Source organism: Chloroflexota bacterium (assembly GCA_020850535.1).
Taxonomy (GTDB): domain Bacteria; phylum Chloroflexota; class UBA6077; order UBA6077; family JACCZL01; genus JADZEM01.
The window spans coordinates 1-57,671 of sequence record JADZEM010000023.1 but is presented as its reverse complement, the minus strand read 5'-3'; the positions used below and the strand labels follow the sequence as shown (position 1 = coordinate 57,671).

Genomic DNA, 57,671 nt, shown 5'->3' with positions numbered 1-57,671 from the left:
GCATGATCGCGATGTACTCGTCGGTCATCGGGCCGCGCTCGTCGAACGGCAGCCCCAGGATGCGCGACTCCTCGGCGTTCCAGCCTGCGCCGACGCCCAGGACGATCCGACCGTTGCTGAGGTCGTCCAGCGAGGCCACCATCTTGGCGGTCAGGACGCCGTGGCGGTACGGCAGCACCAGCACGCTGACGCCGATCTGGATGCGCTCCGTGATGGCAGCGGCGTACCCCATCACGACCAGTGGATCGTAGAGCAATCCAAACTGCGCCGCGTTGGCGACGGGCGAGATGACATGATCGATGGTCCAGAGCGAGTCGTAGCCGAGCCGCTCGGCCTGCAGGATGCTCTGGCGAATCGTGTCGCGGCTCGCCATGCGACGGACGCTCGGGATCCAGACACCGACCTTCATGCGACTCCCCCCTCTGGAGCGTGGGCAGACCGTTGCCCAGTACCCAGCACGATAGCCGATCGCCTGCGAGGAGTGCGGACGGCGTGCCAGCGCGCATGGCGGGAGATCAGTGCGTCAAACAGCGGCCATCGACAGGCGCGACGCTCCCTGGTGGGAACGTCGCGCCTCAGAGCCTCGCCAGGGTTGCCCTGCGCCACGATGGCGCTTCCGAGGATCTAGACCTGCAGCAGGCGGTCGAAGAACGAGCGGTAGCGCCGCAGGGCCTGCCGCAGATCCTCGGTCGAGATGTCGTCGCCGCGACTCCACTGCTCTTCGAGCTTCGCGCGCTCTTCGGCGAACACGTGCGCAAGCCGCTGCATCATCTCGGCGACCATCGAGTCCGCCTGCTCCACCGCGTGGCGCGGCTCGTCCACGAAGCCGGTCTGCACCTCGGTCCAACGGCTGCGGAATCCCTCCGCCTCGCCGGTCGGGAAGAGCGGCTCCGCCCCGTCGGTGTCGGCGCCATCCGTAGCGGCCGGGTTGGCGAGCGTTGACGACCGCGTCGGCATCGACTGGCTTCGGGTGCTCGCCGTCCCGGATGCGCCGTCCGTCGCCGCGTCGTGGCGAGGCTCGCGCATGCCCGGCTGCATTCCCAGATCGGAGCGGTCGTCGTCCAGGTCGGGGCGGTCTGCCGGCACGGTCTGCTGGGGGCGAGGCCGCATGCCGCCGGCGAGATCGGCAGTGGAAAGCTCGGTCACGATCGTACCTCCATGTGCGTGTCACGACGGCGGGCGTCAGCCCGGACATCGTGCTCGTCGGCTGAGATATCGAGCAGATCTTCGAACAGCGCACGGAAGTGCACGAAGGCCCGACGCAGGTCCTCAGTGTCGGCGTCGCCGCGAGCGCTCCGCAGCGCCAGGGCGTGACCCGCGCGGTAGTGCTCCACGACATGTGGATGATTCACCGAGACGTCGGCGGCCCGCTGCTCGAAGTCGCCCACGGGATAGCCGCGCGTCGCCATCACCTGCCCGACCAGCTCGTCGGCCTCGTTGGTCGCGCCGCTCGGGTCGTCCACGAACTGGGCCTGCACCGAGCGCCAGCGGTTCTCGAACTGCTCGCGCTCCCGCGGGGACAGTGCCCGAATCTGGAGATGCTCGACACGCTCGGCGCGCTGTGCAAGCTCCCGCTCGGCGGCACGCTGATCGTGCGACTCGGCGACCGTTCGCCGGTACTCGGGACCAAACTGCTCTTGCAAGTGTTCGGTCCGTCTCTTCTGCATGAAGAGCCATGCAGCAACCGCGACGGCGGCCACCAGTGCCACGAGCAGCACGATGACCAGAGGATTGTCCATGAGGTGCCTCCAGAGGCATGGCGCGACGTACGCGCACCGGAACACGCGGTCTGTGCGACGTGAATAAGGTGGGAGCGGCGCCTCTCCCACCGCATCTGCCGTACGTCGAACGCATTCCCCATGCCACCGTTGGGCCCAGGCGTCGATCAGGAGGGCGGCGCCGTCCAGGTGGTGGTCAGGCGTGGTGTCTCCTGCAGCGTCCGCATGACCACACAGTACTGCTCGGTCTTCTCCTCGAGCGCGGCCAGCTGTTCGGGCGTGGCGTCGGGCGCATCGACCTCGAAGCGGGTGCGGATCTCGGAGAAGCCAATCGGCACATCCCGCGCGATGCCCAGTGTGCCGCGCAGATCGAGATCGCCCTCGACGATCACCTCAATCCGGCGCGTCGGCACGCCCATCGCCGTCGCCACCATCTGGCAGGTGATCTGAGCGCAGGCCGCCAGGGCGCCCAGGAGCAAGTCACCCGAGCAGGCGCCCGTCCCTGCGCCGCCGACGCCAGCGTGGGCCTGGGCATCGTAGATCGCCCGGCCGATATCGACCGAGCACGAGATCGGCGCGTCCGTCTGGCTGCCGCGCGCGGTCAGCGTGATCTGCGACGTGGTCGGGTCTGCCCGATACTGCTCTTTGAGCGGTCGTTGAAGCGCTCGCACGTCCATGGTCACCGTCTCCCCACGAGGGGCCGCGCGGCGGCTGGCCGAGGCGCGGCGTTGCCGTCACCATACCCCGCCCGAACGGCGGCCGGCCCGGTTCGCGCGCACGCTGCCTGGGCTGGCCTGCCCCGTGCGACAATGCACTCGGAGGCAGGCGCGCCGCCTGGGGCGGACGGGCCGTGCCGGCGGAGCTTTGCCATGGAAAGCTCGTTCACCGTCGCGCGGATTCGTGGGATACCGATTGGCGTTCACTACACCTGGGGCATCGCCGTCGTCCTGATGACGTGGTCGCTGGCCGCCGGGTACTTCCCGATGACCTACCCTGGCTGGTCCCGAGAGGCCTACTGGCTGGTCGGCGCGGCGTCAGCAGTGCTGCTGTTCATCTCGGTGCTGCTCCACGAGCTGTGCCACTCCGTAGTGGCGCAGGCACGTGGGCTGGTGGTGAGCAGCATCACCCTGTTCATCTTCGGCGGCGTGTCCAACATCGCCAGCGAGTCTGACGATCCCCAGGACGAGTTCCTGGTGGCGGTGGTCGGACCGGTGTCGAGCCTGGCGATCTCTGGCGTTTGCTGGCTGGCGCTCCAGGCGCTCCCAAGCGCCACGTCGCCGCTCGGGGCGCTGGTCTCCTACCTTGCCACCGTCAACCTGATGCTGGCGATCTTCAACATCCTGCCCGGCTTCCCGCTCGACGGCGGCCGGGTGCTCCGCGCGATCCTCTGGGGCGCGACCCGGAGCGTGGTCCGTGGCACGACCATCGCCACGGTAGTCGGCCAGATCCTCGCGTTCGGGTTCATCGGATACGGGCTGCTGCTGATCTTCGAGGGCTCGGCCCTGAGCGGCCTCTGGATCGGGTTCATCGGCTGGTTCCTCAACAGCGCCGCCGAGGCGACCCGCCGCCACGTTCAGATGGAGGAGGGCTTCCGAGGCATCACGGTCGCTCGAGTGATGGCTCCTGATCCGCCGTTCATCGCGCCGGCGCTGTCGGTCCGCGAGCTGGTGGACGAGTACATCCTGCGACGCGGTCTGCGAGCGCTGCCGGTGGCCCAGGACGGACAGATCGTCGGCCTCGTCACGCTCACCGACATCAAGAAGCTTGACGAGGCCGAGTGGGGTCGCAACTCGGTTGGCGCAATCATGACGCGAGCGCCGATTGAGGCTGTTGGTCCTGGTGAGCCGGTCACCAAGGCGCTGGAGCGCATCGTACAGCGCGATATCAACCAGTTGCTGGTGGTGGATCGGGACGGCACGCTGCTCGGGATCTTGAGTCGAAGCGACGTGATGCGGTTCTTGCAGATCCGGAGCGAGCTGCGGATGAGGCAGGGGTAGCAGCCAGGAGTCAGGCGTCAGGAGTCGGGCAACGCTGGCCGTCAGGCCGGCGAGGCGTCGGTGCTGACCGTGTGACGACGCCCGGCCCCGCCCGCCTGTGTGCGCCCGATAGCCGCCCGGGCGGCGCCGACCACGGTCGCCGCGCCACCGGCCGCCAGCAGCCCGAGCAGCGGCTCAATCGGGTAGCGGTAGCGCGGCAGCGGCGCGACCATCGCGACGGCAGCCGCCAACAGCCCGACCACCACCAGCGCGAGGAACAGCGCCACGCCGACCCGCCGCTCGCGCGCCCCGACCCCGAGCGCCAAGCCCAATGCACCGACCGCCGCCAGCAGGGGAATCAGTGGACCGTATCGCGATGACTGGAAGACGGAGATCAGCACCTCGGCCTCGCCGTACTGGCGTTCCTGGAGCGGCGACGGCGGTCCGAGCAGGTGGCGGATATCCTTGAACGATTCCCACTCCTCGCGGCTGCCACTGTCCTTGCGGGTCTGCCAGTGGTCGCGGTAGCGCTCAGGAGATCCCTGGGCCAGTTGTGCGAACCAACGCACGGTCCCGAGCAGATAGTAGTCGGGCTGCCGCAGGATCGCCTCCAGCGCGAGATCGCGCATCAGCCTATTGGCCTCGGCGTCGTTCAGGCCGAGGTCGCGCTTGATGCGGTCGCGGACTGGCGAGACGAAGCCGCCGCGACCACCGCGCATGATCTCGCGCGCCCGCTGCCGGGCCGGGTCCGGATCGGACGGATTCTCGAAGGCGAACCCCTTGTCGTGGCGCATGGCCCGCCCGACCAGCGTCTGGCCGGCGTTGCCCTCGGCGCTGAAGCTGCCGTGAACGGCGGCGTTTCGGAGCATCCAGGGCACCCACACCAGCGCAACCCCGCCGATGAGCGCGGCGATCAGCCCCACGCATGGCGGCATGACGGCCCGCACCTGCCGCCCGAGCGACGAGGACGGCGCACTGGCCCGCTGACGCAGCCAGACGGCGACCGGAACGGTCAGGACGACGGCGACGGCCAGCACCAGCCCCACCGGCCGGGTCAGCGCCGCCGCGCCGATCAGCAGCCCGCCTGCGAACAGGCTCCACCAGCGTGGACGCTCAAGCGTGAGCGCCAGCCACCCGACGGCGACGCTCGCCAACGGGATGAACAGGGTCTCGGCCATCACGTACTGCTCGGCCACCAGCAGCGGCCCGCTCAAGCCAACCAGGAGCCCCGCGAGCAGACCAGTCCAGCGGCCCCAGTAGCGCACCGCCAGCGTCGCCACGATCAGGCAGAGCAGGACGCCCAGGAGGTGCTGCACCAACGCCAGCGCCGCCAGGTCTTCCCCGACGCTCCGCACCACCAGCGCGATGAACAGCGGGTAGCCCGGCGTTCGCCGCAGTTCGAGATCGAATCCGATCTCGCGGGCAAGCTGGTAACCGGGCCAGAAATAGTTCTCGCTGTCGCCGATGATGAACACCGGCGCGCGCAGGAGGAATGCCAGCCGCATGCCGAGCGCCGCCACCCCGACGACGGCCAGCACCAGCCAGACGGGAGGGGTCGGCAATCGGCGCGTGAGACGTTCGGCGGCAGCGTCGGCTGTCATCGTGCCAGCAGTCGGTACGGGCGTCGCATAAAACGGGAGTGTACCAGCGTCTCGGAGCGGTACAGTAGCGAGGTGCGATTCCAGCGCACCGCTCCGATGCCGGAGGTGTCGTGGCCCTGACCGAGAGAAGTCCCGTCCAGCACGCGTCGTTCGTTGTGAAGCGTGGCGAGGCCGGCCTTCGCCGGACGGGATATGAGCGCCAGTCGCAGGGAACTTTCAGATGGTAAGTCGCGCCGCGAGGCCCGTGGCGCGCCGCCCTCGGGCAGCATCGTGTCGCTAGCGGACCGCCGCGGCGAGCCGTCAGACACGCGGCCGGCGGCCGTCACCGCGTCAGCAGCCACGGCGTCGGCGTCCACCCGCCGGGTGATGGGCGGCGCGCTGGCCCTCTTCACGATTCAGCCGCTCACCTGGGCGTCGTCGCTCCTGATGATCGTCTACATGCCCCAGTACATGGGCAGCGTGACGATGGGCCAGTGGGCGATTCTCATGGCCCTGTCCGGCCTCTGCGCCACGATCTTCGGCTTCGGCGTTCCAACGGTCCTGACCCGCCAGATCGCCGCCGAGCCGGCCCGAATCACCCAGGCATCGGCGGCAGCGCTGATCCTGAGCCTGGGCCTGGCGGTCGGCGGCGGCGCGGCGGTCGCACTGGCGATTCACGGCTTCGGGATGATCGATCTACCGCCGTACACGCTCGAAGTGATGCTGGCGGGGGTCGTCGTCACGGTCGTGCAGAACCTGCTGCTCTCGATCCTCAACGGGCAGCACCGGCTCGGTCGGTTCGCCCAGCTGTCCGCCGTCAGCGCCATTGTCTCATCCGTCGGGCTGATCGCCGCGCTGATGGGGGGGTTTGGGCTGATCGGAATGCTGACGGTCATGCTGGTTGTTAACGCCGTGGTTACGACGATTGGCTGGCGCGGCCTCCACCTTCAGTTCGACTGGAGCAGCGTCTCGCTGCCTGAGCTGCACAAGCTGGCGGTCATGGGACTGCCGTTCGCCGGCATGGCGCTTGTCTTGAGGCTGCGTGGCGACGCCGAGGTCATGCTGCTCGGGCTGGGCCTGAGCGTCGAGGTGCTGGGCTGGTGGTCGGCCGCCGAGCGCATCGCCTACATCGCCCTCTTCGTTCCAACGCTGCTGATCACGCCGCTCCTGCCGGCCCTCAGCAGCGTCGCGCATGACGTGGCCGCCTTTCGCAGCACGTTGCGCCGTAGCCTCGACCTTACGGTCGTCGTGACGCTCGGCGCGAGCGCGGGCGTCACCGCCATCGCGCCGGCCGTGCCGTCGGCGTTCGGCTGGACTCCTGATTTCGTGGCCGCGATCCCGTTCATCGAGCTGATCTCGATGGTCACGCCCCTGGTGTCCGTTGGGATGATCCTGGGGACGGCGCTCATCGCGCTGGCGGACGAACGACGGTGGTTTGTGACGAGTGTCGTCGCCAGCAGCCTGCACCTGATCGTCACGCCGGCGCTGATCGTCGGGTTCAACCTGGCCTGGGGCGCGGGCGGGATCGGGGCCGCCGTCGCCAAACTGCTGATCGAAATGCTGATGATCGTCGGTGCGCTGCGGTTGTTGCCGCGTGGCACCGTCGAGCGGTCGTCGTGGATCGTGGTCGCGAAGTCGCTGGTGGCGGCCGGCGCGATGGTGGTGCTCGTCCGCGCCGTGCTGGCGCTCGGCGGGTGGTACGCGCTGCCCTTGAGCATCGCGGCGGGCGGCCTGACGTACCTGATCGTGCTGGCCGCCATTCGCATCATGTCGCCGTCTGAGCTGGCAGAGCTCAGGGCGTTCGCCGTCGGCATCGTGCGGCGGAGGGCCGGCTGAGCATGCTGCCACGGTGCCGCGCGCTTACGCGCCCACCTCGGCCTCGTGGGCGCGCTGCCGCGCGGCGATCTCGGCCGGCGTCACACGGGCGGTGAGCCAACCGACGACGACCGCGCCGAGGTAGGCCGCCGCACCCACGCCGATGGCCAGCGACACCCCGAATGGCGCGATGGCGGCGGCAGCAATCGGGAACAGGAACATCGCCGTGTTGCGGGGCATCGGCGTCAGCGAAAGCACCGCCGTCTGATCGACTGGCGGCACCACCCGCGTCAAGTGGGCATACAGGATCGTATTGGCGGCGGCGAACGGCAACGCCCGGATCCAGGTCAGCGCGGCCAGCACCCACAGGTTCGGTGCGACGGCGATGCCGCAGGTCACGACCGTGGCCAGGAGCATCGATGGCACGAACCAGCGGATGCCGCCGTGGTCGTCCACCAGCCGCGAGGTCGCGAGCGTGGAGACGGCCGTCACGATGCCGCTCACGCCGAGGATGAAGCCGATAGCCGGCGCGGGGTTCTCGGCGATCTCGGTGATGCGGACCGGCAGGTAGACTTCGACGACTGCTCGCGCCCCGACGCTCAACAGCCAGCACAGGAAGTTCCAGCGCAGGCCCCGCTGCCGCCAGACCAGCGACAGCGTCTGGCCGGTCCGCGCCAGGATCGAGGTCGTTCGACTGTGCCGCTCCGGCTCTGGCATCAGGAACGTCACCAGCAACGCGGCGATCAGCGCCAGCGACGTATCGACCAGAAACAGGCCGCGCAGCCCGATCGCCTCGATCAGCACCGCGCCGACCGGCGGCCCGATGCTGGCGGCCACCGGCATCGCGGCCTGGATGGTGGCGATGGACATCCCCAGGTGGTGCTTCGGCGTGAAGGCGGCCTGGGTCGCGATCACGACGGCGATGTTTCCAAAGGTCAATCCGAGCAGGATCCTGGCGACCAGCACCACCCAGACGTTGGGCGCAAACGACAGCAGCAGGTAGGCCAGCGCTGCGAGATACTGGCTCCGCACGATGACCAGCCGCCGCGAGTAGCGCTCCGCAACGGCCCCCCAAAACGGCGCGAGCGGGAACGCCACCGCCGTCATCGCGGCGTAGAGCAGGCCGGTCCAGGCGCTGATCTCGGCTGGCGTCAGGCCCAGCTCGGCCAGGAAGAGCGGCATGTAGGCGGTGGTGTGCCCGAATGCCAGCCCTTCGAGGAAGGTGGAGACGAGAAACAGACCGTTGACAGCACGCCAATCCCGCACAAGCGAAAGGGTAGCAGCCGATCAGCGAGCAGACGAGTCGCTTGAGGAGTCCTGGGGCAGCGCGGATGTTGGACCGGCTGGCTTCGCTTCCGCCGCCGGCAACGGCTTCCCTGTCAAACGCGCCCGGGTCTTCTTTGCGAGCTCGAGCGCCGTCTTGCGCTGCTTCAGCAGCCAGCGGACGGCCTTCGTGGGGCGCGGATGCGGTCGGAGGCCAGCGCCGACGTGGCTCGCCGCGCCCGGCCCGGCCACCAGGACCGGCTGGACCCAGTCGCGCAGGGTCGGCGGCGGCTTGCCAGGGCGGCCACGCGGCACGCGGAAACGCTGAATCGGTCGCCAGCGCCCGCCCTCCCAGGTCAGCGAGACGCCGCCGGCCTCCCGCACGATCAGCGCGCCGGCGGCCACATCCCAGAGTTTCGGCCCGCCGAAGACAGCGTACTGGAAGCCGCCGGTCGCCACCATCGCCAGCTCAGCGACGATGCTCCCGAGGTTTCTGGCCTCGCCGGGCCGCTTCGCCAGCTCGCCGGTCACCGAGAACATGGCGCGTAGGCCCGGCGGCACCGCGACCGGCCCACCCGGTCGGAAGCTGGCGGCGTCGAGCATGATGCGCTTGCCGGCGATCCGCGCGCCGTTCCCCAGCGATGCGCTCAGGACCGCCCCGCCGTCCACCGGCCAGAACGGCACGTAGACGGCCCCGACAATCGGCGCACCGTTGCGGAGCAGCCCGAGCGACAGCCCGTACATGGGCAGACCTGCCGCGAAGTTCGCGGTGCCATCAATCGGATCGAGTACCCAGAGCAACTCGCTGGTGATGGCGTCGCCGGTGCCCTCTTCGCCGAGGATCCCGTGCGCTGGGTAACGGCGTCGAAGCTCGCCCCGCACCAGCGCTTCCATCGCCCGATCGACAGCGGTAACGGGGTCGCGCTGCTGCTTGTCCTTGAACTCGACCTGCTCGGCCCGAATGCCCCCGGCGAAACGCTCGCGCAACGTCGCGGCGGCCAGCATCACAATGTCGCAGGCCGCCGCCTCCACCGCCGCGAGGTCGAGCACGTCCACCGGGGTTTCGTCCATCATGCCGGAGGGTACCATATGCCTTCACAACCCTCTCTGAACCCCTTGCCGTCCCCACGCGCGTTAAACTTCAATGAAGCGGGCGGCTCGCAGACGGGAATACGGCGCCCAATGCAGCCGTTTTGAGCATCAGGCGGACTCGACCAACGCCACCACGGCAGAACGGACATCGGAACCAGCGTGAACGACAGCGAGCACGAGATTCGAGCGGACATGCGTGACGGCGACGACGCCGTCTTCGGCGGCTATGTCGAAGGCACGTCATCGCATTTGCGGGGCCTGGACGATCTCAGCCCTGCCGCGAGCGACCGCATTCGACGGTTCATGGCTGAGTCTACCGTTCGTGGCGGCGTCCGGCCCGGCGACGTTGCCGACCTCTACACGTCGCAAGAGATCGTGGACGATGCCGAAGCGACAGCCTATCTCGACCGCCGCTTCGTCCACGGCGAGGTGCCGGCCGACTGGCGCGCATTCCAGGACGAGTTGTCCTCCGCCTACCTCGACGGCCGCCCGAACTCCTCCGCCGATGCCCTGCTGACGCGTGTTCGCGAGCACAACGTGCGCCTCACGGCAGGCCGCTCGATCTTCGATGACCCCGACGACGACGAGCTTGACGAGGCCTACGACACCACCCGCATGGAGGATCGCGACCCGAACCTGACGGATCTGGATCCGCTGTCTCGCCGTGAGATCGAACGGTACATCGTCTCCGACGTGCTGTGCTACGGCGTCGCGCCGTATCGAGTGATGCAGATGCGCGAGGGGTTCCGCACCTCCGGTGACGAGCGGGCGCTTCAGTACCTCGATCTGCCGTTCGAGCTTGGCGACCGGCCGGCCGATTGGGACGGCCTGCGGGACCGCGCCCTGATGCTGCGTTCGCGCCTGGAGAGCATCGGCGTCGATCCATCTGACGCCTATATCCAGGCGGACAACGCGCAGCCAGACCTCGATGCCGACGACCTGCTGCGCGAGATCGAAGAGCGAGACCGCCGGCGCTGACGTCAGGCGTCGCGTCCACAGCTATCGGGGCCAAACCCTGAGGCACGCTCCGTAGGACTCTCCGTACCTCGAATGGTTCGAGCCGCCGCCACACGGTGCTATGATGGGTCTACCATCATGCTGGAGTTGGCCCCCGGTACAACACTCGGCGCGTACGTCATCACCGCTCGCCTCGGGCGCGGTGGCATGGCGACCGTGTACCAGGCACATCACCCGGCGCTGGATCGCAATGTCGCGATCAAAGTCCTGTGGCCGACGCTCGCCGAGACGCCCGGCTTCCTGGAGCGCTTCCGCCGTGAGGCCCGTGCTGCATCGCGGCTGCGCCATCCGCACATCCTGACCGTCTACGACTTCGGCGAGCATGATGGCATCGCCTACATGGTCACGGAGCTGTTGCCGGGCGGGTCGCTGGCCGAGCGGCTCGGACATCCCCTGCCATACACCGAGATCCTGCGTGTTCTGCGCGGCATCGGGTCGGCTCTCGACGTGGCCCACCGGGCCGGGCTGATCCACCGCGACGTGAAGCCGTCCAACATCCTCTTCACGCGCGACGGCGAGCCAGTCCTGGCCGACTTCGGCATCGCCCGGCTGCTGGAGACGGAGGAGCAGAACCTCACCGTCAGCGGCACGATGATCGGCACGCCGCACTACATGGCCCCGGAGCTGGCGACCGGCGATGAGATCGGGCCGTTCAGCGACCTCTATTCGCTCGGCGTCGTGCTGTACGAGATGCTGACGGGCGAGTTGCCGTTTCAGCGTGACACGCCGCTCGCGACCATCCGCGCCCACATCCACGAGCCAGCCCCGCCGGTCTCGGGAAAGGTCCGACGGACCACGGCGGCTGTGGACAGGGTCGTGGCGCAGGCGCTCGCCAAGGAGCCACGCCAGCGCTGCCGGAGCGGCGTTGCGCTGGCAACAGCTTTCGAGGATGCGCTCCTGGGAGACGATCCGCCGACGCCGCGCCCCGGGACCATCGCCCCGATCCGCCCGACCACGCCTCGCCCGGCCCCCGGACCTGGGGACACCTGGAGCGGGACACCGCCGCCTGGCGCCGTCAATCCGGGCTACAGGCGCGAAACGTACGGAGGCGTGAGCGGACCGGGCGGCGGCTACCCGCCCGGGTCAAGCGCCCCGGGGCCGCCGCCGCACTATCCAACCGGATCCGGTCCGTATCAGCCAGGCCCAGGAAGCGATGCTGGCCGGTGGCACGGTCAAGCAACCCCGCATCCCGACTACGGCGAGGTCATCCCAGGTCCGCCCGCTGACGCCTGGTCGAATCAGGTCAGCGACACCGAGCGTTGGCGTCAGGTCACAGCGCGGCCAGAGCAGCCGCGCCGGGTCTGGCCGCTGGCGCTCATCATCGTACTGCTGATCGGGGTGGCCGCCACGGTGGGAGCGTACGTCGCCCGTTCGCGCGGCTACGAGCTTCCATTTTCGATGCCGGATCTCCCAAGCCTCCCCCCGGCGCGGACGCCGGCCACGCCGACGGTGGTGACGGCGACGCCTACCCCGGTCGGCTCAGTCGTGGGTCCGGGCGGGCCGGGCGCGCCCGCTGTGGGTGGGTCGCCCTCACCGGCGGCCTCTCCGACGGTGAACGCGCAGGCGCCGCCGCCATCGCCGAGTCCGCCGGCGACCGAGCCGACCAGCACGCCGACGGTGACCGCTGAGCCGTCCCCGACGCCATCCGCCACCCCGGAGCCGCCCACGGCCACGCCGACCCCGGACCCGATCCGAGGCCCTCTGGCCGTGCAGATCGTGTCGCCGGCCGATGGCGAGCAGGTGCCTGCCCGCCCGCCCATCATCGGGCGGAAGGCTGGCGCACAGTCACCTGACGAGCACCTGTGGTTGCTGATTCACCCCGAAGGCAGCGCCGACAACTGGTGGCCGTACAAGGGCGAGGTGCTGACCGAACGCGATGGCAGCTGGCAGCTTACGGATGTCGAGATCGGCGGCCCGCCGGGATCGCAGCACGTGCTGGCCATCGGGGTCGTCGACGAGCAGACGCACCAGGCGATCCTGACCCAGATCCGCACCGAGCAGGATGAGCCGTTCGTCGGCGGGCAGCCGCCCGGCTTCCGAGAGCTGTCCCGCGTCACCGTGGTCAAGCAGTAACCCCGGATCGGCCGCCCAAAACGATGCGCCCCTGGTCGGTCGAGCGTATACCCTTCACAGACGAAGAACATCCGAACGCATGGGCCGGGAAATATCGTCGGCGCAGCCCAAGCCGCGCGACGAAGGAGCACACATCGGTGATGGACGAGCGAACGGCAGACGAGACAGCGGTCGAGAAGACGCCGCGCGGCAGCGAGGCTGAGGCTATCGTGGCGGCGGCCCGGCCCGAGCGCATCGGCGTGGGCAGCGGCGATGAGAACGTGGCGAAGCTTCAGTTGGCTGCCCGCTGGGCCGAGCAGTTCGCGCCGTCCGGCGACGATACGCTGGAAGCCGCGCTCGCACGGTTCAAGCGCGCCTACCATTACGTCGACTCGGTCACGAAACTGGTGGAGCCAGACCCCGCCTGAGCCGCCGGCGAGCGCCCGCCAGCACGCGCACGTCCAGTGTCTCACGCAGATCCGGCACACAGCGGGTGGCATCAGGTGGAGAGGCCACCTGATGCCCGCCGGGCGGGTTACCGGGTGCGGCGGCGCTCGGCGGCTCGGACGACCAGGGCATCCACCAGCCCTGGGATCGTGTGAACCGCCGCTTCGACATCGACGGTCAGCCCCAGTTCGCGGGCCGTCTTGCTGGTGACCGGCCCGATGCTGGCAATGGTCAGGCCGGCCAGCAGCTCCAGGCGCCCGCCAATGCCAGCCACCAGATTGCGCGCGGTGGACGAGCTGGTCAGTGTGACCACGTCGATGCCCCGACGCTCGAGGACGCTGAGCAGACGCTCGCGGCTCTCGTCCGAGGGGATGGTGCGGTAGGCCGTCACCTCCGTCACCGTTGCGCCCCGCTCGCGCAGCCCGTCGGCCAGGAGTGGCGGCGCGATGTCGGCGCGGGCGAGCAGCACCTCGACGCCTCGCAGGTCATACGCATTGAAGCCGTCCAGAACGCTGTCCGTCACGAACTCCTGGGGCATCCAGTCGGCCAGGATCGAGCGCTCGCGCAGGGCCGCCGCCGTGCTCGGCCCGATAGCGCAGACCCGCACGCCGGCCAGCGACCGGCCGTCCTTGTCAGCCGCCAGCAGCCGCTGCCAGAACGCCTCGACGCCGTTCGTGCTGGTAAAGACGATCCAGCCGAACCGGCCCAGGTCGGCGAGCGCCGCGTCGAACGGGGCCGGATCCTCGACCGGACGGATCTCGATGGTCGGGTATTCGAGCGGGGCGGCCCCCAGCTCCACCAGCCGCGCCGAGAGAGCGCTCGCCTGCTGGCGGGCGCGGGTCACCAGGACGCGGAGGCCCGCCAGCGGCAGCTGCGAGCGCCAGTCCAGTTGCTCGCGCAGGCTCACCACGGAGCCGACGACCAGCACGGCCGGCGGCTTCAGGCCGGCCGCCTTCACACGGGCCACGATATCGCCCAGCGTGCCCGTCAGGACCTCCTGCTCGGGGGTCGTCGCCCAGCGCACCAGGCCGGCGGGCTCCGAAGACGGCCGTCCGTGGCGCAGCAGGTTCTCGACAATCGACTCCAGGTGCTCGACCCCCATCAGGAAGATCAGCGTGTCTGGCCCGTTTGCCAGCCCTTCCCAGCGGATCGAGCTGCCGCCCTTGGTCGGATCTTCGTGGCCGGTGATCACCGCGAACGACGAGGCCACCTGCCGATGCGTCACCGGGATGCCGGCAAAGCTCGGACCGGCGATGCTCGACGTGATGCCCGGGACCACCTCGAACGGGATGCCGGCCTCGCGCAGAGCGATGACCTCCTCGCCGCCCCGCCCGAAGACGTACGGGTCGCCGCCCTTCAGGCGCACCACGACCTTGCCGGCCAGTCCACGCTCGACCAGCAGCTCGTTGATCTCGTCCTGCGACATCGTGTGCTGGCGCGGCCCCTTCCCGACGAAGACCCGCTCGGCGGACTCGGGGACGTAGCCCAGCAGCTCGGGCGAGGCCAGCCGGTCGTAGACCACGACCTCGGCCTGCTTGAGGCACTCGACGCCGCGCACGGTGATCAGACGGGGATCGCCGGGGCCAGCGCCGACGAGGTAGGCCTTGCCAACGGACGACGACACGGGAGCGTCAGGCATCGGGCACGTCCGGAATGAGCTGTTTGGCGAGCGGCAGCAGCGCCTCGGCCAGCGCAACGCCGGCCACGACGGGATCATCGGCCGGCCCGGAGCTGTGCTCGCGGGCCAGTCGCTTCCCATCCTGGGATGCGACGACGCCAACCAGCTCGATGGACCCACCGTCGAAGACGCGGGCCACGGCCCCGGCCGGCAGCTCGCAGCCGCCACCCAGGCGGGCCAGGAACGCCCGCTCGGCCAGCGCCTCGGCACGGATGGTCGGCCGGTCAATGGCAGCCAGCACGGCGAGGGCCTGCTCGTCGTCGGCGCGGCACTGCACGACGAGCGTCCCCTGACCGGCCGCCGGCGTACATTCATCGACTTCGAGCGCCTGATCCAGCTCCGGGAGCCGTCCCAGCCGCTCCAGGCCGGCCACGGCGACCGTCAGCGCGTCGATCTCGCCCTCGCGCAGCTTTCTCAGGCGGGTGTCGAGGTTGCCGCGAATCGGCGTGATCTGGAGATCGCCGCGCAGGGCCAGCAGCTGGGCCGCCCGGCGCGGACTGCCGGTGCCGACGCGAGCGCCAGACGGGAGGCTGGCGAGGTTTCGCCCGACCCGGCAGACCAGACCATCGCGAGCATCGGCCCGCAGCGGGAACGCCCCCAGCCGCAACCCAGGCGTCTCGTCGGTCGGCACGTCCTTGAGGCTGTGCACGGCGAGGTCCACGCGTCCGTGAAGCAGTTGCTCCTCGACGCCCTTGACGAAGACGCCCTGTCCCAGCGTCGTCAGCGGCGTGTGCTTGTCTCGGTCGCCGGGCGTGCTGGCCGTGACGATCTCGAACTGCAAGCCGGGCCAGCGCTGCGCCAGGAGATCGACGACCTGACGGGTCTGGATCAACGCGAGCTGACTGCCTCGCGTCACGACGCGGAGCGTCTTCGGAGCCGCTGAAGGAGTTGACACGACGTGAATTGTACGAACTCAGCGCGGCTAGCCGGCCATCAGGGTCTCGAACAGACGACGGCGCGCCGCCTCGCGATCTCCCCGGGCGACAGCAGCCGCGACCAGCGGATCGGCGACCGCTCGACGCCACCCGTCAGACCCGACTGACTTCCCCGCCGCTCGCAGGTCGCGCCGCAACTCGGCCATGATCTCCAGCAGCAGCAGGCGCGAGTCCACGAGCCAGTCGGAGAGCTGCTCGCGGAGGTAGCGTGCGAAGGCCGGGCTGCGGCCGCCCGTGGAGATCGCCAGCGTGATGTCCTTGCGCCGCACAAGGGCCGGCAGCGTGAAATCGCATGCGCCAGGGTCGTCGGCCACGTTGACCAGCACGCCGCGCGCCCGGGCGGCCTCGGTCACCTGCTGATTGACAGCCTGGCTGTCGGTCGCAGCGATGGCCAGCAGCGCGCCGTCCAGGTCAGACGGCTCGAACGGGCGCCGCTCGACAATCAGGCTGCCGGCCGCCTCCTGGGCCGCGATCTCCTCGGAGACCTCTGGCGCGACGACCAGCAGATCGGCCCCATCCCGCGCGAGCGCCCCGACCTTGCGCGTGGCCACCTGCCCGCCGCCGACCACCACGCACCGTTTCCCGAAGATCCGCAGGACGACGGGATAGCCTGCAGCGGTCATCGGGCGGCGTTCGCTCCGGGCTGCGCGCCACGTTCGTGGGCGGCGGTCATCACCACCAGCACCTGATCCATGAAATGGTTGACCCGTGAGAGCATATCACTGGCGTGCCGCGTCGGGTTCGTCTGCGCCCCGAGCCACTGGTGGACCGTCTCCAGGACCGGGTTCCTGAACAGCAGGAACGCCTCGGTCGCCTCGGCCAGCGTCAGCCCGAGCCGATTGGCCATCTCACCGTACTCGGCTGCCAGCTCGCGGCCTCGCACCAGGGCGTCGTCGCGCTCGGGCGAGGTCGTGGCAACGAGGTGGGTCGTCAGCAGATTGAGCATCGAGACGCCCAGCAGCCGGAACTGGCGGCGTGCTGGCGCATCGAAGCGCTGAAACCACGGGCTGGACAGGGCGGTCCGCGCGACCTGCTCGTAGCGTTCGTGGCTGGCGAGCAGCGCCGTCGCGAGCGGCTCGGTGTGCTGGCCGCCGCTCGATTCAACCAGGGCGCGCAAGTCGGCCTCGCGATAGCGGCGGTGCCCGCCGGGCGTCAGGAAGACAGGCACGCGTCCGCTGTCAGTCCAGGCGCGCAGCGTCGACTGGTTGACTCCGAGTATTTCGCATGCTCGGCGCATGCCGATCCACGGTCCGTCCTCTGGCGAGGCGGCGAGGACCGGCATTCCGTCTGTGCTCACGCGGCGGCTCCAGCGGAGACTGAGCGGATTCGCAGACAGCCTGCGCCGCTGGTGATCCCTGCTCGAAGGGTATCGACGGCCTCCGGCGGGTGTCAAGGCGGCACGGCACACCGGGACGCCGGGCACGACCGTGACGGGCGGTATACTCGCTGGCTCGGAGGACGGATGCGCGTTCTGCTTGCCGGCGGCGGCTCGGGCGGCTCGGCGACGCCGATTCTGGCGGTCGCAAGCGAGCTGCGGGCGCGGGCGCCAGAGATCGAGCTGCTGTACATCGCCACTCAGGACGGCCCGGAGGCCGCCCTCGTGGTCGAAGAGGGCATCCCCTACGTCGGCATCGCGACGGGCAAGCTGCGGCGCTACTGGGACACCCAGAACGTCACCGACCTGGGGCGGATCGCCTGGGGCGTCGGCCAGTCACTCGGGCACGTCCGCCGCTTCAAGCCCGATGTGGCCTGCGGCGCGGGTGGGTTCGCCAGCGTACCGCCGCTGGCGGCGGCCGGACTGCTGCGGGTGCCAGTGCTGATCCACCAGCAGGACGCGATCCCCGGCCTCGCCAACAAGCTGCTCGTGCCGTTCGCCCGGAAGATCACCGTCGCGCTGCCGGCCACCGTCGGCGCGTTCCCGAGCAACCGCACGACGCTGCGCGGCAATCCGGTCCGTCCGCGCATCTTGAGCGGCGACGCTTCCGAGGGGCTGCGCCTGTTCGGCTTTGAGGCGGGCGTGCCGCTGCTGCTGGTCACGGGCGGCGGGACCGGTGCGCTCGGGCTGAACCGGATCGTGGCCGAGGCCGCCGCGCGCCTGGTCGAGTTCTGCCAGGTGCTCCATCTGACGGGCCGGGGCCGCGGCGTCCCCACGGCCGATCTGGGGCGACGCTACCAACAGCACGAGCTGATCGTCTCGGAGATGCCGCACGCGCTGGCCGCCGCCTCGGTGGTGCTGTCGCGGGCCGGCATGGGCACACTCGCCGAGCTGTCGGCGCTCGGCAAGCCGACCATCATCGTGCCGATGCCAGGCACGCACCAGGAGGCGAACGCCGAGATCTTCGGGCTGGCCGGCGCGGCGCTGGCCTTCGAGCAGTCCGACCTGACGCCGGAGGTGCTGGTCGAGACGGTCCGCGCGATGACCGCGGATGAGACGCGCCGTGCCGCGCTCGGGTCGGCGATGCGGGCGCTGATGCCGGCCGATGCCGCCGCGCGCATCGCCGAGGACGTGCTGGCGCTGGTTCGCCCCGGCCGCTGAAAGGCAAGAAGAAGCCCTCACCCGCGCCGCGGGTGAGGGCCTTGGATCGGCGAGGCGACCTAGCGGATGAACAGCGGCGCCAGCACCAGCGTGATCGTGCTCAGCAGCTTGATCAACACGTGCAGCGACGGGCCAGAGGTGTCCTTGAACGGGTCGCCGACCGTGTCGCCGACGACGGCAGCCGCGTGCGGCGGGGTGCCCTTGGCCTGAACCACGCCGGCGTCGTCGACCAGTTCACCGGACTCGATGAACTTCTTGGCGTTGTCCCAGGCGCCGCCGGCGTTGTTGAGGACGGTCGCCATCAGGATGCCGGCCATCGTGCCGACCATCAGGAACGAGGCCATCGCCTCGGCCTTCAGCAGCAGGCCGACCACGACCGGGAACGCCACCACCAGGATGCCTGGCACCACCATCTCACGGAGGGCGGCGCGCGTGGTGATGTCCACGCAGCGAGCGTAGTCCGGCTTCACCTTGAATTCCATGATGCCGGGGTTCTCGCGGAACTGGCGGCGGACCTCTTCGATGATGTCCGAGGCGGCCTTGCCGACCGCGCGGATCGTCAGCGCGCAGAAGAAGAAGACCAGCGTCGCGCCGAGGAAGCCGCCGATGAAGACGTTCACGTTCGTCAGATCGACGGGGATGTGCGTCAGCTTGGTGACCTTCTTGACCTCGTCGAGGTAGGCGCTGAAGAGCAGGAACGCCGCCAGGGCCGCCGACGCAATCGCGTAGCCCTTCGTCAGCGCCTTCGTGGTGTTGCCGACGGCGTCCAGGGCGTCCGTCCGGTGGCGGGTCTCCTCGGGCGCCTGCGACATCTCGGCGATACCGCCGGCGTTGTCGGTGATCGGCCCGAAGGTGTCCATCGCCAGGATGTACGCCACCGTCGTCAGCATGCCCATCGTGGCGACGGCGGTGCCGAAGAGGCCACCGACCATCGACGCGTGATCGGCCACGTCCGCAGCCGCGACGCCATGGCTCTGGAGGTAGGTCGCCAGTTGCGGGAACCCGGCTGCCCACTGCGAGCCGCAGTAGTAGCTGGCGACGAGCGCCGCCGAGATCACGATGGCTGTGGGGCCAGTCGTCTCAAGGCCGACGGCGAACCCGGAGATGATGTTCGTGGCGGGGCCAGTGCGCGAGGCCCGCGCGATCTCCTGCACGGGACGCCAGCTGCCAGCCGTGTAGTACTGCGTCAGGTAGACGAAGATCACGCTGGTCACGAGACCGACCAGGCCAGCCGTCACCAGCCACCAGGAGCCGAGCATCGTCATCGTCACACCGACGATGCCGAGGGCGCACAGGACGGTCATCGTCCAGTAGCCCCGGTCCAGCGAGGCCTGGGCGTTGGTGACCTCGGCCTGGCCCGCGCCGACGACGTAGATGCCGACAATCGAGGCCAACAGGCCGACGGAGCGGACGACGAGCGGGAAGAAGACCCAGGCGACGTCGTTGGTCGCCAGGTAGATGGTGATGCCGAGGATCATCGCGCCGATGTTCTCGGCAGCCGTTGACTCGAACAGGTCAGCACCGCGGCCGGCGCAGTCGCCGACGTTGTCGCCGACGAGGTCCGCGACGACCGCCGCGTTACGCGGGTCGTCCTCAGGGATGCCCGCCTCGACCTTACCGACGAGGTCCGAGCCGACGTCCGCGGCCTTGGTGTAGATACCGCCGCCCAGCTGGGCGAACAGTGCCACGAAGCTCGCGCCGAACCCGAAGCCGACGATCAGGAACGGAGCCACGGCTGGCCGCGTGAAGCCGCCATACGCCGCGAAGATGCCGAGCACGCCGAGAAGGCTGAGCGCCACGACCAGCAGCCCCGACACGGCGCCGCCGCGCAGCGAGACCTGGAGCGCATCCTTCAGGCTCCTGGTGGCAGCAGCCGCCGTGCGTAGATTCGCCTGCACCGAGATCCACATGCCAACGAAGCCGGCGACGGCCGAGCAGGCCGCGCCGACCAGGAAGGCGACGGACGTGCGCCAGGCCAGCTCGAAGCTGCTGATGTTGCCCGAGGCGTCCTCAATGGGCGGAGCGATAGCGCCAAGCAGCACGCCGATCAGCACCGCCGCCACCACCGACAGCATGCCGATGGTGCGGTACTGCCGATTGAGGAACGCCATCGCGCCTTCGTAGATCGCGTTGGCGACCTCCTGCATCGCGGCAGTCCCCTTGTCGCGACTGAGCACGTCGCGCGCAAGCAGGGCCGCCGCGATGACCGCGACAATTCCCGAGAAAGGAACCAGCCAGAGGATTCCGCTCATTCAACCTCCTTCGTTGGAGCCCGACACCCGTCGCAGCACCGCGTCGAGCGTCGTGCGACATGGCGGAAGACCGAACCATCGTTACCGCGGTCAAGCCAGCCAGACCGCGCTGGGGCAGCGCCCCTCGGCAGCCGACCATCATGCCCCTCAGCAACCTACCTCAGTCTCGTCCCTTCGGCGGTACACCACACACCATCTGGCCGCATCGTGCGGTCGGAGCTCCGGAGGCGCCTACGAAGAAGGATGAGGACGAAGGCCCGAGAGCTATCGCAAGAGTTGAGGCACAGGGGGGATGAGGTTCCCCGAAGAAGCGCACTGGGGATCAGCAAGCGCAGATTCTACTGACGGCCCTCCGGCGGTTTCAAGCCGCTGGCGTTCTGGAGCACCATGGTGAGCAGCGCCATGCGGACGTACAGGCCGTTCTGCGCCTGCCGGAAGCAGGCGACGCGCGGATCCCCATCGAGGCTGAGCGGCAGCTCAGGTCCACGGGGCAGCGGATGCAGCACGATGGCCCGCTCCTTCATCCGCGAGAGCACGCCGGCATCCACGCCATACGAGCGGCGCTCGGTCGTGAACCGCTGCGCCATGACCATTCGGTCTGAGTGGGCGCGCGTCAGGTACACCACGTCGGCGGTCGGCAGCACCGCTTCGAGGTCGTCCAGCTCCTCGAAGGTCGCGCCGGCGGCGCTGAGGCGGTCGCGGATCGCCGGCCGCAGGCGCAGCGTGTCCGGCGACACGAAGCGCAGGCGCACGCCGGGCGCGTTCGCCAGCAGCTCCGCCAGCGAGTTGACGGACCGCTCGTAGGTCAGATCGCCGACCACGGCGATCTCGAGGTCGTGGAGCCGACCTACCTCGCGGTGGATGGTGTAGGCGTCGAGCAGCGCCTGGGTGGGGTGCTGACCGTCGCCATCGCCAGCGTTGATGACGGGAACGCTGGACGCCGAGGCCGCCCGCGCCGCGCCGCCCTCCTCGTGGTAGCGGATCAGCAGCACGTCGTAGCCGTAGGAGCCGAGCACCCGAACACGGTCCTCCAGCGGCTCGTCGTCGCGCTCGCGGGTTTCGCGGAGCACCTCGATGCCGCTGACGGTGCCTCCGAGCGAGGTCATGGCGCTCTCGAACGAGATCCGCGTACGGGTCGACGGCTGGTAGAAGAGGCCGAACATGCGCCGACCGGTGAGCAGGCGCGAGTCGCCCAGGCGATGGATCTCACGCATCAGGTCGGTGCGCGGGAACAGCTCTTCGAGGAGCCACTCCCGCGAGAACTGCGCGGCGTCGAGGATGTGGGACAGCCCACCTTCGCGGATCGTCACTGTGACCTCTCCCACAGGTCCGGCTCAGAGACTGGGCCGGGGCGCTGTCATGGTCGGATCGTGTGGTCGGGCGCAAGCGCACCGGCGCGAAGGGTAGCATGCGTGGCGAGCCGGCGGGGACGGCCGGGCCAGACTATGGCGTCAGGATCTCGTAGACGGCCGTATCCGAGCCGCCGCCCGGCGACAGGCCGCCGCCGAGAACGTGGATAGATCCGTTCACGGCGACGGCTGCCAGACCGTGGCGCGGCGTCGGCATCGGCGTGGCCTGCGCCCAGACGTCGGCAGCCGGATCGTAGACGAACACCTCGGCGTGCGTCTGGCCGGGATCTTCCCCGCCGAAGACGTACACCCGCTCACCCTCGACTGCGCCAGCGATACCGCTGCGGGGCTCGGGCAGCGGCGCACCGAAGGTCCAGGCCCCACCTGCCGGATCGAGGATCTCAACCGTGTCCACATTCCGCGAGAAGTTCCCGATCCGCCCGCCGATCGCGAAGAGCCTGCCGCCAGCCTGCGCCAGCACGAAGTGGTCGCGGGCGACCGCCAGCGGCGGGCCGGCCGTCCAGGCGTCCGTGGCTGGGTCGTAGATCTCGACGACGGGCGTGTTCCGCGCGGCGATGCCGCCGGCCACGTAGATCTGGCCGTTCAGGACGGCTGCGCCCGGCGAGCTGCGGGGCGTCGGCAGGGCCGCCAGCGTCCGCCAACTGTTCACGGCCGGGTCGTACTCCAGGGCGGCGTTTGTCGGGCGGCCGTTCTCGTCGGCCCCGCCGAACGCGTACAGCTTGCCGTTGACTGAGACCGTGCCCATGTGGTTGAGGCCGCGCGGCATCGGCGCCCCCTTGCGCCACTGCCCGGCCGAGAGATCCAGGATCTCGTTGGCGGACTGGCTTTGACCGACGCCGCCGCCAATAACCAGGATCGTGCTGTCGATGGCCGCTGCACCGACCTCCGAGCGCGGCGACGGCATCTCCGGGCCAGTCGTCCAGACACCCTGCGCCGTTGCCGTGGTCACCGCGAGCGCCAGCGTCAGCGCCGTCATCGCCGCCAGAAGCGTTCTACGCATCCATGCCCCCGAGCGTGTCTTCGAGCCGAAGGGTTCACTACTGGGATACGAGCGACCGGACGAAACGGCTCGTTTGACGCCCGGAGTGTGCCCGTCAGGACACACCTGCCGCCTGGAGTGTTCCAGCGAGCACGCCCCGCGATTCGGCCCAGGGCACGCTACCAGTCGATTGCGCCGATGGTCCCGTCTGCGATGCGCCGTGGCTCGCTGGTCCCGCGCGCATCCACGATCCACAGACCGCCAGCGCCGTGTATCGCCAGCCACGCGCCATCGCGGGACCACGCCACCAGTGGCTCGTCCTCCTGAAGCTGCGTCGCCCGCTGCAAGTCGGAGCCGTCCGGCCGCACCCGCCAGATGTTCCACGGATCGCCGTGGGCGTAGGCAACCGGCGCGTCGAACAGCCGGGCCAGGAGGCCCCGGGGCGTCGGAGCCAGGCCGGCCGGCCCTGGACCCACCGCCACGAAGGCGATCCAGCTGCCGTCCGGCGAGAAGCGCGGACCCATCAGCCCCTTGAACGCCGTCGCCTTGACCAGCTCGCGCCCCTCGCCGCCCGTGGCCGGACCGACCCGTAAGGACTGGCCGGTCCCGTCGTCATACATGTACGCCACCAGCTTGCCGTCAGCGGAGATCGAGGGGTACGACGCGTCGGCGAAGAGCTGCTGCCGGTTTCCAGACGCCAGCTCGACCCGCTCGATGCGGGCGACCGGCCGGCCGTTCTCGACGCCCTGAAACGCGAAGTAGATGCTCTGGCCGTCAGGCGCCCAGGCTGGCGCGTCGATGACCGTGCCCGGCTGCGGGCGCGGCACGATCAGCTTCGGATCGCCGCCCTTGGCCGAGATCGTGAACAGCTCCGCGCTGCTCACACGGTCCTCGGGCCGCCGATGAAACAGTGTGTACGCCAGCGTCTGGCGATCCGGACTCCAGGCCACGGCGGTGACGCTCGCATTCTGACGCGGCGCGATCAGCTCCGTGGCCCGGCCGTTCGCCGGGTCGATCAGGCTCACCCCGCCCGACATCGGCATGGCGATCTGGCCGGTGGCGCTCGGCGGGGCGTTGCGCCACGGCTCGGACAAGTCCCAGCCGAGAATGCCGAGTGCCAGGATCAGCGCGCAGGCCGTGACGGCGACGAGTTGTCGCGGGGCATGGCCAGTGCGGCGCTCGCGCGGAGATTGACTCAGCGCTGCCGACTTGCCCGCGGCGGTACCACCCTTGCCGGCCTTCTGTCTGCGCGGTCTAGCACGGTTTGCGCTCACGTTGCTCTCGAACATGCATCAAATGTGGCAGTCAACGAACGGAATCGTGCTGCGCGAAACACTGTAGTTCCACAGGGCTACGACACCATGCCATTCGGGACGACTCAACTGTAACAGGAGTTGCGCGTCGGCCGATTGGCCTAATCTGCACGTTGACCTCCCGATACGTGCACCTGATGGGCATAACCACCGTTATAGTGAGGCAGCAGGCACAGGTATGGTCGATTCACAGGCACCACAAGAGCGGTCGAGCTTGGACCGCCGCGCAGGGATTCGGGGCAGTGGGCGGTACGCCACGGCAGCCGGAAGATCCCATGGCAGGCTGACGTCGGGAGGACCCGGGGCAATGGTCGCAACAGATTCAGTACAGCCGATCTTGAATGCGATACTGGAGATCGGCGAGACATTTGCGGCCACGCTGCGTCTCGAAGCTGTGCTCGACAGTGTCATTGAGTCCGGCATGCGCCTCGCGGGGGGCGACAGTGGCTCGGTGATGCTGCTCTCAGAGGACGGTCGCGAGCTGGTGGTCACGGCGGCCGTCGGTCCGCGCGCCCAGATCATCCTCGGCACTCGGCAAGCGGCCAGCGCCAGCATCGCGGGGCAGGCGCTCCAGTCGAACAGCCACATGGTGGTGCGTGGCGTGGCCGGGCGCGAGGGTGGCGTCAAGTCCGATCACCCGCGTGATCTCGGCTGGGGCCTCGTGATGCCGTTGCGCGTGGCCACCCGTCTGCTGGGCGTGCTGAACCTGAGCACTAGCGTCCACCGCGACGACCTCCCCGCCGAGCGCGTCAGCCTGCTCGGCATCCTGGCGAACCAGGCGGCCATCATGATCGAGGTCGGGCGGCTGTACCAGGATCTTGCGCTGAAGGAGCGCCGCCTCGAACTGTTCGTGGATCGGTTCCTGCGCCTCCAGTCCGAACAGCGGCAGGCGTCCCCGATGCCGGGGCGCCAGGCGCCCGTGAACGACGTGCTGCGGAGCACCGTCGAGGCGTACTCGCGGACGTTGCGCTCGACGCCCGAGGCCATGCCCGACGACCCGGCCGAGCGGCTCTCGGCGCGCGAGCTTGAGGTGCTGGGGCTGATCGTGGAGGGGCTGACCAACAAGGAGATCGCCAGCCGCCTCTGCCTGAGCCCAGACACGGTGAAGAATCACGTCGTGCACATCATCCAGAAGCTGGGCGTGAGCGACCGCACCCAGGCGGCCGTGATGGCCGTTCGGCAGGGCATGATCGCCTGACGCACACCCTGCCGGGCTGGCCCGCGCGCGTGGTATCGTTCGACGTGCGCCGCATCACCCGTGCGGCGACACCGTGCCGCGTAGGAACGCCCCGTGACCGCACCATCGACGCGTACCGACCCGCTGACTGATGCCGCGCAGCCCGCGCCTGAGGTCGGAGCCGGTTCGGCGCGGATCATCGCGCTGGTCGTCGGCGTCGCGATCGTATCCCTGATCGGCCTGATGGTCTGGGGCATCGGGAAGCGCGCCCAGGGCACGACGGGGGCGGTTCCCGTGACGACCCGGCCGGCCCCGACGTTCAGCCTGCCCCTGTTTGAGGGCGGCGACTTCAGCCTCGGGGCGCAGCGTGGCAAGCCGGTGCTGATCAACTTCTGGGCGTCGTGGTGCATCCCCTGCGAGGACGAAGCAGCCGCGCTTGAGGCGGCGTCTCGGACCTACCAGGACCGGGTGGTCTTCATCGGCGTGAACGTGCAGGACACGGACCCGCTGGCGCGCGGCTTCCTGAAGCGGTTCGGCGTGTCCTATCCCAATGGGCGCGACGTGAGCGGTTCGATCTCCGTCGAGTACGGCATGAGTGGCGTGCCGGAGACGTACTTCGTGGACCGGAGTGGGATGCTGGTCCGCAAGTGGCAGGGCCCGCTCGACGAGGCGCGCATCCGCCAGTTCCTGGACCCGCTGCTCCGGTGACCGACGCGCCCCTGGCCACGGTCGGCTGGCTGCTGGCATTCGGCGCGGGCCTGCTCTCGTTCTTCTCGCCGTGCGTCGTGCCTATCGTGCCGGGCTACCTGTCGCTGGTGTCCGGCGTCGCCATCGGGACGGAGCCGGCCTCACGGCGGCAGACCGAGCGGGTGGTGGTGGCGAGCATCCTGTTCGTGCTCGGCTTCACGTTGGTGTTTGTGGCGCTCGGCGCGGCGGCGGGCCTGCTCGGCGGCCTGCTCGACACCTCCCGCCCGACGTTCACGCGGATGGCCGGGGCGATGATGATCGGCATGGGCCTGCTGGTCATGGGCTTCATTCGCATCCCGATGCTGGCGCGGGACTACCGGGTTCACTTCGTGGATCGGTCGTATGGGCCGGTTGGCGTGGTGTTGATCGGCATGGCGTTCGGATTCGGCTGGACGCCCTGCATCGGGCCGGTGCTGGCCTCGATCCTCCTCTACGCCGGCACGGCAGACACGGCGCAGGAGGGCGCGCTGCTGCTGGTGGTCTACTCTCTGGGTCTCGGCATCCCGTTCGTGCTGTCCGGCCTGTTGCTGAGCCGGGCGGTGAACGCGCTGGCCTGGGTCCGGCGGCGGCTGCCGGTTCTCAACGCTATCAGCGGGGGCCTGCTGATCCTGATCGGGCTGCTCTTCCTGCTGAATCAGGCCTACCTGCTCGCGTACTTGAGCGCTGCCAGCCAGCGGCTGCTCGAACCGATCTTCCGGTAGCCTGCCGGTGCCCGCGGGCGTCGAGGCGACGGATCTGCTGCTCGTCGTGATGCGCTGGCTGCACGCGATGGCCGCCGTGGTGTGGATCGGCACCGTCATTTTCGAGCTACTGGTGGTGCAGCCGGCCTGGGACCGTGAGCCGCCGCCTGAGGTGCTGGCGAGCTTCGACGCGTCGCTGCGCGAGATCGTCCAGGCGGCGCTCTTCGTGTTCCTGATCTCGGGGGGCATCCTGACCGGTGAGCGCCTCTCACGGGGGGCGGCCACGACGGCCTACACTGTGACGCTCGGTCTGAAAATCGTGCTCTCCCTGGTGATGTTCCAGGTTGGGTACCGGTTCCGGCGGGCGCGTGGCGCGCAGCGGGTGCGCGGACTGAAGATCCTGGCTGCACTCGGAGCAGTCATCGTGCTGCTGGCGACCATTTTGAAATGGCTGTACGAGCGCGCGCTGCTGCCCTAACGTGTCGGGTTGATGAAACAGCCGGCCGAGCGCCCAAACCGGAGACACGGGCGGCCCGGCGAGGAGTACAATGCCCTCATCAGGGCCGCGCCCCCCTTCCTCAGCGGCCCGGAGGTTCCCCGTGCAGTCCTCTCTTTCGCGGCCCACGGCCGGCCCGGCGTCCCACGGACGTCACCTCAAGCTCCTCGTGGCCGGTGGTGCTATCGCCATTGCTGTTGCTTACCTGATCGTAACCGCGCTCCAGACATCGACCGTCTACTACATCACGGTCGGCGAGCTGTTGCAGCGCGGCACGGCCGGCGCCTCCCAGCAGGTGCGCGTCGCCGGAGACGTGGTGCCCGGCTCGGTCGAGAAGATCGACTCCGGCCTGGCGATTCGCTTCCTGGTGCACGATGGCAGCGGCCAGATGCCGGTCTACTACAAGGGCGGCCCGGTGCCGGACATCTTCGGCGAAGAGGTCCAGGTGGTGGTCGAGGGCAAGGTCGGCCCGGATGGGACGTTCCAGGCCTCGACGCTGCTCGCCAAGTGCCCATCAAAGTTCGAGTCTGAAGGCGTCACGGGAGCCTGATCGATGGCTGACTTTGGCCACATCGCGATCGTCGCGGCGTTCGTGGTGGCGCTGTACGCTGCCGTGGTCGCACCCCTCAGCGTCAGGCTCAAGATGCCGGAGCTGGGCGCGAGCGCCCAGCATGCGGTGTACGGCGTCGCCGTCCTGATGATCGTCGCCAGCGCCACGCTGCTGACGGCCTTCCTGACCAACGACTTCTCGATCCGCTACGTCGCCGAGCATTCGAGCCGCGAGATGCCGTTGTCGCTGGTCGCCGCTGCGTTCTACGGCGGGCAGGCCGGCTCGCTCCTGTACTGGGGCACGACGCTCTCGATCTTCAGCGCGGTCGTGGCATGGCAACACCGCCGTACCGACCGTGCGTTCATGGCCTTCGTCCACATGACGCTGATGGTCGTCGCGGCCTACTTCGGCCTGATCCTCGGATTTGTCGCGAACCCGTTCGAGAAGATGCCGGTGACGCCGCCGAACGGGGCTGGCCTCAATCCGCTGCTCTACGACCTGGGCATGCTGTACCACCCGCCGATGCTCCTGGCCGGCTACATGAGCTGGACCGTGCCGTTCGCCTTTGCGGTGGCGGCCCTGGCGACTGGTCGGCTTGACTCCTGGTGGATTCAGACGACGCGCCGCTACGCGCTGGTCGCGTGGGCCGTGCTGGGCATCGGCAACATGCTCGGCGGCTGGTGGGCCTACCGGGTGCTGGGCTGGGGTGGCTACTGGGGCTGGGATCCCGTCGAGAACTCGGCGATCATGCCCTGGCTGATCGGCACCGCCTTCATCCACTCGGTCATGATCCAGGAGCGGCGGGGCATGCTCAAGGTCTGGAACATGGCCCTGGTGCTGGTGACGTTCTACCTCGCCATCTTCGGCACGTTTGTCGTGCGGAGCGGCGTGATCACCTCGGTCCACTCGTTTGCCCAGTCGGCCATCGGTCCGTACTTCCTGAGCTTCCTGGTGCTCGTCATCGCCAGCACGCTCGGGCTGCTGTTCTACCGACTCCCGCAACTGCGGTCTGACAACCAGTTGGACTCGATGCTCTCGCGCGAGGCGAGCTTCCTGCTGAACAACTTGCTCTTCCTGGGGCTGGTCTTCGCGATCTTCTGGGGCACCATCTTCCCGCTCGTCTCCGAGGCTGTGCAGGGCGTCAAGATCACCGTCGGTCCTCCGTTCTTCAATCAGGTGGCCGGCCCGATCATGATCGGGCTGCTGGTGCTGATGGGCATCGGCCCCTTGATGCCGTGGCGCAAGGGCAATCAGGCGTCACTGGTGCGGCTGTTCGGGCCGTCCGTGGCGTTCGGCGTGCTGGTCGGGCTGGTGGTCGGGATCTGGAAGGGGTTCGATCAGCCGAAGGCGCTGTGCGCCTTCGCGGCGTGCGGGTTCGTCACGGGCACCATCGTCTCCGAGGTCGTGCGCGGAACGCTTGCGCGGCGACAAGCCACGGGCGAGGGCCACCTGACGGCGCTCGGGAACCTGATCACGCGGAACAACCGTCGCTACGGCGGCTACGTCGTTCACCTGGGCGTGGTGATGATCGCGGTGGCCGTCACGGCCTCGTCGATGTATCAACTTGAGGCGATGGCCCGCCTCAAGCCCGGCGAGGCGATGTCCATCGGCGAGTACCGGCTGACCTACAACGGCATGCGCGAGCGTCAGGAACCGGGCGTGCGGATCATCGAGGCGCAGATGGCAGTCGAGGACTCCGGGCAGCTTGCCGGCGCAATCGTCACCGACAAGCGCTTTTTCCGAGGCTTCGAGCGCCAGCCATCCACCAGCGTCGGCATCCGCACCACGGCGGTGGACGATCTCTACGTGGTGCTGGCCGGCTGGGAGACGGACACGACGGCGAGCTTCATGGTGTTCGTCAACCCGATGGTCATCTGGATCTGGCTGGGCGGCATCGTCGCGGTCGCCGGGACGCTCGTGGCTGGCTGGCCGCAGGCAACGCCGCGCGTGGTCACGGCAAACGTGCCAGGACGTGGCCTCGCCGTTGGGCGAGCCTGAGAGAGGCGGGTCCAGGACATGAGGCGCCAACTTCTCTCGGCTGCGCTGCTGGCCCTGCTGGTCGTGACCGCCACCGTCAGCGTGGTGGCGGCCGACCAGATCGACGACGACACCCGCCGCATCGGGAAGCAGTTGCAGTGCCCGGTCTGCAACGGCTCGCCGGTCTCGGACTCGCCGTCCGACCTGGCCGGGCAGATGCGGTCGGTTATCCGCGCCAAGCTTCAGGCTGGCGAATCCGAGCAGGAGATCATCGGCTACTTCGTCGAGCGCTACGGCGACATGGTGCTGATGGAGCCGCCTCGGCGCGGCTTCGGCCTGATCGTCTGGTCAGTACCGATCGTCGTGCTCCTGGCAAGCGCTGCCTTGCTCGCGCGGGTCAGCCAGGGCTGGCTGCGCCGGCGGCGCACGGCGGCCTTGCTGGTCGCCACCGGACCGGTTGCCCGGCCGGTCCAGAACGGCACGGCGCACGGCGGCGGGGCAGCAGCACAGGTCTCCGCGTCTGACCGCGCCCGCGCCGAGCTGGAACAGTTCAAGCGGAGGGCCTGAGGTGATCGAGTACCTCGCTGGGTCCGTACTGGTCGTCCTGGTGCTGGCGTTCGTCGGGTGGCCGCTCCTGCGTCGACAGTCCGGCCATGCTGTCACGTCGGCGCTCGCGCCTGATCCGGCCCGGCAGCGCGCCTCGATCTACCGCGAACTGGTCGAGTTGGAGCTGGATCACCGCATCGGCAAGGTCAGCGCCGACGACTTCCGCGAGCAGGCCGACGGGCTGCTGGCGCGGGCAGCTGCCCTGATCGTGGTCGAGGACGCCGAGAACCACACCGCCGAGGAACAGATCGAGCGTGAGATCAGCTCGATGCGTGAAGCGCTGAAGGCGACATCCTCCAGCGTCACCCGGGACGGCGCATCATGACCGCCGGCGGCCTGCGTCGGCTGGTGCTCCTGCTCAGCCTGCTGGTCGGCGCGGCGATCTGGCCGCTGTCCGCACAGGCGCAGACGCCGGCCACGGGCGATGGCGTCATCAGCGGGACGGTAGCGAACGGCACGGCCGGCGGCGCGGTCCCCGCTGACCTGGAAGTGACTGTCCACGTTCTCACCAACCGCGCCAAGACCGACGAGAAGGTCGTCCGGACGGATGGCAACGGTCAGTTTCAGCTGGGCGGGCTGGCGACCGGTCCCGAGATGATCTACTTCACGGTGGTCGAGTATCAGGGCGTGGTCTACTTCCCCGACCGCCCGATCATCTTTCAGGACGGGCCGGCGGTTCAGACGACCATCACCGTCTTCGACGCCTCCCCGATGGACTCCAACCTGTTCTACGACCGGCTGAACCTGCTGCTGATCGACACCAGCCCCACGGCGCTGACGATCATGGAGATGGGCTCCGTCAACAACCCCGGCGACAAGACGTTCGCCGCCGACCCGATGGTGACGGGCAGCGCACGGACGCTCCGCTTCAATCTGCCGCCCGGCGCCACCCAGATCAGCCCGCAGGCCGGCCTGCCGCAGGACTCGCTGGAGCAGACCCCGGACGGCTTCGCTACGACTGACCCCGTCAAGCCCGGGCGGCGTGAGATCGCCTTCGGGTACGAGCTGCCGTATCAGTCGGCGACCCTCGACCTGTCGCGCACCTTCTCGCTGCCGGTCGGGGCGTTCACCATTTACGTCCCCGGCGACGACATCCAGCTCATCGGGCCGGGCTTCGCGATGAACGGCACCGCCGACCTGGGCGGTCGGACGTTCCGCCGTTTCGAGATCCAGAATGTGACGCCCGGGGCCGACGTGCGCTTCCGCCTGTCGGGCCTCCCCGCTCCGTTCTTCGGAAACCCGCGCGACCTGGGGCTGGCGGTCGTCGGATCGGCGACGCTCGCCCTGGTGGTCTTCGTGATCCTGGCCGTGCGTCGGCGACGGCAGGCGGCCGGTGTGTCGAACGCCGGCGAGCCTGCTGATCTGTCCGACGATCCCGTGCTGGCCGAGCGTCATTCGCTGCTGCGCTCCGTGGCCGAGCTTGACGAGCAGTTCGCGGCTGGCTCCCTCGACCAGGAGACCTACCAGGCGCGGCGCGGCGAGCAGAAGGCGCGATTGGTGGCGCTGACGCGTGCGTCCGCCGACGCCTGATCGGAGGGGCCGTGGATGAGGCCGCACGACCGGCCGTGGACGTGCGCCGGCTCCGTGTCGTGCTCGGAGACCAGACCGTTCTCAGAGGGATCGATCTCACAGCCGCGGCTGGCTCACGGGTCGGGCTGGTGGGGCCGAATGGCGCGGGGAAGAGCACCTTGCTGCGGGCGCTGGCCGGCCTGCTGCGCCCGGAGCGCGGGACGATCCTCCTGAACGGCGTCGAGCTGGCCGAGGATCCCTGGCACGGCCGGCGCGCCGTCGGCGTGGTCGGACATCAGCCGATGCTCTACCCGGAGCTCACGGCCCGCGAGAACCTGCAGTTCTACGCGCGGCTGTACGGCCTGCCAGATGCCGGGGCGCGCGCCGACGAAGGGCTGCGCCGCGTGGGTCTGGAGGAGCGCGCTGGGAGTCGGGCGGGCGCTCTCTCGCGCGGGATGCTCCAGCGCGTGGCGCTCGCCCGCGCCCTCCTCCACGACCCGTCGATCCTGCTGTTGGACGAGGCCGAGTCCGGCCTCGACGCCGTCGCTACCGACCACCTGTTGGACGTGCTGCGGGCCGAGCATGGCCGGCGCACGGTCATCCTGGCCAGCCACGATCTGAGCTTCGTGCAGGCGGCAGCCGAGCACGTCGTACTGCTGCGGGCCGGCCGAGTGGTCGAAACGCTCGATCTGGCAGGACAAACCCTGTCATGGCTACAGGAACAGTACGCCAACGTGCTGACGCGGTCCGCGCGACCTCACGAGGCGGGCGTGCCAGCCCTGACGACGACCGTTGGCGTGGGCCGTTCATGACGGACCGTTCGGCGCGCTCGCCGTTCATCAGCACGGTTTTGACCCTGGTCTGGCGCGACATCGTGGCCGAGTATCGCTCGCGCGAGATCGTCGGCGGCGGGGCGGTCTTCGCGCTGCTGGCGCTGGTCGTGTTCAACTTCGCCATCGATTTCCGCCAGGACACGGCGGAAGACGTAGCGCCCGGCATCCTCTGGATCGGCTTCGCGTTCGCCGGGATGCTCGGATTCGGCCGCTCCTTCGCCGGCGAGCGCGAGCGCGGCACGCTCGACGGCCTGCTGCTGGCCCCCGTGGACCGTGGCGCGATCTACCTTGCCCGGGCCATCACCAACACGCTGCTGATGGGCGTGGTGGAGTTGGTGAGCCTGCCGATCTTCGTCGGACTGTACAACGTCAGCGTGGCCTGGGGCGCGCTGCTCCTGACAACAGCCCTCGGCACCATCGGCTTTTCTGGCGCGGGCACGCTGGTGGCGGCCATCGCCTCGAACACCCGCGCCCGCGAGGTACTCCTGCCCTTGCTGCTCCTCCCGCTGACCGTGCCGGTCCTGATCGCCAGCGTCAAAGCCTCGGCGCTGGCGATGGGCGCTCGCCCTGTCGAACAATTGCCGTGGACCCAGTTGTTGCTCGGCTTCGACGTGATCGTTATCGCCGCCTCGTTCCTCGTGTTCGAATACGTGCTCGATCCCTCATAAGGACCACCTGATGCAACACGTGACTGCTATCAGCCCACCAGCCAGCCGGTCGCCAGCACTTGCCGTTGACCGAACCACCCTCATCCTCAGCGTGCTGGCCTTGCTCTCGATGGGCGCGGCCCTCTACGCCGCCCTGTTGTACGCGCCGACCGAGCGCATTCAGGGCAATGTGCAGCGGATCTTCTACTTTCACGTGCCACTGGCCTGGGCAGCCTACCTGGCGTTTTTCGTGGTGCTGGTGGCAAGCTGCGCCTACCTGATCCGCCGCGCGCCGCTCTGGGACGCCCTGGCGCGCTCGTCGGCCGAGGTCGGGCTGGTCTACACCACCCTCATGCTCATCACCGGCTCGCTCTGGGCACGGCCGATCTGGGGCACATGGTGGTCCTGGGACGCGCGTCTGACGACGACGCTGCTGCTCTGGTTCATCTACGTCGGCTACCTGATGCTGCGCAGCTCAGTGCAGGACGAGGAGAAGGGCGCCCGCTACGCGGCAGTCCTGGGGATCGTCGGCGCGCTCGACATCCCGATCATTCACCAGTCGGTGGTCTGGTGGCGGTCGTTGCACCCGGAATCGGTGGTGATGGCGTCTGGCGGCCCGGCGATGCCGCAGAGCATGCTGACGGCGCTCATCATCTCGATGATCGCATTCACCATCGTCTACGCCGTCATGGTGCTCTTCCGATTGCGCCTGGAGCTGGCACGCCAGGATATGCGCCTGATCCGACGCCGACTGAACGAGCGGGTGGACTGATCGTGGAAGGTAGTCTGGGCTTTTTGTTCGCCGCGCTGGTCGTGGTGTGGGTCGGGATCATCGGGTACATCGTGGTGCTGAGCGGCCGGCTGGGGGCGCTGCAGCGGGAGCTGGAGAGCCTGAAGCGCCAGCACGGCGACGACGACGCCGAGAACGAGCCGGCCGGGTAGGCACGTCCCCGTTTCTGCCACCATTCTGCAGGCACTGCGGCGGCCGCCGGGGCGGGCGGATTCGGCAGCAGCGACGCACACGAAGACCGAAAGCGAGCATCCAGATGTCTCAGGAACAGAGCGGCGGCTTCGTCGGCCACTCCGGGAACCGCAGCGTCTCACGGTACGGCGATCCCGGCCTCGCTGGCTTCATCTCCCGGTCGTTCGCCAAGAGCATGGGCTTCTCGGACGAAGATCTGCGGAAGCCGGTCATCGGCATCGCCCAAACCTGGTCTGAATTCAACAACTGCCACCAGCACTTCAAAGAGCTGGCGGAGGCCGTCAAACGCGGAGTCTGGCAGGCCGGCGGTCTGCCGCTGGAATTCCCGACCATCTCCCTGGGCGAGATCTTCCTCAGCCCGACCAGCATGTTCTTCCGCAACCTGATGGCGGTGGACACCGAGGAGATGATCAAGGCCCAGCCGATGAACGGCGTGGTGCTGCTCGGTGCGTGTGACAAGACCATCCCCGCGCAGTTGATGGGGGCGTTCAGCGCCGACATCCCGACCATCATGCTGACGGGCGGCCCGACGCTCTCGGGGCGCTGGAACGGCCGTGATCTCGGAGCCTGCACCGACTGCCGTGGCTTCTGGACCGAGTACCGGGCCGGGACCATCGATCACGAGACGCTGACCGAGATCGAAGACTCGCTGTGCCGCAGCGACGGCCACTGCACCGTCATGGGCACCGCCAGCACGATGGCGAGCGCCTGCGAGGCGATGGGCATCGCGCTGCCGGGCAGCGCCGCGATCCCCGCCCCTGACGCACGCCGCCTCCGCATCGCCGAGGCGACGGGCAAGGCCATCGTCAAGATCGTCGCGGACGACGTGCGCCCGTCGAAGATCGTGACGCGGGCGGCGTTCGAGAACGCCATCCGCGTGATGATGGCGCTCGGCGGCTCGACCAACGCGGTGGTGCACCTGCTGGCGGTGGCCGGCCGCTTGAGCCTCGGCATCACGCTGGACGACTTCGACCGCATCGCCCGTGAGACGCCGCTGATCGGCAACATCCGCCCGAGCGGCAAGTGGCAAATGGAACAGCTCTTCGAGGCGGGCGGCATCCCGGCCGTGATGAACGAGCTGCTGCCGCTGCTGAACAGCGACTGCATCACCGTGACCGGCAAGACCGTCGCCGAGAACCTCGAGACGGCCTCTGTCAAGCGCCGCGACGTGATCTCGCCGCTCGGCGAGCCACTTTTGCCTGAGGGCGGCCTGGCGATCCTGCGCGGCAACCTCGCCCCCGATGGCGCCGTCATCAAGCACGCGGCCGGCACCCCGAGTCTCTTCAAGCATCGAGGACAGGCCATCGTCTTCACCAGCGTGGAGGACGTGACGGCGCGCATCGACGATCCGGACCTGCCGGTCACGAAGGATTCGGTGCTGGTGATGCAGAATGGCGGCCCGGTTGGCGCGCCCGGCATGCCTGAGGCCGGCAACATCCCGATCCCGAAGAAGCTGCTGGAGCAGGGCATCCGCGATATGGTCCGCATCTCGGACGCACGGATGAGCGGGACGGCCTACGGGACCGTGGTGCTGCATGTAGCGCCCGAGGCAGCTATCGGCGGCCCGCTGGCGCTGGTGCGCGACGGCGACTGGATCGAACTGGACGTGGAGGCGCGCACGGTCACGCTGGACGTGCCCGAGGAGGAGCTGGCCCGCCGCCGGGCCGCCTGGACGCCGCCCGCGCCGACCTACCAGCGTGGCTGGGGCAAGCTCTACGTCGAGACCGTGATGCAGGCCAACACCGGCGCGGATCAGACATTCCTGTTGCCTGTCAGGGAGAGCGCACCGGCCGAGGCGTAGGCGCGCGTGTGCCGACGCGCACCCATTCTGGGCATCAAACTCGGGCGCACGTGCGGTGGCATACTGATTGCAGCAGAGGGCGGCTGGCGGCCGGCCAGAGGCGGGCAGAAATTGCAGCCGAAAGCGCGCCGGATCTGGCTACACTTGAGACTGATAGCTGTACGGCTGAAGGAGGAGGACACCGTGTTTGGCTTCATTTTCGGCGCCGTGGTCGGCGTGGCCAGCTACTGGGCATACCAGCGGTACATTGTCGGTTCCGACGACGATGCGTTCGCCGATTTCGACACCGGTACGATCGACCGGCCGACCGCGAGCGAGGTGCATGGTCGCCCGTCTGAGACGGTCCCGGGCTACAGCGATCCGGCGGCCGGCTCGGCCAACCCGAGCGCGTAGTCTCGAATCCGCGCGCGGAGTGCAATCGCAGGCGGACAGGCCGGCGCACCGGCAGGGGCGGCAGCGTAGCCGCCCCTCTTTGCTGCTCCGCGCCATGCCTGGCCACAGACGCGGCGTCGCGCGTGGCTGAGCGCGCTCGGCGTGCCTACGAGACGATCATCCGGGCGGATGCCGATACGGTCTACCGCCTCGTGGCCGAGCTTGAGCTGTGGCCGGCCCTGATCCCGCACATCAAGTCGGCGCGGGTGGTCGAGCGGCTGGGACGCCACCGGCGAATTGTGACTGTACGGGCCTCGTGGCGCGGGCTTCCGGTCGGCTGGCGCGCCATCCAGCTCTCGGAGCCTGAGCGCCGCCGCGTGACGTTCCGCCACCTGATCGCGGCCACGCGGGGGACGACCGTGTCCTGGACCGTCGAGCCCGCCGGCGAGGACACCGTCCGGCTGCGCGTCGAGCAGCAGGTACGGCTCGCGCGCTTCGTGCCGGGCCGCTCACTGGTGCGCGCGATCGTAACTGAGCGCATCGGCCCGGAGATGGCCCGCCGGATGCTGGAGCGCATCCGCGAGATCGCCGAGGGCGGCTCGCTGGCGGGCCCAGACTGACCGTGCGCGGGTTCGCTGAACCGAACGGGGACCTCGCCCCCGACCCTGGGAAGCCCTCGCCCGCGATGAAGGTTCTCCCACCTACGCGCGGGGCAGCGGCACCTGCGCCACCTCGAACGAGCGGCGGGGCAGATCGCGGATCCGCTGGAGGAGGCCAAGGCGGCTCTCCTTGAGGGCCGGGTCTTCGGCCATCACCAGGACGTCGGTGAAGAAACGGTCGATGGGGTCTGCCAGGGGCAAGACGGCCGCCACAAGACCGTCGATATCGTCGGCGGACACGGCGGACGCCTGAGCCTCGGCCCGCTCGTATGCGGCCAGGAGCGCCGTCTCGGCCGGCTCCACCAGCAGCGCCGGATTGATGCTGAGCGCGCCATCGCGCGGGGCGATGCGGTCGGCCCGCTTGACACCGGCCATCAAGCGCTGGAAGTCCGGCGACGAGAGCGCCGCCTCCAGGCTGGCCGTCGTGGCGGCAGCGAGGCCCGGGCGGTCAGCCTGGACTGCCAACACCGACTCGACGATCTCCTTCATGCGGCCCTGTTCCACCAGCCAGTTTCGGAGCCGCTGGATCAGGAACGCCTGGAGGGCCGTTCGCCGCTCGCTGGACAGCGCGACCGGGACCTGCTGGGCGGCGAGGTCGATCAGACCGTCGAGCGACACCGGGCTCTTGAGCGCCACCAGGATGGTCAGGAGGCCGAGGCCGGCCCGCCGCAGCCCGTACGGATCCGACGAGCTGGTCGGTTCCAGGCCGGCCGCGAACGCCGCCACCAGCGTGTCGAGGCGATCTGTCACCGCCAGGGCTGTCCCGGCGGGCGTGGCCGGCAACGCATCGCCTGCGTGGCGCGGCTGGTAGTGCTCGGCGATGGCGCTGGCGACGCCGCTGCTCTCGCCAGCGGCGGCGGCGTACACACGGCCCATGACGCCTTGAAGCTCGGTCAGCTCGCGGACGAGGCCAGTGGCGAGATCGGCCTTGGCGAGATGCGCCGCCCGCCCGAGGGTCTGACTGTCGGCGTCGAGTTGGAGCGCCGAGGCGACGGGGGGCGCGAGCTGCTCCAGCCGTCCGGTCTTGTCGAACAGCGAGCCGAGACCTTCCAGGAAGGTGAGCTGCCGCAGCTCCGGCACGAATTCGGCCAACGGCTTCTGGAGATCCTGGCGGTAGAAGAACAGCGCGTCGGCGTAGCGCGCCCGCAGAACTTCCTCGTTGCCGTGTACGACGATGTCGGGCCGGTTGCGGCGCGCGTTCGCCACCGCCACGAACTTCGGCAACAGCTTGCCGTCCGGACCGTAGATCGGGAAATAGCGCTGATGCTTTTTCATGACCGTGACCAGCGCCTCGGCGGGGGCCTCCAGGGCGGCCGGATCGAAGCTCCCGAGCAGCGGCGTCGGCCACTCGACAAGGTTGGCGACCTCGTCCAGCAGGGCGTCGTCGGCGTCGAGCCTGCCGCCAACCGACGCTGCCAGCCGCTGGCTCTGGTCGAGGATCGCCTGCCGACGGGCAACCGTCGACAACTCGACCCCCAGCTCGGCCACGAGGCCACGGTACGCCGCCGCCGAGGCGACGGTCACCGGCGTCTGCGCCGAGCCGCGCGGCGGGCGCGTGCTGTCACCCGACCCGACGCGCGCTACCGTGGCCGGCACGACCTCGCCGCCCCACAGCGCCAGCAGCCAGCGCACTGGCCGCGAGAACGTCACCTCAGGCGTCTCCCAGTACATCGCGCGGCCGAAGCGGAGGCCGCCGTACAGCCTCTCGATGCACTCGCCCAGCAGCTCCAGGGCCGGCCGCGACTCGACTCGCTTGCGAGCCATCACATAGGTCCGTCCACCCTGCTCCTCGGTGGTCAGATCGTCAACCGACACGCCGTTGCTGCGAGCGAAGCCCTCGGCGGCGCGGGTCGGCTTACCCTCCTTGTCGAAGGCGGCTGAGGCCGGCGGCCCCTTCACGACCTCCTCGCGGACCGCCTCCTTGACGCCGACGCTGCTGGCCGCCAGTACGAGCCGACGGGGCGTCGCGTCGATGGTCAGGTTCTCGAAGGTCAGACCGGCCGCCGTCAGCGTGCCGGCCGCCCGCTCCTTGAGCTGGGCCACTGCCGACGCCGTGTCATCAGATGGCAGCTCCTCAACGCCGAGCTCGACCAGCAGATCGGCGCGGCGGGTCGGATCGAGGTCGGCCGCCGCCCGTGCAGAAACCGCTGGCGCGGCGCCAGTCGCCACGGCGGCAGCCTCGCCGTCATTTAACAGCGGATACCCCAGGCGTTCGCGCTGCTCGGCGAACGCCGTCGCCGCTCGCCGCGCCAGCTGCCGCATCCGCCCGAGGTAGGCTGCCCGCTGCGTCACGCCGACGGCGCCGCGCGCGTCCAGCAGGTTGAAGGTGTGCGAGCACTTCAGCACCAGGTCGAGGCCCGGCCCGACCATGTCCCGGTCGAGCGTCCGCTTCGCCTCACCCTCGTACAGGTCGAAGATAGTGCGGAGCGTCTCCACGTCGGCCAACTCGAAGTTGTAGGTGCAGTGCTCGATCTCGGGCTGGCGGTAGATGTCGCCGTAGGTCACGCGGTCGTTCCAGCGGACCTCAGTCATCGCCTTGACGCCCTGCAGGTACATGGCGATCCGTTCGAGACCGTAGGTGATCTCGACGGCCGGCGGGTTCAGGTCGAAGCCGCCGCTCTGCTGGAAATAGGTGAACTGGGTGATCTCCAGCCCGTCGAGCCAGACCTCCCAGCCCAGCCCCCACGCGCCCAGCGACGGCGACTCCCAGTTGTCTTCCACGAAGCGGACGTCGTGGTCCTGGTCGCTGATGCCCAGCTCGGCGAGGCTGGCGAGGTACAGGCCCAGCGGGTCGGCCGGGGCCGGCTTCAGGATGACCTGATACTGAAAGTAGTGCTGAAAACGGTTCGGGTTCTCGGCGTAGCGGCCGTCAGCCGGCCGGCGCGAGGGCTGCGGATAGGCCACAGACCACGGCTCAGGGCCGAGCACACGCAGGAACGTCGATGGCGCAGCCGTTCCAGCTCCGACCTCGACATCGTAGGGCTGTGCCACGACGCAGCCCTGCGCCGCCCAGTACGCGTCAAGTCGCATGATGATGTCTTGGAACGTCAGGCCGGTCATCGTCCCTCCGAAGATACTCGGAGTTATAACCCCCATCAGGGCCGCTCGCAGACTCGACCGGGGCACGCCGCCGAGTCGCCGGTGCAGACCGCCCACGCCGACCAACCTGCTCACCTGACACCATCCGCTCGGGAGGCCATCCTGCGCCAGATCTACCCCTCAGACGCTGCCCGCGACGTGCCACAGGACGAGGTATATGGCGGCCTTGAGCTGCCCGCCGGGCCGAGTGTATCGGGCGCGCGGCCGTACATCATCCTGAACATGGTCTCGACCGTCGATGGTAAGGTGGCGCTGGCCGGCTCGGCGGCGGGGATCGGCAGTCGAGCCGACCGGCTGGTGATGCGGCAGGTGCGCTCGCTGGTGGACGCCGTCATCATCGCGGCAGGCACGCTCAGAGCCGAGATCTGCGATCCGCGCGTCGACCTCCCGTTCGTTCGGCGGCGGCTGGAACGCGGACTGGCCGGCCAGCCGCTGGCGGTCGGCGTGTCGGCATCGCTCGACCTCGAGCCGACGAACCGCTTCCTCGTGAACGGTCGCGAACGGACGGTGCTGATCACGACGCGGGAAGCGCCCGCCACGCGGGAAGCTCGCCTGACGCCGTACGCCACGATCCTCCGTCACGGCCAGGGCAGGGTCGATCTGGCGGCGGCGCTCAGGACGCTCGCCGCCGACTTCGGGGTGCGACTCCTGCTCTGCGAAGGCGGCCCGAGCCTGAACCAGCAGTTGCTGGACGCCGGCCTGATCGACGAACTCTTCTGGACGCTCGCGCCGAAGCTGGCGGGCGGCGCCGGCAAGACGATGCTCCAGGGGCCATCCCCGACCGCGCGAATCGCGGCGCGTCTGGAGCTGGTCTCGTTGTTCGAGGAGGCGGGCGAGCTGTTCGCGCGATACCGGCTGCCGCGCGGGGCCTCAGGGGCGTACCTTCGCCAGGGTGATCGCACGTTCGTTGATGTTCCCGGAACGCCGTGAAACGCGCAGTCGGGGGTTGAAACCGCCGCCGACCATCGGGCGTCGCGCTGTGGCGCAGGGAGATACCCGTCGCCTCGCAGGCACCGAAGCCCGTCGCAGCGCGATGGTGTACGGTAGGCGGGGCTTTCAAGCCCTGACGATGCTGCTCGATGTGCCCAGCGTGCAATCGCCCCGGTACCTTCGCTGGCGGACGGCTCCCGGCGACGGGTAGCATCCGCCCCGCAAGCGCACGTGACGACGGGAGAGCGCACCGATGCAGATCACCGAGATTCGTTCGCGGGCCGTGTCGGTCCCGCTGGAGATCCCGATTCGCTCGGCGATTCGTGTGAGCGACCGCGTTGACATCGTGGTGATCGACGTGCTCACCGACACCGAGATCGTCGGCCAGACCTACATCCAGGCGTTCGGGCCGCACCAGGCGCGGGCCGTCCGTGCCCTGGTGGCCTACCTGGGCGACGCCCTGCGCGGCGAGAACCCGATCCTGTCTTTGCGCTGCTGGCAGGTCATGGACCGGGCGATCAACCTGCTGGGCCGGGGCGGCATCGCGACCTTTGCGCTCTCTGGGATCGACTGCGCCATCTGGGACATCGTCGGCAAGGCCAGCCAGTCGCCGGTGGCCATGCTGCTCGGAGCGGCGGGCGACCGGTGCGCGGCGTACCAGAGCGCTGGCCTCTGGCTGGAAGATCCGACCACGCCGATCCTCTCGGAGCAGGCCCAGGCGTTCGTGGAGCAGGGCTTCCACGGCGTGAAGATGCGCGTCGGGCGTGCCGATCCCGAGGCCGACATGCTGGCCGCGCAGGTCGTCCGAGAGGCGATTGGGCCGCAGATCATGCTGATGATGGACGCGAACCAGGGGTGGTCAACCCCGCGCGCCATCGGCGTCGGGCGCTCGTTGCAGCAGTTCGAGCCGCTGTGGATCGAGGAGCCGGTCGATCACGACGACTTCGCGGGGCACGCCGAGGTCGCCCGGGCCCTGACCGCCCCCATCGCGACCGGCGAGAACGTCTACATGCCGCGGGGCTTCAAGCAACTGATCGACGCCGGGGCCTGCGACATCGTGATGCCTGACGTGCAGCGCGTCGGCGGTGTGACGGGGTGGATGCGCGTAGCCGCGATGGCCGAGGCCGCCCGTCTGCCGATTGCCAGCCATCTCTTCCCCGAGATCTCGGTCCATCTGCTGGCGGCCAGCCCCACGACGCACATCCTCGAATACATGCCGTGGGCGCAGCCGATCCTCGCCGAGAAGCTGGTGGTTCAGAACGGGGCGGTCTTCGTGCCGGCGCTGCCGGGCCTCGGGCTGGTCTTCGACGAGGCGGCCATCGAGCGCTTCGCCTACGACTGAGGCGATACGCGGATGCGCCCTCCGTACGTGTTTGCGATGCATCCGCAGCTTCTTCTGTCTCATTCGCGGCACGATATGTCGTGCTGCGGCACGCTCTCTGCATTGTCAGGGGTAGTGTTCTGATGAGCCGAGCACGACTACGGCTGAGGCGACCGGCTTGCTGAAGCTCTGGAATCCTCGCCCGCTGACTGCAGAGGTGGAGAAGATGGCCGCAATGGGACCGTACGACAGCAGCCTTCAGATGTTCGTGCAGACGCCGCGCGAGATCGACATGACGCGGTTGGCGTTCATGCGATGGCTGGCGGAGGCCGGCCGGCTGGAGCATCGAATCGCCGGCCCGTCGAGCGGTCCGCTGGCCGGACAAGAGCAGCCGCGCTCCAGTCCGACAGCCCCGGTGGCAGTGTAGCCCGACCACCCGCCCAGGAGAGAAGGACGGCCGCCAGGGCGATTGCACGTTCGTTGATGTTCCCGCAACGCCACGAAACGCGCAGACGGGGGTTGAAACCCCCGTCTACGGTCATGCCGTCGCTGCGCGACGGACGACGGGAACACCGTCGACGGGCGCGACGGGAGCGTCGCGAAGCGACTGCAGGATGGTAGACGGGGCTTTCAAGCCCCGACAACGCTGCACGACCCGCCCAACGTGCAATCGCCCTGGGACGGCCGCCCCGATCTGTCGGGCCGGCCGTCTGTGTCTGTCGGTCGCAGGCTGTGCTACAGAGCGGCCGTGAGCGCATCCCCCACCTCGCGCGAGCTTTCGCGGCCGGCGGGCAGAACCCCGAAGTACTTCGCCCGCGGATGGTGGATCACCAGCGCCACGGTGCTGTGCTCCGGATCGAGCTGATCGCCCTCGGTCAGGTGGAGGCCGATCCGGTCAGCGCCAAGCGCCTTCAGGACTGGCCGCTGCTGCGCGAGATCGGGACACGCGTTGTAGCCCCAGCTGTAGCGGCGGCCACAGTCCTCTGGCAACCCGAGATCGGCGCGCACCCGCCGGTTGACGACCTCGGCCAGCGCCTCGGCCACGGACGAGGCCAGACCGCGGATGTAGAGGCCACGGCTGTACTCGCCTTCGCGCTCCAGGCGCTCGTAGACGGCTTCGGTCTGACGGCCGGTCGTGACAGCCTGGAATGCGACAAGGTCTGGCCGTCCGCCGATTGGCTGGAAGTAGTCGGCCAGACACAGCTTCTCGCCGCCGGCCTGCCGTGGGAACGGCAGCCGCATCAGCTCGTCCTCGTGCTTCGGATCGTTCGGGTCGAGCACCACCAGCTCGTTGCCGTCGGCGACGGCCGGGTAGAAGCCGTAGACGGCATGGCCGCGCAGCCAGCCCTCGCGGATCGACTCGGCCTTGAGCTCCTCCAGCAGCGGCAGGAACTCGGTCTCGATCAGGCGCTGCCGCTCCGTCTCGTCGATCTTGCGAACGCCCCAGTGCAACCGGAACAGCGTGTTCAAGTCAAGGTGCGGCCAGACCTCCTCCAGCGGCACCTCGATCTGCTTCGCGCCGAGGAAGGCCGGGCGCGGCGGCGTCACCGGCGCCACCGCCGAACGGCCCGTCACGGCCTCGGCGACGGCCTTCGGGGCTTGCCGGCTGGCGTGGGCCACGGCTTCCTGGTGGATGCGGTCCACCATCATCGAGCGCTGCTCGGGATCGCTGAGACCGTCCATGATCTCCAACCCCTCGAAGGCGTCCTTGCAGTAGAAGACCCCACCCTCGTAGGGGTTGCCGTCTGGGAGCAGCGCCGCCCGCCGCCCGAACGCCCGGTTGATCGCCGCCCCGCCGATCAAGACCGGGATGTTCAGGTTGCTGGCCGCCAGCTCCTGGACGCAGATCGGCATCTGGCGCGAGGTGGACACCAGCAGGGCCGAGAGGCCGATGGCATCCGCCCCGACCTCCTTCGCCTTCTCGATGATCGTAGCGACCGGCACCTGCTTGCCCAGGTCGTAGATGGTGTAGCCGTTGTTGGAGAGGATCGTGTTGACGAGCGACTTCCCGATGTCGTGCACGTCGCCGTAGACGGTCGCCAGGACAACCTTCCCCTTGGTGTAGCCCTCGCGCTTTTCGAGGAACTGCTCCAGATGGCTCACGGCCTTCTTCATCGCCTCGGCGCTCTGGAGCACGAACGGCAGGATCAGCTCACCCGCGCCGAACTTGTCGCCAACGTCCTTCATAGCTGGCAGCAAGATGTCGTTGAGGACGTCGACCGGCGAACGGGTCAGCAACGCCTCGTCCACGACGGCCTCGATGCCGTCCTTCTTGCGGAACAGGATGCGGTTGTGTAGACGCTGCTCGACGGGCAGATCGACGTCGGCGTCCGCCGCGCCGCCGCCCGAGGAGACCTCAACGCCCTCGAAGCGGGCGATGAAGCGCGGCAGCGCATCGGGCTTCCGGTAGTAGATCAGGTCTTCGGTGATCTCACGCGCGTCGGCCGGGATCTCGGCGTACGGCGTGATGTGGCTCGGGTTGACGATAGCCGCGTCCAGCCCGGCCTCGACGCAGTGGTGCAGGAAGACCGAGTTCAGGACGCCGCGCGCCGCCTGCGACACGCCGAACGAGACGTTGGAGACGCCGAGCGAGGTCAGCACGCCCGGCAGCTCCTCCTTGATGCGGCGGATGCCCTCGATGGTCTCGGCAGCGTCGTAGACCAGCTCTTCCTGGCCGGTCGTGACCGGGAAGGTCAGCACGTCGAAGATCAGATCCTCGGGCCGCAGCCCATGCTCGTCGACGGCGATCTGGTGGATGCGCTTCGCGATCTCCAGCTTCCGCGCGGCGGTGTGGGCCATCCCGACCTCGTCGATGGTCAGCGCCACCACCGCCGCGCCGTGAGTCTTCGCCATCGTCAGGACGAGATCGGCCTTCTCGCGGCCGGCCTCCAGGTTGATCGAGTTGACGATCGAGCGGCCAGGATTCGCCTCGAGCGCCGCGCGGACCACGTCGGGCTCGGTCGTGTCGATCACCAGCGGCGCGTCAACGCCGGCCCGCAGCCGCTTGACCACCTCGACCATCTGGTGCGCCTCGTCCGAGCGCTCGGTGAGCGCAACGCAGACGTCGAGAACGTGAGCGCCGCCGTCCACCTGCTCGCGGGCCACGTCAAGGATGGCGTCGTAGTCGTCGGCCAGCAGCAGCCGCTTGACTTTGCGACTGCCCTGGCTGTTGACCCGCTCCCCGATCAGGAGCGGCGGCGGCTGCTGGAGCAGGTCCTGCGCCCGCATGGCGCTGGCAACGCGCGGCACAAACGGCGCCTGGAAGACCCGCCGGCGCGGCCCGTGCACGGCCGTCCGCAGGGCATGAATGTGTTCGGGGGTCGTGCCGCAGCAGCCGCCGACCGCCGCCACGCCGTACTCGTCCACAAACTGCCGCAGTTGCTCGGCCATCGGCTCCGGTTCGAGCGGATAGACCGCCCGACCGTCGACGTTGATCGGGATGCCGGCGTTCGGGATGACGGTCAACGGCACGCGCGCCAGTTCGGACATGGTGCGGATCGGCACGCGCATGTAGTCCGGGCCGGTCGAGCAGTTCAGCCCGATGACGTCCGCGCCAGCATGCTCGAGGATCACGATGGCGGCAGCCACGTCCGTCCCGAGCAGCATCCGCCCGGACGTGTCCAGCGACACCTGGGCCTGAATCGGCACGCGCCGCGTACCCTGCTCGAAGGCCCGCAGGATGCCGGCGATGGCCGCCCGCACCTCGAGGATGTCCTGTGCCGTCTCGATGAGCAGCACGTCTGCGCCACCATCGACGAGCGCACGCCCCTGCTCCTCGAAGATGTCCATCAGCTCGGCGAACGTGATCTTCGAGAGCGTCGGGTCGGTGGTCGCCGGCAGGAATCCTGTCGGGCCGATCGAGCCGGCCACGAAGCAGGCCGTGCCACGGCGCGCGGCCTCGGCGTCTGCCGCCTGCCGCCCCAGTTCGGCGGCACGCCGGTTGATCTCGTAGGTCTGGTCGGCCAGCCCGTACTCGTCGAGCTTCGGCCGGCTTCCCCCGAACGTATCGGTCTCGACAACGTCGGCACCGGCCTCCAAGAAGGCCCGGTGGATGTCCAGCACGACATCCGGGCGGGTCATGATGAGCGCTTCGTTGCAGCCCTCAAGCGTCCGTCCGCCGAAGTCGTCGGCCGTCAGGTTGCGCGCCTGCACGCTGGTGCCGGTCGCTCCATCGTAGATCAGGACGCGCTCTCGGAGGGCTGCAAGGTAGTCTTGGGTCACGCTCACGATCCATCCGGGGGATACCGGTATTGTCGCGGTTCGCCCCGGAGGCACGCCAATCTCGGACCTGGGCGGCAGTCCGTCTCCGAGTGTGCCCCGCCACGCTGTCGCGGAGGCTGCTACCATCGGCCAGACATCGCCAGTTGGTGGGAGCATCGTGGGAGATCAGCAGGCCGGCGCATTCCGCGCCATGGAGAGCAGGTTCTTTGACGTGCCATGTGTGACGCTGTCAGACGCCGACGCCGGCAGCGAGGCGATTGTTGTGCCGTCACTCGGGTTCGCTTGCGTGGCGTTCAGGATCCAGACGCCGCGGGGGGGATGGTCCGTGCTGGCCGAGCCGCCCGACCATGACAGCCTGGTCAACCGGACGACGCGTTACGGCATCCCGATCCTCTACCCCTGGCCGAACCGGATTCGGGATGGCAAAACGCGCTTCGGCGGGCGCGACCTCCAGTTTCCGCTGCCGCCGAACGGCCCGCACGCCATTCACGGCGTCGCTCGGGCGCGGGCCTGGACCGTCGATGCCAGCGGCGCTGACGCCGAAGGCGCGTTCTGTCGAGCCAGCATCGTCCTCGGGACGGATGCCGACGATGTCTGGCCGTTCGCCACCCAATTGCGCGTCGAGTATCGCCTGAAGGGCCGCGAACTGTTCGTGATCGCCGAAGCCGCGAACCTCGGGAGTGAGCCGATGCCGATGGGGTTCGGCACGCATCCGTGGTTCGGGATGCCGCTCGGAGCGGGTGGCAGCAAGGAGACGCTCGAAGTGCGGGCGCCGGCGCGGGCATTCTGGGAGCTGGACGAGACGCTGTGCAGCACCGGGGCGGTCAAGCCGGTCAGCGAGGGGTTCGACGCCCGCGAGTGGCACGCCATCGGCGACACCTTCATCGACGACGTGTACACGGATCTGCCGCTGACTGACGGCTGGTTCACCGCCGAGATCCGCGACCCTGCCAGCGGCCGGCGGGTGGCGGTCCGCTCCGACGCGGCGTTCCGCGAGCACGTGGTCTTCGCGCCGCGTCACGGGCAGGCGGTCTGCCTGGAGCCGTACACCTGCGCCACGGACGCCTTCAACCTCGACGCGCGCGGAATCGACGCCGGGACCATCGTGATGGAGACGGGCGACACCTGGCGCGGCGTGTCGGTGATCGAAGCAAGCTCCTGACGCGCTGAGCGAAATAATCGGGGAAGACCCTCACCCCCGGCCCCCAAAGCCGTTCAGCGAGGACGCCATCCGCACCGCGAGCGTCAGCGAGTCGAACCTGCGACCATTCGGGTCCACTCGCTGACGCTCATGGTACGGAATCACGACCTCTCTGAACGGCACTGGGAGTGAGGGCCTGGCCTCCCCGCGCTCCTACCCCTTCATCGCGGCGATGACGGCCTCCGAGGTGATCGGCACCTCGGTGATCCGCGCGCCGATGGCGTCCTTGATCGCGTTGGCGATGGCAGGCATGCACGGGATCAGTGGCGGCTCGCCGACGCCCTTCGCGCCGTACGGCCCGAAGTCAGACGCCACCTCGACCTGGATCGCCTCGATATTCGGGGCGTGGCCTGCCGAGGGCAGCGCGTAGTCGAGGAAGCTCTGCGTGGTGATCTGCCCGGACTCGTCGTAGGCCATGCGCTCGTACAGAGCCTGCCCGATGCCCTGGACGATGCCGCCGACGATCTGCCCGTCGACCTCGGCCGGGTTGATCGCGAAGCCCACGTCCTGGCAGGCCACGTAGTCCAGAATCTTGACCTTGCCGGTCTCGGTGTCCACGGCCACCCGCACGGCGTGGGCCGCGAACGCCGGCGACTGGTTCGTGATCGCCGAGGAGCCCCGACCGTAGACCGGCTCCTTGGGCGACCCTGGCCCCATCGTCAGCGAAGCGATCTTCTGAAGCGTCGTGCTCCGGTCTGGCACACCCTTCACGCGAACCGCGCCGTCGACGATCTCGATGTCGTCCACGTCGGCTTCGAGCAGGCCAGACGCGATGTTGAGCACCTGCAGGCGCGCATCCTCAGCCGCCTTCTGGACGGCCAGCCCGACCGTGTACAGCGTCTTGGAGCCACCCGCGCCGCCGGAGTACGGGGCGTTGGACGAATCGCCCCGGGTGATGATGACCTGCTCGGGCGTCAACCCGAACGCCTCAGCCGTGATCTGCTTGAAGCTGGTGTCCGTGCCGCTCAGGTCCACCGATCCGAGGACCGCCGTCACGGTGCCATCCGGATTCAGGCGGCAGATGGCCGTGGCCGGCTCAAGTCCGCCCGGCCAGCCGCCCAGGGCCATGCCGACGCCCTGCTTGACCGTGCCGTTGCTCTGCTTCTTGGCGACAAGCGCCCGGTAGCGACTCTCCAGCTCGGACATGCACTGTTTGAGGCCGATCTTCGGCCAGGGCACGTTGTTCGGGCGCAGGGTGCCCTCGTCGGCCGCGTTCTTGTTCCGCAGCTCGAACGGATCCATGCCCAGCTTCTCAGCCAGCATATCCACGGTGGACTCGGCGGCGAACGCCGCCTGCACCGCGCCCGGACCGCGATAGGCGCCGGCCGGCGTCTTGTTGGTCAGCACCTCGTAGCCACGGATGTCGATAGCCTCGTAGTTGTACGACGCGCCGAGCAGCAGCGACCCGATGGAGAGCGGCGACCCGGAATAGGCGCCCGTGTCGAATACGACCTTCGCCTGCATCGCCGTGATAGCGCCATCCTTCTTCGCCCCGAGCTTGATCGTCCAGACGGACGGCGGGGCCGGATTGGCGGCCAGGAAGTCGTCCATGCGGGTGTATTCGAGGCGGATGCTGCGCCCAACCTTCACGGCGACGGCGGCGGCCAGCGCCTCGGTCAGCATGAACTTCCCGCCGAAGCCACCACCGATGGTCATGGCGACCACCTTGACCTTGCTGTTGGGGAGGCCCAGGGCGGCGGCGACTTCGTTGCGGGTGTAGAAGATGGCCTGGGTGCTGGTGTAGACCGTGATGTCGCCCAGCGGATCGACGCTGACGGCGACAACCTGCGGCTCCATGTAGCCCTGGTGCACCATCGGCAGCCGGTAGGTCTCCTCAACCACGACGTCGGACTCGGCCAGCACCTTGTCGATGTCGCCGCGCGTGAAGTGCAGGTTGGACGACACGTTGGCCGGCAGCACCTCGTCAGACGCCGCGCCGCCGCCGCCGCCACCGTGCATGGCCGCCTCGGCGTTCTCCTCCAGCGGACCGTCGCCGCGCGTATGCGGCGCGTCGGCCTCCAATGCCGCCAGCAGGTCAACCGCCGCGTCCTGTGGGTCGTACTCGACGTCGACCAGCGCCACGGCGTCCTCGGCGGCAGCCCCGGACTCGGCGACCACGACGGCGACCGGGTGCCCGTGGTAGAGGGCGCGGTCACGAGCCATGAAGTCGCGCTTGCGGGAACCGGAACCCGGCTCGACGAAGGGCAAGTCACCCGCACGGTAGACGCCGACCACGCCCGGCACCTTCTCGGCCTCGGACGTGTCGATGCTGACGATCCTGGCGTTCGCATACGGACTCAGGACGAGTCGGGCGTGCAGAAGGCCGGGGATGCGCAGGTCTCCCGTGAAGCGCGCCTGTCCGGTCACCTTCTCGGGACCATCGACGCGCGGCAGCGACCGTCCAACGACGGCGTACTCTGGCATGTAGTGGCTCCTCGATGGCTTCATAAGCCGCCGCACCAGCTCTCCACAGCCGGCAGCAGGCGGGACGGGCCGCGCAGGTCAAACACCGTGCGACCGTTACGATGATAGCCCGCGTGACTGGTTCGCGTCCGCAGTTCGGGCCACGGGCACAGGGCGATTGCATGTTGATGTCGTCGTGCCGCCGCGTCGGGGCTTGAAAGCCCCGCCTACGATCCTGCAGTCGCTGCGCGACGCTCCAGTCGCACCAGTGCCGGCTGTTCCCGACGGCCGTCGCGCAGCGACGGCGTGACTGTAGGCGGGGACTTCAGTCCCCGACCGCCCGTTCCATGATGCTTCGGGGACACCAATGAACATGCCATCGCCCTGATGCTGCTACCAGTGCAATCGTATGTTGAGCGCGTCGTGCCGCCTCGTCGGGGCTTGAAAGCCCCGCCTACCATCCTGCGGTCGCTGCGCGACGCGCCAGTCGCACCAGTGCCTGCCGTTCCCGACGGCCGTCGCGCAGCGACGGTGTGACTGTAGGCGGGGACTTCAGTCCCCGACCGCCCGTTCCGTGATGCTTCGGGGACACCAATGAACATGCCATCGCCCTGTCACTCACCCAGGGCGATGGCATGTTGATGTCGTCGTGCCGCCTCGTCGGGGCTTGCGGCATTTCGGGAACACCCATGAACAGGCACGTGCCCAGGCCCTTTGAGCAGCCCGTGCGAGAGCATACAGGTACACAGCCGCCCTGCCGATGTACAACACTCTCCAGTGCCCGGAATCGCGCTGGGCGCCTTGGCGACAGGAGAGGGAGAGACGGTGGAGGCTCAGGAGCGGCGCATCGAGCTGCCGGGCATCACGCTGCGGGTGCGGGAGTGGGCGGCGGCTGGCTCGCCCATCGTGCTGGTGCACGGCCTGGCATCCAACTCGCGGATCTGGGACGCGGTGGTCCCGCACCTCACGCCCCACCATCATGTCGTCGCGCTCGATCAGCGCGGGCACGGCCTCAGCGACCGCCCCACGGACGGCTACGCCTTCGCGCGCGTCGTGGGCGACCTTCACGGCGTCATCGGCGCCCTCGGGCTGCAACGGCCGACCCTCGTCGGCCACTCCTGGGGCGGGAACGTCGTCCTCCAGTACGCCGCCACCCACCCGCAGGCCGTGCAGGGGCTGGTGCTGGTGGACGGCGGCTTCATCGAGCTGTCCGCCTTCCCCGGGCGGGACTGGGAGACGGTCAGCGTCGAGATGGCCCCGCCAGACCTGACCCACTTCACGCTGGACGAGCTGCTGGAGCGCGCCCGCACCTCGCGGGACTACTGGAATCCAGCCGGCGAGGCGACCCTCCGCACCAGCTTCGAGGTCCGGCCCGATGGGCGGATTCAGCCCCGCCTGCGCCGTGAGGATCACCTGGAGATCCTGCGGGCGCTCTGGGAGCAGAGGCCGTCCACGCTCTACCCGCGGGTCACCGCGCCGACCCTCCTCGTGCCGGCCCGCCGCTCCGACGCGACAGGCCGGGCCGCCGAGATGGCCCCCTTGCGTACCCAGCTGGTCGAGCGGGCGGCGACGACCCTCCCGAACGGCCGGCTCCAGTGGTTCGAGGAGACGGTGCACGACATCCCCCTGCAGCGGCCGGCCGAGCTGGCCCAGGCGATCCTCTCGGTGGCCGGCGCTTCGTGAGCGAGCGCGACCATCGCGACGAGGGCCGGCCGGAGCAGCGGCATATGGGCCACGGTGAGCCGCACGCTCGGCAGCATCCGGGGGCGCACAGCCGGCCGCGCGCCGAGGGCAAGCCGTGGGGGGGCAACGGCAGCACCGGGCGGCTGGTGCCCCGCCGCCGGCCGGCCGAGCCGCCGACCAGTGCGCCGCCCATCCCGTTCGACGGCCGCCCCATCCTCGTGACGCTCGTCGGGGACGAGCCGCTCGCGCCGCTGGTGCTGGCGCAGCACCTCAACGCCGGCCGCGTGATCTGCATCGGGCTGCCGGTCGTGGAGTGGCGCGTCGAGCCGCTGCTGGAGATCCTGCGGCAGCACGGCTGCTCGCCGGCCTGGATACCGCTCAGCATCCTGGACGTGCCGGCCGGGGTGGACGAGATCGAGCAGCGGCTCGGCTTCCAGAACGGCGATCCCGTCATCTTCGACCTGACCAACGCACGCGGGGTTCTGGGGTTCGCCCTGTACGAGCTGGCCCACCGCCGCGAGTCCGTCGCACCTGAGCGCAACCGGCTGGTCCGGGTAGACTGGAGCGACCGCACCCTGCGCGCCATCAGCCCGGACGACACCGCCGCCGAGCCGCTCCGTGCGAACGTCGGGCTGGCGGACTACCTGGGCGTCCACGGCAAGGCGCTGCTGGGACGTGAGCGCACCCCGGGCAGCCCCTCGCCGTTCGGAGAGGCGGCCCGCCGGCTGGCCCGCTCGATCCCGCAGGCGCGCCCGCTGATCGAGGCAACCCACCGTGGCGGGGCCGACCGGCCGCTGCGGATCCACCACCGGCGCGCCTCGGCCCACCTGATCGACGGGCTGACCTGGGATGGTGTGCTCGAGCAGCGCGGCGACGCGGTCTACGCCACCAGCATGCGGGCGTTCCAGTTCCTGCATGGCCGCTGGCTGGAAGAGTACCTGTTCGAGATCGCAGATGCCTCCGGCCAGTTCGACGATTGCGCCTCCGGGGTCCGCTTCCGCTGGACGTTCGCGGGCGAGGAGCGGCCAGCCGGCCAGCTCGACGTAGACAACGAGATCGACTTCGCAGGGACGGCGGCCGGCCGCGCAACCATCGCCTCCTGCAAGACCGGCGGCCACGACGTGAACGGCCCCCTCTACGAGCTGCTGACGCTGGCCGAGCGCGCGGCCGGCCGCTCGGTGGTGACCGTCTTCGCGACGACCGACACGCTGGATCGGGCGGCGCGGCACCGGGCAGCGGCGCTCGGCGTGCGGGTGGCCGACGCGACGCGTCTCCCCAACCCTGACACCGTGCTGGAGCTGCTGCTCAACGGCGTGTCGGCGACGCGGTCCGCCGCGGACGAGCACCAGGACGCGCCCGGCCCACACGCCGCCCGCGCTCCACGACATCGCCGCCGAGACGCCCACCAGGAGGCCCCTCGTGCATAGCCCCTTCGAGCCTGACGAGCTGCTCTTCGAGGACGACGAGCTGCCACAGCAGCCCAACCCCTCGCTTAACCTCGCGGCGCGCACCGGCCGCCCCACCGAGGACGAGCAGCTGCTGATCAGCCCGACCCAGAAGACGCCGAGCCAGCGCGCCGACGATTTCACCCACACCGACCCGTGGCGGGTGCTGCGCATCCAGGGCGAGTTTGTGGCTGGCTTCGACGCGCTGGCAGATGTCGGCCCCGCCATCACGATCTTCGGGTCGGCCCGCACCCCGCGCACCGACCCGATGTACGGGGTGGCCGTCGCCACGGCCCGGCGGCTGGCGCGGTCCGGCTTCGCGATCATCACCGGCGGCGGCCCGGGCATCATGGAGGCCGCCAACCGAGGCGCGCGCGAGGGGAAGGGGCGGTCCATCGGCTGCGGCATCGAGCTGCCACACGAGCAGGGCCTGAACGCCTTCGTGGACGAGGCCGTCAACTTCCGCTACTTCTTCGTCCGCAAGACGATGTTCGTGAAGTACGCCGAGGGATTCGTGATCTTCCCGGGCGGCTTCGGCACGCTGGATGAGCTGTTCGAGGCGCTGACGCTGATCCAGACCAGCAAGGTCCGCAACTTCCCGGTGGTGCTGGTCGGCACGGCGTACTGGAAGGGGCTGATCGACTGGGCGCGCGGCACGATCCTGGCCGAGGGGAAGATCGGGCCACACGACCTGGATCTGCTGCAGTGCACGGACGACCCGTCCGAGGTCGAGCGGATCGTGGTGGACTGCTACAACCGGAACTGCGCCGGGCGCTAGCGGCTGGGGGTGAGGTCCGCGAAGGAAGACATCTTGACGTTTGAACGCCCGATTTGACGCAAGTGGGCAATCGAGCGGGCTTGCGGTGCGCTCGGCGGCGTGCTATTCTTCCCGAAGGCGTCCGCGACTGTATGTCGTTGGGCGCTTTTTTGTGCACTGGAGCGGTCGGCCGCCGCGACGGGCACAGGCCTGAACTCCCGCGATCGGCCGTTGCGAGCAACGATGGCAAACCCCGTACAGACCACAACCGAACAGGAACGTGAGGCTCATACGTGACGTGTGATTCCTCTCTGGCGCACGTCGCCGGCTCGTTCGGGCTGGGGCAGGCGCCTGGAACAGCCGGCCCTGCTGGGACGTCTCTCCTGGCACGGCCAATCGCAGAGCAGCCCCTGGACGGCCGGCGCCATCTCGGAGCAGCCTGGCCCGCTCGACGGGCGAACGCCTTCCAGATGGCCGGCCAGGCGCACCTGCGACGCGCATATCCCGGGCGCTTCGGCGCCCAACCACGAGTCCTCCTTCGTGTCCCGCTCCTTGACAACCGCAGATTGGTGCTGAGAGACCAACTGGCAGCCCCGTCCGGCCTGGGCCGGCAGCGGGCGGCTGCCCTGGTTCCATCTCTCCTTGCCCGGTATGCGGCGGTGGGACGCCGGTCCGCGTGGCGCAGTCTCCAGACCTGGGAGCGGCCCGCGGACTCCTGAACGCAGACAGCCTGCGCGCGGGACTGGACCGTTCGACTCGGTCTGCCGGGCCCCGTGAAGCCCTCGACGTCCTGCTGGGAGATGGAGCCATCCGCCGCGTTGCCCGGGAGCGATCCGGGGCCGTGCGGCTCGCGTCCAGGAGGACGCCGAGGGCTTCATGGCAGGCGCTGGGGAACGACGCCCCCCATCGCCGGGACAACTGCATCCCCGCACGGCACGTCCGGAGCGGGAAACCTGGGGGCATGGCGGAATTGGCAGACGCGATTGACGACGTCCTCGCTCAGATCTCGCCCGGGTATGGCTCGGGCCGGAGGGCAAGGGTTACCTCAACGACTTGGAAGAGTGTCCAGGTTCGAATCCTGGTGCCCCTACCAGCAGCAGCCGCGCGGCTGCTGCTCCCCGCCAACGGAGGTTGTGGCTCTGCGGAGAGCGCGGGCGGATTCCCTGGCCGTCTCCTTGTCCGTCTTCCTGGCGGGCCGTAGGTTGAGGGTTATCAAGAGACGCCCGAGGTCCAGGTTCGACTCCTGGCGCCTCCACCATGTTCTTCCCCCTTCCCTCTTCCGACGCACTCGCCTACGCCACCCGGCGTGGGCGGCTGGCGTCCACCCTCCTGGGAGACGTAGCTCGTGGCATGAGCGCCCTAACGCCTTTGACCACAATTTGCCTGCCGTGGGACCACCCACGCGGGCCGAAGGCTGAAGGTTACCGCCTTAACGCGGGGAGGACCGGGTTCGAATCCCGGCGTCTTCCACCAGCCGCGCGCGGGCCGACGCAGCTCGGTTCTCGGTTCTTCAAGTTCGATTCTTGACACATGTCGCGGCGTGAGGGCACCCTCCCGCACCAGCGTGTGGTCCGAGCCGCACCCACTTGCCCGCACGGCTGCAACTGACGCCCCGTCCCCGGTGGGGAACATCGTGGCCGACTGCATCGCCGATGTCATCAGCGTCCTCGTAGACACTGCCGCGAGGACGATCTCTGCTCCGTGCCCATCACCGAAGGAAAGGAGGTGCACCCCATGGGCATCCTGGACACGCTCAAGAACATCACCACCCGGCAGACCCCGCAGTCCGAGAAGATCCTCGGCTCGACGCAGACGCCGAACAGCGCCGGCGGGTGGGTCTGGCCCGTTGACGACACCGTCCGGCTGGACCGCTTCCTGATCCTCGGGTCGGAGGGCGGCTCCTACTACAGCTCCGAGCGCACGCTCTCGCTGGAGAACGCCGAGGCTGTCGTGCGGGCCATCGACGCGGACGGGCCGGCCGTCGTGCGGCGCGTGGTCGAGATCTCCGAGGCCGGCCGTGCCCCGAAGAACGATCCGGCCATCTTCGTGCTGGCGCTGGCCGCCAGCGTGGGGGACGCCGCGACGAGGCGGGCCGCGTTCGAGGCGCTGCCGCGCGTCTGCCGAACGGGGACGCACCTCCTGCACTTCGCCCAGTTTGTGGAGGGGTTCCGGGGGTGGGGGCGCGGGCTGCGGCGCGCCGTGGCCGCCTGGTACACCCAGCCTGCTGACCGCCTGGCCTACCAGGCGATCAAGTACGGCAGCCGCGACGGCTGGTCGCAGCGCGACCTTCTGCGCCTGTCGCACCCGAAGGGCGTGACGGAGCAGCACGCCGCGATTCTCCACTGGATCGCGCGGGGCTGGGAGTGGGTCGGCGCGGAGCCGCACCCCGATCCGGTCCTGCGACGCATCTGGGCCGTCGAGCGGGTCCGCCGCGCCGAGACGGTCGAGGAGGTCGTGGGGCTGGTGCGCGAGCACCGGCTGCCGCGCGAGGCGGTGCCCACGCAGTGGCTCGGGCAGGCCGCCGTCTGGGAGGCGCTCCTGGAGACGGACATGCCGACCACGGCGCTGATCCGGAACCTCGCCACGCTGACGCGGGTCGGGCTGCTGGTCCCCGGCAGCGACGCCACCCGGCGGGTCGTACGGCACCTGCGGGATGCCGAGCGGCTGCGGACGGCCCGGGTCCACCCCATCGCCGTGCTGGCCGCGCTCAAGACGTACGCGTCTGGGCGCGGTGCGCGTGGGCAGGGGACCTGGGACGCCGTGCCCCAGATCGTCGATGCGCTGGACGGGGCGTTCTACACCACGTTCGAGAACGTCGAGCCGACGGGGAAGCGCTGGCTGCTGGCGCTCGACGTGTCCGGCTCGATGGGCGGCGGGACCGTCGCCGGCGTGCCGGGGCTGACCCCGCGCATCGCCACGGCCGCGATGGCCCTCGTCACGGCGGCCCGCGAGCACGACTACGAGGTGGTCGCGTTCTCGGCGCCCTCTGGCGGCGGGTACGGCGGGGCGTTCGGTGGGGGTGACTCGGGGATCACCTCGGTGCCGCTCTCGCCTCGGCAGCGGCTCGACGACGTCCTGGCCCTGACGGACACGATCCCGATGGGTGGGACGGACTGCTCGCTCCCGATGCGCTGGGCGCTGAAGGAGAAGCGGAAGGTTGACGTGTTCGTGGTGTACACGGACAACGAGACCTGGTACGGCGACATCCACCCGGCCCAGGCGCTGCGGCAGTACCGCGAGCAGACGGGGATCCCCGCGAAGCTCGTGGTGGTGTCGATGATCGCGAACCCGTTCAGCATCGCGGACCCGGCCGACGCCGGCATGCTGGACGTGGTGGGGTTCGACACGGCAACCCCGGCGATCATGGCGGACTTCGCCCGGGGGCAGTGAGAGGCCCTCGTCCCCGGGTCTGGAAGGCCCTCGCCCCCGGGTCCGGAAGGCCCTCACCCCCCGGCCCCCTCTCCCTGTGCGCGGGAGAGGGGGAGAAAAGCAAACTGCATGTGTCTCCCCCTCTCCCCCGCACAGGGAGAGGGGGCCGGGGGGTGAGGGCCT

The 57,671-nt window shown here is 69.3% G+C and carries 48 protein-coding genes and 3 tRNA genes (1 of these 51 running past the window's edge); 33 read left to right on the top strand and 18 right to left on the bottom strand.

Going from position 1 to position 57,671, the window contains the following annotated elements:
• The 4 genes from IT306_04520 to IT306_04505 all read right to left on the bottom strand — a co-directional run.
• Nucleotides 1–409 carry the 5' portion of a TIGR03619 family F420-dependent LLM class oxidoreductase gene (locus IT306_04520; protein ID MCC7367660.1) on the bottom strand. The gene continues 485 nt to the left of window position 1, outside the view, so only the first 409 of its 894 coding nucleotides appear in the window; the start codon lies at nucleotides 407–409; the stop codon falls past the left edge of the window.
• Nucleotides 410–624: 215 nt separating this feature from the next.
• The gene (locus IT306_04515) at nucleotides 625–1,146 is read right to left on the bottom strand and encodes a hypothetical protein (GenBank protein MCC7367659.1); all 522 of its coding nucleotides are present in this window, start codon (nucleotides 1,144–1,146) and stop codon (nucleotides 625–627) included.
• Nucleotides 1,143–1,739 carry a hypothetical protein gene (locus IT306_04510; protein MCC7367658.1) on the bottom strand — a complete coding sequence of 199 codons (597 nt, stop codon included), beginning with the start codon at nucleotides 1,737–1,739 and terminating at the stop codon, nucleotides 1,143–1,145. The genes IT306_04515 and IT306_04510 overlap by 4 nt, the downstream gene beginning before the upstream one ends.
• 146 nt (nucleotides 1,740–1,885) lie before the next feature.
• A complete protein-coding gene (locus tag IT306_04505; protein MCC7367657.1) occupies nucleotides 1,886–2,395 on the bottom strand; it encodes an OsmC family protein in 510 nt (169 codons plus the stop codon).
• A gap of 192 nt (nucleotides 2,396–2,587) precedes the next feature.
• Between IT306_04505 and IT306_04500 the strand changes: the two genes are divergently transcribed.
• Entirely contained in the window at nucleotides 2,588–3,715 is a 1,128-nt protein-coding gene (locus tag IT306_04500) for a site-2 protease family protein (GenBank protein ID MCC7367656.1), read from the top strand.
• A gap of 41 nt (nucleotides 3,716–3,756) precedes the next feature.
• On the opposite strand, the gene IT306_04495 is transcribed toward IT306_04500, so the two are convergent.
• Nucleotides 3,757–5,295: a glycosyltransferase family 39 protein gene (locus IT306_04495; protein MCC7367655.1), complete on the bottom strand. Its 1,539-nt coding sequence runs from the start codon at nucleotides 5,293–5,295 to the stop codon at nucleotides 3,757–3,759.
• 192 nt (nucleotides 5,296–5,487) lie between these two features.
• On the opposite strand from IT306_04495, the gene IT306_04490 reads away from it, so the two are divergent.
• Nucleotides 5,488–7,110 carry a hypothetical protein gene (locus IT306_04490; GenBank protein ID MCC7367654.1) on the top strand — a complete coding sequence of 541 codons (1,623 nt, stop codon included), beginning with the start codon at nucleotides 5,488–5,490 and terminating at the stop codon, nucleotides 7,108–7,110.
• 24 nt (nucleotides 7,111–7,134) lie between these two features.
• Here IT306_04490 and IT306_04485 read toward each other — a convergent pair whose 3' ends face one another.
• Together IT306_04485 and IT306_04480 are read right to left on the bottom strand one after the other, a co-directional pair.
• Nucleotides 7,135–8,355, bottom strand: coding sequence for an MFS transporter (locus tag IT306_04485; GenBank protein MCC7367653.1), 1,221 nt, complete (start codon nucleotides 8,353–8,355; stop codon nucleotides 7,135–7,137).
• A gap of 21 nt (nucleotides 8,356–8,376) precedes the next feature.
• Nucleotides 8,377–9,426, bottom strand: a complete 1,050-nt coding sequence (locus IT306_04480; protein MCC7367652.1) for an inositol monophosphatase — start codon at nucleotides 9,424–9,426, stop codon at nucleotides 8,377–8,379.
• Between the two features lie 210 nt (nucleotides 9,427–9,636).
• Here IT306_04480 and IT306_04475 point away from each other — a divergent pair, with 210 nt between their 5' ends.
• From IT306_04475 to IT306_04465, 3 genes are all read left to right on the top strand, one after another.
• Complete coding sequence (locus tag IT306_04475) at nucleotides 9,637–10,422, top strand: hypothetical protein (GenBank protein MCC7367651.1); 786 nt, start codon at nucleotides 9,637–9,639, stop codon at nucleotides 10,420–10,422.
• 117 nt (nucleotides 10,423–10,539) lie between these two features.
• Complete coding sequence (locus tag IT306_04470) at nucleotides 10,540–12,534, top strand: protein kinase (protein MCC7367650.1); 1,995 nt, start codon at nucleotides 10,540–10,542, stop codon at nucleotides 12,532–12,534.
• Nucleotides 12,535–12,674: 140 nt separating this feature from the next.
• Entirely contained in the window at nucleotides 12,675–12,941 is a 267-nt protein-coding gene (locus tag IT306_04465; GenBank protein MCC7367649.1) for a hypothetical protein, read from the top strand.
• Nucleotides 12,942–13,048: 107 nt separating this feature from the next.
• Here the strand turns inward: IT306_04465 and cobA are convergent, their stop codons facing one another.
• From cobA to IT306_04445, 4 genes are read right to left on the bottom strand one after another with little or no spacing between them, the layout of a single operon-like run.
• Entirely contained in the window at nucleotides 13,049–14,599 is a 1,551-nt protein-coding gene (gene cobA, locus IT306_04460; protein MCC7367648.1) for a uroporphyrinogen-III C-methyltransferase, read from the bottom strand.
• On the bottom strand, nucleotides 14,592–15,533 hold the full coding sequence (gene hemC / locus IT306_04455) for a hydroxymethylbilane synthase (protein ID MCC7367647.1): 942 nt from the start codon (nucleotides 15,531–15,533) through the stop codon (nucleotides 14,592–14,594). Before hemC ends, cobA begins: the two co-directional genes overlap by 8 nt.
• Nucleotides 15,534–15,560: 27 nt before the next feature.
• Entirely contained in the window at nucleotides 15,561–16,196 is a 636-nt protein-coding gene (locus tag IT306_04450) for a bifunctional precorrin-2 dehydrogenase/sirohydrochlorin ferrochelatase (GenBank protein ID MCC7367646.1), read from the bottom strand.
• Nucleotides 16,193–16,870, bottom strand: a complete 678-nt coding sequence (locus tag IT306_04445; protein ID MCC7367645.1) for a helix-turn-helix domain-containing protein — start codon at nucleotides 16,868–16,870, stop codon at nucleotides 16,193–16,195. Before IT306_04445 ends, IT306_04450 begins: the two co-directional genes overlap by 4 nt.
• Nucleotides 16,871–17,035: 165 nt before the next feature.
• Here IT306_04445 and IT306_04440 point away from each other — a divergent pair, with 165 nt between their 5' ends.
• Complete coding sequence (locus tag IT306_04440) at nucleotides 17,036–18,109, top strand: UDP-N-acetylglucosamine--N-acetylmuramyl-(pentapeptide) pyrophosphoryl-undecaprenol N-acetylglucosamine transferase (GenBank protein ID MCC7367644.1); 1,074 nt, start codon at nucleotides 17,036–17,038, stop codon at nucleotides 18,107–18,109.
• A gap of 59 nt (nucleotides 18,110–18,168) precedes the next feature.
• Here IT306_04440 and IT306_04435 read toward each other — a convergent pair whose 3' ends face one another.
• The 4 genes from IT306_04435 to IT306_04420 form a co-directional block, all read right to left on the bottom strand.
• Nucleotides 18,169–20,361, bottom strand: coding sequence for a sodium-translocating pyrophosphatase (locus tag IT306_04435; GenBank protein MCC7367643.1), 2,193 nt, complete (start codon nucleotides 20,359–20,361; stop codon nucleotides 18,169–18,171).
• 338 nt (nucleotides 20,362–20,699) lie between these two features.
• A complete protein-coding gene (gene pyrB / locus IT306_04430; GenBank protein ID MCC7367642.1) occupies nucleotides 20,700–21,671 on the bottom strand; it encodes an aspartate carbamoyltransferase in 972 nt (323 codons plus the stop codon).
• Nucleotides 21,672–21,804: 133 nt separating this feature from the next.
• A complete protein-coding gene (locus IT306_04425) occupies nucleotides 21,805–22,731 on the bottom strand; it encodes a galactose oxidase (protein MCC7367641.1) in 927 nt (308 codons plus the stop codon).
• A gap of 158 nt (nucleotides 22,732–22,889) precedes the next feature.
• Complete coding sequence (locus IT306_04420; protein MCC7367640.1) at nucleotides 22,890–23,984, bottom strand: PD40 domain-containing protein; 1,095 nt, start codon at nucleotides 23,982–23,984, stop codon at nucleotides 22,890–22,892.
• Between the two features lie 346 nt (nucleotides 23,985–24,330).
• Between IT306_04420 and IT306_04415 the strand changes: the two genes are divergently transcribed.
• The 16 genes from IT306_04415 to IT306_04340 all read left to right on the top strand — a co-directional run bounded on the left by IT306_04415 (nucleotide 24,331) and on the right by IT306_04340 (nucleotide 37,020).
• Nucleotides 24,331–25,221: a GAF domain-containing protein gene (locus IT306_04415; protein ID MCC7367639.1), complete on the top strand. Its 891-nt coding sequence runs from the start codon at nucleotides 24,331–24,333 to the stop codon at nucleotides 25,219–25,221.
• 93 nt (nucleotides 25,222–25,314) lie between these two features.
• A complete protein-coding gene (locus IT306_04410; protein MCC7367638.1) occupies nucleotides 25,315–25,908 on the top strand; it encodes a TlpA family protein disulfide reductase in 594 nt (197 codons plus the stop codon).
• On the top strand, nucleotides 25,905–26,648 hold the full coding sequence (locus IT306_04405; GenBank protein ID MCC7367637.1) for a sulfite exporter TauE/SafE family protein: 744 nt from the start codon (nucleotides 25,905–25,907) through the stop codon (nucleotides 26,646–26,648). Before IT306_04410 ends, IT306_04405 begins: the two co-directional genes overlap by 4 nt.
• Nucleotides 26,649–26,655: 7 nt before the next feature.
• Nucleotides 26,656–27,105, top strand: a complete 450-nt coding sequence (locus tag IT306_04400; protein MCC7367636.1) for a hypothetical protein — start codon at nucleotides 26,656–26,658, stop codon at nucleotides 27,103–27,105.
• 70 nt (nucleotides 27,106–27,175) lie between these two features.
• Nucleotides 27,176–27,673 (top strand): cytochrome c maturation protein CcmE, encoded by a 498-nt coding sequence (locus IT306_04395; protein ID MCC7367635.1) that lies wholly within the window; start codon nucleotides 27,176–27,178, stop codon nucleotides 27,671–27,673.
• 3 nt (nucleotides 27,674–27,676) lie between these two features.
• Nucleotides 27,677–29,671 (top strand): heme lyase CcmF/NrfE family subunit, encoded by a 1,995-nt coding sequence (locus tag IT306_04390; GenBank protein ID MCC7367634.1) that lies wholly within the window; start codon nucleotides 27,677–27,679, stop codon nucleotides 29,669–29,671.
• A gap of 18 nt (nucleotides 29,672–29,689) precedes the next feature.
• On the top strand, nucleotides 29,690–30,217 hold the full coding sequence (locus IT306_04385) for a cytochrome c-type biogenesis protein CcmH (protein MCC7367633.1): 528 nt from the start codon (nucleotides 29,690–29,692) through the stop codon (nucleotides 30,215–30,217).
• Nucleotide 30,218: 1 nt separating this feature from the next.
• Nucleotides 30,219–30,581, top strand: coding sequence for a hypothetical protein (locus tag IT306_04380; protein ID MCC7367632.1), 363 nt, complete (start codon nucleotides 30,219–30,221; stop codon nucleotides 30,579–30,581).
• Nucleotides 30,578–31,786: a hypothetical protein gene (locus IT306_04375; protein ID MCC7367631.1), complete on the top strand. Its 1,209-nt coding sequence runs from the start codon at nucleotides 30,578–30,580 to the stop codon at nucleotides 31,784–31,786. Before IT306_04380 ends, IT306_04375 begins: the two co-directional genes overlap by 4 nt.
• Nucleotides 31,787–31,797: 11 nt before the next feature.
• The gene (locus IT306_04370) at nucleotides 31,798–32,577 is read left to right on the top strand and encodes an ABC transporter ATP-binding protein (protein ID MCC7367630.1); all 780 of its coding nucleotides are present in this window, start codon (nucleotides 31,798–31,800) and stop codon (nucleotides 32,575–32,577) included.
• A complete protein-coding gene (locus IT306_04365; GenBank protein ID MCC7367629.1) occupies nucleotides 32,574–33,266 on the top strand; it encodes a heme exporter protein CcmB in 693 nt (230 codons plus the stop codon). Before IT306_04370 ends, IT306_04365 begins: the two co-directional genes overlap by 4 nt.
• 10 nt (nucleotides 33,267–33,276) lie before the next feature.
• Nucleotides 33,277–34,017, top strand: coding sequence for a cytochrome c biogenesis protein CcsA (gene ccsA / locus IT306_04360; protein ID MCC7367628.1), 741 nt, complete (start codon nucleotides 33,277–33,279; stop codon nucleotides 34,015–34,017).
• Between the two features lie 2 nt (nucleotides 34,018–34,019).
• Complete coding sequence (locus IT306_04355) at nucleotides 34,020–34,187, top strand: CcmD family protein (protein ID MCC7367627.1); 168 nt, start codon at nucleotides 34,020–34,022, stop codon at nucleotides 34,185–34,187.
• A gap of 104 nt (nucleotides 34,188–34,291) precedes the next feature.
• Nucleotides 34,292–36,028: a dihydroxy-acid dehydratase gene (locus IT306_04350; protein MCC7367626.1), complete on the top strand. Its 1,737-nt coding sequence runs from the start codon at nucleotides 34,292–34,294 to the stop codon at nucleotides 36,026–36,028.
• A gap of 183 nt (nucleotides 36,029–36,211) precedes the next feature.
• Complete coding sequence (locus tag IT306_04345; GenBank protein ID MCC7367625.1) at nucleotides 36,212–36,421, top strand: hypothetical protein; 210 nt, start codon at nucleotides 36,212–36,214, stop codon at nucleotides 36,419–36,421.
• 122 nt (nucleotides 36,422–36,543) lie between these two features.
• Nucleotides 36,544–37,020: an SRPBCC family protein gene (locus tag IT306_04340; protein ID MCC7367624.1), complete on the top strand. Its 477-nt coding sequence runs from the start codon at nucleotides 36,544–36,546 to the stop codon at nucleotides 37,018–37,020.
• A gap of 81 nt (nucleotides 37,021–37,101) precedes the next feature.
• Here IT306_04340 and IT306_04335 read toward each other — a convergent pair whose 3' ends face one another.
• Nucleotides 37,102–40,119 (bottom strand): glycine--tRNA ligase subunit beta, encoded by a 3,018-nt coding sequence (locus IT306_04335; protein ID MCC7367623.1) that lies wholly within the window; start codon nucleotides 40,117–40,119, stop codon nucleotides 37,102–37,104.
• Between the two features lie 81 nt (nucleotides 40,120–40,200).
• Between IT306_04335 and IT306_04330 the strand changes: the two genes are divergently transcribed.
• The 3 genes from IT306_04330 (at nucleotide 40,201) to IT306_04320 (ending at nucleotide 42,836) form a co-directional block, all read left to right on the top strand.
• Nucleotides 40,201–41,088: a dihydrofolate reductase family protein gene (locus IT306_04330; protein MCC7367622.1), complete on the top strand. Its 888-nt coding sequence runs from the start codon at nucleotides 40,201–40,203 to the stop codon at nucleotides 41,086–41,088.
• Between the two features lie 253 nt (nucleotides 41,089–41,341).
• Nucleotides 41,342–42,430, top strand: a complete 1,089-nt coding sequence (locus IT306_04325; GenBank protein ID MCC7367621.1) for a mandelate racemase/muconate lactonizing enzyme family protein — start codon at nucleotides 41,342–41,344, stop codon at nucleotides 42,428–42,430.
• A 205-nt stretch (nucleotides 42,431–42,635) separates the two neighbouring features.
• A complete protein-coding gene (locus tag IT306_04320) occupies nucleotides 42,636–42,836 on the top strand; it encodes a hypothetical protein (protein MCC7367620.1) in 201 nt (66 codons plus the stop codon).
• 308 nt (nucleotides 42,837–43,144) lie between these two features.
• Here the strand turns inward: IT306_04320 and metH are convergent, their stop codons facing one another.
• Nucleotides 43,145–46,756, bottom strand: a complete 3,612-nt coding sequence (metH, locus tag IT306_04315) for a methionine synthase (GenBank protein ID MCC7367619.1) — start codon at nucleotides 46,754–46,756, stop codon at nucleotides 43,145–43,147.
• 31 nt (nucleotides 46,757–46,787) lie between these two features.
• Here metH and IT306_04310 point away from each other — a divergent pair, with 31 nt between their 5' ends.
• A complete protein-coding gene (locus IT306_04310) occupies nucleotides 46,788–47,792 on the top strand; it encodes an aldose 1-epimerase (GenBank protein MCC7367618.1) in 1,005 nt (334 codons plus the stop codon).
• A 192-nt stretch (nucleotides 47,793–47,984) separates the two neighbouring features.
• Here the strand turns inward: IT306_04310 and IT306_04305 are convergent, their stop codons facing one another.
• A complete protein-coding gene (locus tag IT306_04305; protein ID MCC7367617.1) occupies nucleotides 47,985–50,255 on the bottom strand; it encodes a xanthine dehydrogenase family protein molybdopterin-binding subunit in 2,271 nt (756 codons plus the stop codon).
• A gap of 804 nt (nucleotides 50,256–51,059) precedes the next feature.
• Here IT306_04305 and IT306_04300 point away from each other — a divergent pair.
• The 7 genes from IT306_04300 (at nucleotide 51,060) to IT306_04270 (ending at nucleotide 57,509) form a co-directional block, all read left to right on the top strand.
• Nucleotides 51,060–51,917, top strand: a complete 858-nt coding sequence (locus IT306_04300) for an alpha/beta hydrolase (protein MCC7367616.1) — start codon at nucleotides 51,060–51,062, stop codon at nucleotides 51,915–51,917.
• On the top strand, nucleotides 51,914–53,344 hold the full coding sequence (locus IT306_04295) for a DUF1887 family protein (protein ID MCC7367615.1): 1,431 nt from the start codon (nucleotides 51,914–51,916) through the stop codon (nucleotides 53,342–53,344). The genes IT306_04300 and IT306_04295 overlap by 4 nt, the downstream gene beginning before the upstream one ends.
• Before the next feature lie 40 nt (nucleotides 53,345–53,384).
• Nucleotides 53,385–54,140 carry a TIGR00730 family Rossman fold protein gene (locus IT306_04290; protein MCC7367614.1) on the top strand — a complete coding sequence of 252 codons (756 nt, stop codon included), beginning with the start codon at nucleotides 53,385–53,387 and terminating at the stop codon, nucleotides 54,138–54,140.
• A gap of 934 nt (nucleotides 54,141–55,074) precedes the next feature.
• Nucleotides 55,075–55,212 (top strand) — tRNA-OTHER (locus tag IT306_04285).
• Between the two features lie 33 nt (nucleotides 55,213–55,245).
• Nucleotides 55,246–55,377 (top strand) — tRNA-OTHER (locus tag IT306_04280).
• Nucleotides 55,378–55,451: 74 nt separating this feature from the next.
• Nucleotides 55,452–55,588: transfer RNA gene (locus IT306_04275), tRNA-OTHER, on the top strand.
• Between the two features lie 265 nt (nucleotides 55,589–55,853).
• A complete protein-coding gene (locus tag IT306_04270; protein MCC7367613.1) occupies nucleotides 55,854–57,509 on the top strand; it encodes a TROVE domain-containing protein in 1,656 nt (551 codons plus the stop codon).
• Nucleotides 57,510–57,671: the final 162 nt, after the last annotated feature.

Bases quoted from the DNA above. Each gene is read 5' to 3' on its own strand.
- IT306_04510 (MCC7367658.1), bottom strand. From the start codon at position 1,739: ATGGACAATCCTCTGGTCATCGTGCTGCTCGTGGCACTGGTGGCCGCC.
- IT306_04505 (MCC7367657.1), bottom strand. From the start codon at position 2,395: ATGGACGTGCGAGCGCTTCAACGACCGCTCAAAGAGCAGTATCGGGCA.
- IT306_04500 (MCC7367656.1), top strand. From the start codon at position 2,588: ATGGAAAGCTCGTTCACCGTCGCGCGGATTCGTGGGATACCGATTGGC.
- IT306_04495 (MCC7367655.1), bottom strand. From the start codon at position 5,295: ATGACAGCCGACGCTGCCGCCGAACGTCTCACGCGCCGATTGCCGACC.
- IT306_04490 (MCC7367654.1), top strand. From the start codon at position 5,488: ATGAGCGCCAGTCGCAGGGAACTTTCAGATGGTAAGTCGCGCCGCGAG.
- IT306_04480 (MCC7367652.1), bottom strand. From the start codon at position 9,426: ATGATGGACGAAACCCCGGTGGACGTGCTCGACCTCGCGGCGGTGGAG.
- IT306_04475 (MCC7367651.1), top strand. From the start codon at position 9,637: ATGCGTGACGGCGACGACGCCGTCTTCGGCGGCTATGTCGAAGGCACG.
- IT306_04470 (MCC7367650.1), top strand. From the start codon at position 10,540: ATGCTGGAGTTGGCCCCCGGTACAACACTCGGCGCGTACGTCATCACC.
- IT306_04465 (MCC7367649.1), top strand. From the start codon at position 12,675: ATGGACGAGCGAACGGCAGACGAGACAGCGGTCGAGAAGACGCCGCGC.
- cobA (MCC7367648.1), bottom strand. From the start codon at position 14,599: ATGCCTGACGCTCCCGTGTCGTCGTCCGTTGGCAAGGCCTACCTCGTC.
- IT306_04450 (MCC7367646.1), bottom strand. From the start codon at position 16,196: ATGACCGCTGCAGGCTATCCCGTCGTCCTGCGGATCTTCGGGAAACGG.
- IT306_04440 (MCC7367644.1), top strand. From the start codon at position 17,036: ATGCGCGTTCTGCTTGCCGGCGGCGGCTCGGGCGGCTCGGCGACGCCG.
- IT306_04435 (MCC7367643.1), bottom strand. From the start codon at position 20,361: ATGAGCGGAATCCTCTGGCTGGTTCCTTTCTCGGGAATTGTCGCGGTC.
- IT306_04425 (MCC7367641.1), bottom strand. From the start codon at position 22,731: ATGCGTAGAACGCTTCTGGCGGCGATGACGGCGCTGACGCTGGCGCTC.
- IT306_04415 (MCC7367639.1), top strand. From the start codon at position 24,331: ATGGTCGCAACAGATTCAGTACAGCCGATCTTGAATGCGATACTGGAG.
- IT306_04395 (MCC7367635.1), top strand. From the start codon at position 27,176: ATGCCCTCATCAGGGCCGCGCCCCCCTTCCTCAGCGGCCCGGAGGTTC.
- IT306_04390 (MCC7367634.1), top strand. From the start codon at position 27,677: ATGGCTGACTTTGGCCACATCGCGATCGTCGCGGCGTTCGTGGTGGCG.
- IT306_04385 (MCC7367633.1), top strand. From the start codon at position 29,690: ATGAGGCGCCAACTTCTCTCGGCTGCGCTGCTGGCCCTGCTGGTCGTG.
- IT306_04375 (MCC7367631.1), top strand. From the start codon at position 30,578: ATGACCGCCGGCGGCCTGCGTCGGCTGGTGCTCCTGCTCAGCCTGCTG.
- IT306_04365 (MCC7367629.1), top strand. From the start codon at position 32,574: ATGACGGACCGTTCGGCGCGCTCGCCGTTCATCAGCACGGTTTTGACC.
- ccsA (MCC7367628.1), top strand. From the start codon at position 33,277: ATGCAACACGTGACTGCTATCAGCCCACCAGCCAGCCGGTCGCCAGCA.
- IT306_04350 (MCC7367626.1), top strand. From the start codon at position 34,292: ATGTCTCAGGAACAGAGCGGCGGCTTCGTCGGCCACTCCGGGAACCGC.
- IT306_04335 (MCC7367623.1), bottom strand. From the start codon at position 40,119: ATGACCGGCCTGACGTTCCAAGACATCATCATGCGACTTGACGCGTAC.
- IT306_04325 (MCC7367621.1), top strand. From the start codon at position 41,342: ATGCAGATCACCGAGATTCGTTCGCGGGCCGTGTCGGTCCCGCTGGAG.
- IT306_04320 (MCC7367620.1), top strand. From the start codon at position 42,636: ATGGCCGCAATGGGACCGTACGACAGCAGCCTTCAGATGTTCGTGCAG.
- metH (MCC7367619.1), bottom strand. From the start codon at position 46,756: ATGGTAGCAGCCTCCGCGACAGCGTGGCGGGGCACACTCGGAGACGGA.
- IT306_04305 (MCC7367617.1), bottom strand. From the start codon at position 50,255: ATGCCAGAGTACGCCGTCGTTGGACGGTCGCTGCCGCGCGTCGATGGT.
- IT306_04270 (MCC7367613.1), top strand. From the start codon at position 55,854: ATGGGCATCCTGGACACGCTCAAGAACATCACCACCCGGCAGACCCCG.